Raw genomic sequence first — 57,671 nt, forward strand, 5'->3', positions numbered from 1 at the left:
TCGTGATTTTGTCGGGTTATCCATGTATTAAAGATATCTATAAAACATTCTTACAAGTAAGCAGTTTAAGATACTCTGGTTTAGCGTTATCAGAAGTAAGCCCATCGCCTTTATCTCCACGAGTTTCGCACAGGCGTATAAAATACTAGAAATGGCTTAAAATCGATGATTAATCTTCAAGTTACTAAAACACATAAATTTTATTAAATTACAATAAGTTGCTTTTGATTTATAAGATTCTGTCTATTTATATATTATGCTGGATTAAACTTAAAGATAGAGCGTTTATTTATTGGTGCGAAACTCGTGATCTCATGACACTGTTAGCCGATGGCTAAAAAGTAGATGTTTTATACCTAAAGACCTATGGCGATTAGTTGAACCTTCTATAGACAAAAAAAGCCCTTGCGTACTAATTGCCGATGATACATTGATTGCCAAAACACGTAGTAAAAAAATAGTGATGGTCCATTATCAATATTCAGGTAATGAACATGATGTTATTGCTGGCATAGGTTTAGTTAATTTGCTTTGGCATGATCTGACGAAGGTTGAATCAATTCCTATCAATTATCGTATTTATGATAAAGATTCTGATGGAAAAACAAAAAACACGCACTTTTCCGAAATGCTCACTCTTGCTAAAAAAAGAGGGATCATGCCAGAAGCCGTAGTGATGGATGCTTGGTATTCTAGCCTGGATAACCTGAAATCAATTCGCTCTCATGGTTGGATCTGGGTAACCACGCTGAGGAAAAATAGGATTGTTAACCATAACAAACAACTGAACAAGTTAGACATCTCAGAAGAAGGAACGTCAATACACTTGCGAGGATATGGTTGGGTAACCGTTTTCAAATTTACAGCCAAAAACGGCCGTATTGATTACATAGTAACAAACAAAGAGAATCCCACCCGTCAATACCTCAAATCTATCATGGATGCCCGTTGGTCTGTTGAAGTTTATCATCGAGAAGTTAAACAAAACTGTGGTATTGAACGCTGTCAGGCTCGCACGAGCCGAGCGCAAAGAAATCATATTTTTCTCGCTATTTCTGCGTGGTTTGAACAACATAAACGTCGTATATCTGAAAAAATAACCCTTTATCAACAAAATTGGGACGTAATCAAAAGTGCTATTACTGAGCAAATCCGTGTTTTATTAGCGTACCCAAATTAGTTTTGTGCGAAACTCGTGTATCAGCGCCGTTTTTTTGACCTACAAAAATTTTGTAGGTCTCTCCTTCGAGTTCATCTTTAATGCGATCGATGAAGACGTTATTTCTAATCGGTGGCTCACCATATTCTTTTCGTGTTTCATTAACCATGACCAGTAATTGTTGCGAGTCGATCGTTTCGTTGTTGGGAAGCCTGACTTTTGTTACATTCATTAAATTTTGTATGTAAAAATTCCTCAATACTTAAATTGATGAAGATTACCTCTATAAAAGGGGCGTTAAGATTGATTAGTGGCGTTAGTGGATGACTTCTTGGTGAAATTAAGGTTTATTCCGTAAAACGGGGGCGATAAGATTGTGTTCAACACAGACACGAGTTTCGCACCAATAAAAAAACGCTCTATTTTTAAGTTTAATTTAGCATAATATGTAAATAGATAAAACCTTATAAATTAAATATAATTTATTGTAAATTAAGTAAATTTATGCATTTCAGTAACTTGCAGATTAATCATTACTTTTAAGCCATTTCTAGAATTTTATAGGCCTGTGCGAAACTCGTGACAGATTCTTATTGCCTGTTTTACACTGTATACCCCGAGTTTTTTTAATAGGTTGCCCATGTGAAATTTAACCGTGACTATTTTTATACCCAGTATCATTGCTATTTCAGGATACGTCTTCCCCATACTCACCCAGTAGATGACCTCGTTTTCACGTCTGGAAAAGGGTTTGGTCTTTTCTATAGGCGGTTTAGCCTGACTGCTGCAATTACCCACGATACTAAAATGAAACATTCTTGCCTGAAAAATGGCGCGTAAGTGATTGACTGAATCCGTTTTGTATATCTCTTTTACTTTTTCAAGTGTTCTGCTGACGGTGGTATCCGTAGCCGATCTGAAATACGAAATTTGCTTTTCAGGTATTCCCATTGCGTATAAAACCGCGGTTTCAAGTTGCTCGGAAGCAAGTTCTGGAAAGATTTCGTTATAGCGTGTGAGCTGTTGTTCAGTGAGAGGCAGCATCAGATTACCTTCACAAAAACTTTACAGACAGCGATAACGGTAATAGAATTTTTCATTAGCCTTACTCCTATTGATACTAGGTTTAGGGTTAGCTGGCTGTTGGGATGGGAGTTCCTTCAGTCAGTGTCACCGATCATGCAAAACTGATCCACTAACGATCATCTAAAACTGATCCACTTGGTATTATTCGCACATTTTTGTACGGATAATTTATGTTAACCAAGGAGATATTTGTGGATATCCATGTTTGCTTTGCACAAGGACAAAGCCTTCGAAAAATTGCCCGTGAATTGGGCATATCCCGTAACACCGTAAAACATCATTTACAACAACAGACAATGCCAACTTATGCTAAAAGAAGTCAACAACCGACTAAATTAGCACCCTTTAAACCTTATTTGCTTCATCGAATTGAACTGGCTAAACCTGATTGGATCCCTGCAACAGTCTTATTTGATGAAGTAGTTGAAAGCGGCTATCAAGGCGGTATTGCTCAATTACGCCGATTTGTTTGTCAATTTAAACCAAGCATTGTTCCCGAAGCTGTCGTCCGTTTTGAAACACAGCCAGGTCAACAAATGCAAATCGACTTCACCAGCATCCGGCGAGGTAAAAAATCACTAAAAGCGTTTGTTGCAACGCTAGGCTATTCGCGTGCGAGTTATGTAAAGTTCTTTGATAATGAACGAGCAGAATCCTGGCAACAAGGTTTACGAGAAGCTTTCGACTATTTTGGTGGTGTACCACAGGAAATATTGTGTGATAACGCAAAATCCCTCATCATCGAACGGGATACTTATGCAGAAGGTGAACATAAATTACATGTCGAAAGATTACGGGTTTAAATTGTGTGCTTGCAAGCCCTACAGGGCAAAAACTAAAGGGAAAGTAGAGCGCTTTAACCACTATTTAAAAAACAGCTTTATCGTACCATTAAATACCGACCTTCGTGCTCATAATCTTGAACTGGATATTGAGATAGCTAATGCAAGAGTGGGGCCCTGGTTACAACGCGTTGCCCATCAGCGGATTCATGGAACAACGTTAGAGAAGCCAGCAGATAGACTAGCTAAGGAAGTTAAGTATCTTCTACCCTTACCAGCAAGGGTTTGCCAATCTATCCCGCAGACTGATACGCTTAATATCCGTATCGTACCGCCCCTTGAATCTGTCAGTTTGCAACACTCAATCAGCGTATACGAAGCATTGCTGGGAGGTGAACATGTTATTGCATGAACAAATTGAACACCTGTGTGAGTCATTGAAATTAAATTCTATTCCGACTCATTGGTCATCACTTGCCGAACAATGCATTGCCCAAGACAAAAGCTACGGAGAGTTTTTACTGTCCCTATTAAAATGTGAGCAACAACAACGAGATGAACGAACCCGTAATCTTTTGAGTCGGATGGCAGGATTCCCAGCACATAAAGAACTTAATACGTTCGATTTTAAGTTTGCAACGGGGATCCCCAAACAACACATACAGGAATTAAGCGCATTAACGTTTATTGAACGTAATGAAAATGTCGTGTTGCTTGGCCCAAGCGGTGTAGGCAAAACGCATTTAGCTATTGGGTTAGGATTAAAAGCAGTACAGGCCAAGAAGAAAACCCGCTTTACCACGGCAGCTGAACTGATGTTGCAACTCTCAACTGCCAAACGACAAAATAAGCTCAAACAATATCTATCACGTTCGGTGATGGCCCCGAAATTGTTGATTATCGATGAGATTGGATACCTGCCGTTTGGGCGAGAAGAAGCAAACCTGTTTTTCAATGTGATTGCCAAGCGTTATGAGCATGGCAGTGTCATATTGACGAGTAACTTATCATTTGGGCAATGGCCAAATGCTTTTGCTGATGACGCAACATTAACTGCCGCTATGCTTGATCGTTTACTTCATCATTCGCATGTACTGCAATTAAGCGGTGAAAGCTATCGATTGAAAGATAAGCGGCGCTCAGGAGCAATGACTGAGTAAAAGTGGATCAATTTTGATTGATCGGATTTAGCTAAAAAGTGGATCAGTTTTCGGTGATCGTTGACAAGTCAGCGACGATTTCTCACTGAGTTCACAATAAAAATGGTTGTGTTATACTTCCATAAAAAGGAGGTATGGTTATGGGTCAGGTTGCATTTGATGCACTACAAGCATCGGAAGAACTAGAAAATGCGGGTATTTCCAGAGAACAGGCTAGAGCTATTTCACTGGTAGTACGTAGATCGCATGAGGTTGCTGATGTTGCGACTAAAGCGGATATTGTTGAAGTCAACCGCAATATTGCTGATGTCCGCAAAGACTTATCGGCTGAGATTGCTGATGTCCGCAAAGATTTATCGGCTGAGATTGCTGATGTCCGTAAAGACTTATCAGCTGAGATTGCTGATGTCCGTAAGGATATTGCTCAGATAGATAAGCGCCTTGATTTTTCAGAAAAACGTTTTGACAGACTGGAACAAAAATTTGATCGGCTGCAATGGTTCTTATTGGCGGGTATTCTCGGTTTACTATTTAAAGAAGTAATCCCTAAATTATGGGGTGGTTAAATTTATCAATATGCTAGCAATAAGTGTGTTGATTGTTTAAATGTTTCTTTTAAGGCAGTCAACGTCTTGAGCAATGTTGTGTAATAGAACTGCGAGTTTCTCGCTGATAATTACTGCAATCCTGATTTTTTCAATAAAAACACCTTGTATTTCTATATGTTTAGCTTTGATTGTTGCTAGTTTATGTAATCCATAAATTGCTGTTTTCAGCTCCTCAATATTTTTTAATACTGAATCTATAGAGGTTTTTTTTCCGGTAAGATAATTCATCCTGTACTCCTTGATTGGGTCTTTAACACGTGCATCGACACCATTTTACCGATGGCTTTTTGCCAATCGCTTATTCTCTTTTCTCAGGTACTGGTTTTCTTCAGCTAGTAGTTGGATCATATTGATTAATGTTTTGGTTTCCTCATCGGCGAAAACGGGTTGGGCTAAGTTAAGTAAATAACGGCTGTTGTTACTGGGGTTAGTGAGCGCAATGGTTTCACCAATATTATCTAATTTCATTTTTAAGCCTCCTCAAGGAATTTAGCGCGGTGCCTGATTATTTCACCACCTCAGGCGGCGGTAGTTCCCCTGGTGTTAACTTAGCTGGCTAATAATTCTTCTTCCTCAGCCATGCTCAGGTCGTCAAATTCGTCAACGGAGGCCACGCTTCCACCTGCAAACGCATCGCCATCCTGGAAAAACTGAACCCCTCTTAGGAGGCTGAAACCCCTTTACCATTATTGTCATACGCGTAAAACTGAATGGTGGCGTTAACGTAACAGCCCGAATAGGGGCGTCCGTCCTGTGCGGTGAGTGGTGTGCGATTTACGTCAATGACTAACGGCCGATCTTTGTTACTGGCGGTGATGTACATATTTCCGGCATAACCGTCGTATTCCTTATTGTCCCCGTCGCGGAAGCAAAAACGGTTATTGGAGTGGCAGATGCTGTTATAAATTTTTTCTACCTCTTTGGCTCCCCATTTTTCCTTAATGACCGCCTTAATCGCCGTTTTGATTTCCTCAATCAGGTCAGTACGATTTTTGGCGATAAGGAAATTTGTTCGGTATTTGAAGGCGCCCTGGCCACTGACTTGTGTAGGTTCAAATAATTCAGGAAAAGCCAGACGTACGTTGTTTAATTTAATTTTCATCACGTTACCTTTTAATTAACCTGAGTTCGGGATAAGAAATAAAGAGAAAGTCTTGATATTCAAATAGTTGAATGAGCCTGTTTTGTTAAAATACTCTAACAGTCTGGTTAAAGAGTAGAGCATTGTTAAACAATTATGGAAAATCTTACTGAACTTTATTGCCTGATGGATGATTTTTGCAAAGACTTCGAGCCAAAAATGCATGAATATTTGCTGACTAACGGTACTAAGCGTCGTAGACGGTCTACTCAGCTTTCGTTGGCGGAAATGATGACACTGGTTGTGTTGTTTCATCAACTCCGATTCAGGCAATTCAAGGTATTTTATCTCTATTATGTCCGCTTATATCTCCGGAAGGAATTTCCTAACTTGCCATCCTATTCACGCTGTGTAGAGTTACTTCCGCGTAGTGCCTTAGCGTTAACGGCACTGTTTGAGTCAATTAAGGGAAAATGCACGGGGCTATCGGTTGCCGATTCTACTCCGATAGCGGTGTGTGATAACTTACGGATCCGCAGACATAAAGTCTTCAATGGGATAGCTGAACGGGGAAAAAATTCAACAGGTTGGTTCTTTGGTTTCAAGCTTCATGTAATTATCAATCATTTGGGGGAAATACTCAGTTTTCGACTCACACCAGGAAACACCGATGATCGGAAACCATTGCCTGAGCTGACAAAGGATCTTTCTGGTTGTTTGTACGCAGATAAAGGGTATTTATCGGCTTCACTGAAACAGCAACTCAAAACGATGGGAATTAGCCTTATAACGAATATCAAGAAGAAAATGAAGCCTATTAAACAGACTTGTTTCGACAAAGCCATCTTGCGTCATCGTTCTGTCATTGAAACGGTATTTGATGAGTTAAAAAATCTTTGTCAAATAGAGCATACGCGACATCGCTCTCCGGCTAACTTTGTAGTGAATTTATTAGGCGGACTGGTTGCATATTGTTTAATGCCATCTAAACCAAAGATACCTGTTGCAGGTACGTATCTTCAAGTATAATTGATAATGCTTATCCCGAACTCAGGTTAATTAAATGGATTTATCAGCGAGTGCCGCTTCGGTCACATCGTCAAAGTCGTTTAAGGGGTTAGTAATAATGGCAGGTCGAGGGTCAGATTCCGGTGCGATAACAGGTTTACCGTCTGCACGTTCAATAAGTGCTTCTAGTTTTGCCCAGCGACTCGGTTTGTCTTTTTTAAGCCACGAGTTTCGCAATCTCCAAAAAAGAAGTATAAATTTAAAAACAAGAAAAAATCAGGGTGTTCATATTTTGTCGGGTTATCCATGTATTAAAGATATCTATAAAACATTCTTACAAGTAAGCAGTTTAAGATACTCTGGTTTAGCGTTATCAGAAGTAAGCCCATCTCCTTTATCTCATGACACTGTTAGCCGATGGCTAAAAAGTAGATGTTTTAGACCTAAAGACCTATGGCGATTAGTTGAACCTTCTATAGACAAAAAAAGCCCTTGCGTACTAATTGCCGATGATACATTGATTGCCAAAACACGTAGTAAAAAATAGAGATGGTCCATTATCAATATTCAGGTAATGAACATGATGTTATTGCTGGCATAGGTTTAGTTAATTTGCTTTGGCATGATCTAACGAAGGTTGAATCAATTCCTATCAATTATCGTATTTATGATAAAGATTCTGATGGAAAAACAAAAAACACGCACTTTTCCGAAATGCTCACTCTTGCTAAAAAAAGAGGGATCATGCCAGAAGCCGTAGTGATGGATGCTTGGTATTCTAGCCTGGATAACCTGAAATCAATTCGCTCTCATGGTTGGATCTGGGTAACCACGCTGAGGAAAAATAGGATTGTTAACCATAACAAACAACTGAACAAGTTAGACATCTCAGAAGAAGGAACGCCAATACACTTGCGAGGATATGGTTGGGTAACCGTTTTCAAATTTACAGCCAAAAACGGCCGTATTGATTACATAGTAACAAACAAAGAGAATCCCACCCGTCAATACGTCCAATCTATCATGGATGCCCGTTGGTCTGTTGAAGTTTATCATCGAGAAGTTAAACAAAACTGTGGTATTGAACGCTGTCAGGCTCGCACGAGCCGAGCGCAAAGAAATCATATTTTTCTCGCTATTTCTGCGTGGTTTGAACAACACTCGAGTTTCGCACAGGCGTATAAAATACTAGAAATGGCTTAAAATCGATGATTAATCTTCAAGTTACTAAAACACATAAATTTTATTAAATTACAATAAGTTGCTTTTGATTTATAAGATTCTGTCTATTTATATATTATGCTGGATTAAACTTAAAGATAGAGCGTTTATTTATTGGTGCGAAACTCGTGCAACATAAACGTCGTATATCTGAAAAAATAACCCTTTATCAACAAAATTGGGACGTAATCAAAAGTGCTATTACTGAGCAAATCCGTGTTTTATTAGCGTACCCAAATTAGTTTTGTGCGAAACTCGTGTAAGCAATTTTTCAGCCTGTGGTGGGCTGATAATTTTCTTGTGGTAGATTTGCTCCTGTTTAAGTTTGGCATTTTTTAACAGCGTTTCGGCTTCACGTTCATCACCCCATACGCGATTCCCCTGTTTGCCCGTAACCAGTTTAAAGCCAGGTACCGATTGCCCGTTGTGTAATGCCTCGGCGACCCGATTGCGTAAGGCTTTACAAAAGCTCTCTATCAAATCGACATGCGGGTAGAGTGTTGCCATTTGCTCAGGGGTTAGTAGCGTAATGCGTTTTGGTGCATTACTTAGTTGGGGGTTCAAAGGTTGGGTTAAATCGACAAAATCGCCTCTGACTTCATTATGGACAAACTGCGCCTGAGCAAAACACAATCCGCCTTTTGCTTTGCAGAACTGGCATTGTTTAATGCCCGGTGAAAAGGCACTATCGGGTAGCGCATTAAGCCCGTTGCGCTCGGCGAGGGTTGCCATCTCCATGGCTTTTTGCGCCCGCAATCTAGCCATCTCACCAAAGTCTTTTAACTCCTCAACCGATAGCGCCCATTCAGACAGATGGTTAAGACGGGGTTGATGGATAAAAAGCCGAACAGAGTTAAAATCATAAACAAGGTCAAACTGATGTAACGCTCCTAGCGCATAGAGCATAAGTTGCTCATTACTCAGGGCGTCTACTTTAACGCCTTTACCGTATTTCAGGTCATGGATTTGTAACTCATCATCGCTGACAATAATCGCATCCGCGGTACCAAACGAATTCTCTACGCCAATGACAGCTGAAAAGTCAACGCGTTCTTCAACCAGTAAGGGTTTCCCGTCCGCAAGCTGCCAAACAGTATCAACATAGCTCTGGACGTGCTCAATCATCTCCTCATCCACTTGTGGCGAATTGGCTTTTAACAAGGGATAAGTGCCAATATAATCCTTTGCATCAAAGCCAGATGTTCGTCTACGCCCGTCACTAAAGGGGTTTTGGCGCATCGTTAAGATACTTTCCGCTAAGGCATGCGCCGCGCTGCCTTCTTCCGCAAACGGCGATGTTTTATCGGGTAAGGTAGCTTCTACTGCGAGACTGGCGCTACATTTAATCCATCTATGGGCTGAGGAGGGGGCAAGTTTTGCATGTTCAGCCATCACTGCCCTCGGCGTTATCATCGGTTAAAACGCGTTGGGCTTTCTCGATAAACTGAACCAGATTGTCATCGGTTACGTCACCCATCTTTTTAGCGTTGAATGAGGCGAGGATATCCAGCGCTTCATTGCGATATCCGCCTTTGACCAGTTGAGTAATGTAGGCCGAAGCCTCACTGCGAAGTGCCTTAAAATCAATTGGTTTGACTTCTGCTGGGGTAGGCAATTCACGCAGTAGTGACAAGGCAAATTCGCGACGATCGGTAAGTCCATGGAGATTACCCCAATTAGCCAATATTTTTAGGCATAAATCAAAAGTCGATGTTTTTGAGAGCGTTTTAATTTTACTTATGCCGTTTAAAGCGCAATAAAGCGCATCAATTTGTCCGGTAACGCTATCTGCTTTTTCGGCCGCAAAAGTGGCTTTGGCTTTAGCGACTTGCGTATTGTCAGGTTTAAGCGCTTTATCTCCAAACAAGACCGACAGGGCGACGACGTGACGCAAATCAAGCGATTCAATATCAACCGGTTCTACTTTAGGTTCAGTTTTAGGCTCTTCTTTAGGTGCTTCAACAATCGGTTTAACGGCTTTAGCAGGTTTCGTTTCTACCTTAGGGGCTTGAACCTTTTTCTCGGCAACAACCGGTGCTGGTTTGTCTTCAGCGCTAGCGGGCACTTCTATAGTAATTTCAGGCTTAATCGTTTCTTTAGGCTCAACCATAGCAGATGGCACAACGGGTTGTGGCTTAACATCCGGTGTGAAGGTTTTTGGTTTGTTTACCCTTGTCGGTTCGTGTGGGCCGCTCGGGTCATTTTCAGGGTGTCCGACCAATTGACTGATTAACATTTTATGGGCTTCGGCCAGTTGATTGTGAGCCATGACCATTTGCGTGTGGTTTTCTGCCAGTCTTGCCAGCAGGGGACTATTTGGGGAAGCATGATGGAGGCCTCAACGGTATAAAGTAATAGGGAATTGGTGATTGACATTGCGTTTTAACGCTTCTAATTTTTGTAAATAACGTAAAGGCCGGACGTTGTTGTTCATCGGAAATCGCTCCGATGACAGAATTTTTGCTTTTTGCATGTAGAAATCTCTCAATACTTAAATTGATGAAAGATTGCCCCTATAGGAAGGGGCGTTAAGATTAATTAGTGACGTTCTAGGAAGTGGGTCAACTCACCTTCGTACCAATGGTCAGTGCGTGCGGTAATTATCCCGATTTGTTGATGGTGGAATTGTTCAAAAAGCTGTTTTATTTCCGCTAACACGGTATCGATATTTTCACGCTTACGTAAAAGTCGTTTAATAACCTGCTTTTCTGCGTTATTAATAATCTGGCGTAGTGATTCGGTGATGTAGTAAATACGTCTGCATTCGTCAGCCATTAACCGAATATGCTCTACCTGAAAACGCTCCGGCGATGGCGTGCCCGTCACTTCACGTAAAGCCAGCGAGACCGCATTACTCCATGAACGTTCAAACCGAAAGCCATTTGTCATGCACCAAACTAAATGCGTCAGGTTACGGGTGTCTGAATGGGTAAAACTCTCTACGGCTTTCGTCTGGGATTGAGAATTGTTAACTTTTTCTGAATTAAAGTAACAATCTTCTAGTTGTTCGAATACATCCCATGCTTTATCTGTTTCAAGCATTTTTGCGTGACGAGCGGGTCCTCGTTCTGTCCAAAGTATGAGACTTCGTGCATTTTTACCAACAGGCTGACTTTCTGTCAGTCTGTTTTTATGTTTACGAAGTTCGCTTCCTTCTAACTTAAAAAAATGTTTACCTTGAATAAATCTGGTTGCATTACGTTTGAAATTTTGTTGAATGCTGTTTATTTCAGCGCCATACAATTTAGCGAGTAGCTCTGTGGTATAACAGGTATACCGTTGTGAATTACAATATTAAGATTATAGACAGTATTAGTGTTCATTTTCGTATCCTTTTTGAGAGGAAACCTGAAAGGCTCAGGCGGCCAAGTGCTCAAAACTTGTACGAAAGCAAGCGGGCTTATTTCCATTACTGGTCTTTTATTCACCCACACTCGGCCATATCTAAAATATGGGCACGAAAAAACCGCAGAACTAACGGGCGCGGTTGCCGTTCGTAAGGTGTTTTGACCACCTAAACGAACTATAGCGCATGGTTTCTTCTTTCGTCAATAAGTATTGCAAAAAGGTTGATGTTTTGCATGGCGGCTTTTCCGATGGTAGGGGTTACAAAATGGTGTTTGATGGCTACTCCACGAGTTTCGCACAGGCCTATAAAATTCTAGAAATGGCTTAAAAGTAATGATTAATCTGGAAGTTACTGAAATACATAAATTTACTTAATTTACAATAAGTTATATTTGATTTATAAGGTTTTATCTATTTACATATTATGCTGAATTAAACTTAAAAATAGAGCGTTTTTTTATTGGTGCGAAACTCGTGTACTCTTCTGTTTCCAACGTAATAAAACCGTCTCTTATAGCTGAAGCAAGTGCTTTCGCCCTGACATTATCAATAGATTTGAATCCATTTCTGCCTGTAATGCATACAATAACGCTTCACTGGCTTTCTCTTGAGATTTTTCACTTAATTCTTCAAATTTCATCATTTCTCCTAAAGACAAGTCAGTTTTGGTGGTGTGTGCCGGAGGTATCCGGTTTATATTTACAGCCCTATTGGTAGTACCCTGGTGTTGGTTTTTAACTTCATGACTGTATTTTGGTTATTTCACACCCCAAAACCAACTGTTTGGGTGTTTTGTGGTTCGCTTTTTCAGCATAATAAAGATAATCATTGGTATTTTGTGACCGTAAGTTAAGTAAAAAGCACTCACCATAGGCCACTTCGCGAAATGACTTATAATTAGTGTTGTTTGCGTTTGTACACTCTGTTATGGCTGCTTGTCCCTTGACACCGCTGTCTTGCAAAGAGCGGATCGCACTCAATGCAACGTGCATTACTGCACTCCTACAGACATAACGCGCTGTACATTGCGACTTTCTAAATTGTTAAAGAGCGTGTTTAGCATACTTAAACGTTATTATTTTTTTTCACCACAGAAGATTCATTAGTGTCAGTATTTGCGGCATTTTTTGGTAATTTCTTTTTAGCACTATTGATTATCTTTAATACTGATTCATCAGATACGATGTCTTTGTATTCACCAACACTGAATCTTTTTACAATCAGAGGCATGTTCAATACCCTATTTTGCTTCTGTGATTTAAATCTTAAATGATAGCTTGTTTAAATCTAAAGTGATAATTATTGCAAGTCAATTATTAAAAATAATTTTTTTTAATAATATTGAAGAGGTGAATATAAGTGCTATGCTGTATATAAATACAGCATTTTAAAATTATTTAGTTGACTAATTGAGGTAAAAATGAAGGAATTGATGAGAATAAAAATTGGGACTTATATTTCAGTATTGCCTTTATTACCTGTTTGTACTCGTTTTAAATTCCGCAACAAATATACTATAACTCCCAATAATTCCACTTCAGAAATTGAAATCAAAGGTACGCGAGAATCATCAACCGCAAGATATTTATCTGTACCACCATCAACAAAACGATAAACTGAATAATCTTCTTTAATTTTTGCGTATACAAGATCGTTATTCCCGGGAGTTTCATTAGCATCAACCACTATAAATGTTCCTCTAGGTGCTTCATAACATCCACTATCGCTTGTTATTTTATAAGCCCTACAGTTTGTTGTGTTTAATAAATTGGGAATCATAAGTAGATGCTCTGTATCATGCGATCCATTATATATTTTTACAGGCGTTAAATTAGAATAGTATACTGGATGCTGTTGGGGATGGGCAGGATACATTGGCTCAACACCATCATTTAACCATTCGGGTCTGACGCCTAAGATTTTTGCCAATTCGACAATTTTTGATGTGCTATGGGCATTACCGGATATAAGTTTCCATATCATCGATTGAGCCATCCCTGCTTTTCTGGCTAGAGAAGATTGTGTAAACCCTTTTTCCTTCATGGCTAAAGCTAGTCTTTTTGATAACGTCATTATAGTTCTCCGATTTTAAATAAGTTTATATCTTTGGTGATATTAAATCAAAGTTGTATTTTTTGAAATTTTCATGTATCACTATAGTTATTAGTCAATCTCTATTGATTTAATTTTGGAGGGAAAATGAAAAATACATATGTTGAGCTTGCTATTAAAATTGCAGGTTCACAAAAAGCATTAGGTAAAATATTAGGCCGCCCACAATCTTTAATTCATGCATGGTTATACAACCAAAAAAAAGTATCAGTCTCTTCAGTTCCAGAAATTGTTGAGTTTACTGATGGAAAGGTAAAGGCTCATGAATTAAGACCAGATCTACCAAAAGTATTTCCTCATACCAAATAGCACAAGTTTTAAAGTTATGCGATTTAACAGCCAATTTCGTATTTCGACACTTACATTGTTGAAAACCTTTAAGGGCCAAATAACCCATGCAAATCAATTATTCTGTCGGGCGTAGTGTGAGTGATCAGCGCCCGAGGACTCCTGTTGCTGGCTCTTTTGCCGAGCTTGATCACATAAAATTATGGGGTGCGTTGCCTGATGAATGGGCGCACTTCGATTTAGTCCTTGGTTATACCGATAGATTATTACCTTTTGTTTGTAATACTGAGGCTACTATTTCGCCTTCCAGTAAAATGAAAGCGCTAGGCAAAACGCCCTCTATCTATAATTCTCAGCGACAGGTTATTGGTATAACCGAATGGACTAGCAAATCTTCCTCAGGGGCAGATATTGAAAAATGGATGATGGAGCCTGATTATGGTATTTGTGTCAAAACAGGCTCTGGCATAGTAGCACTGGATTGTGATAGTGACGATGCTGATGTCCAAGCCTGTATCCAGTCCTTTATGCTACAGTCCTTTGGTCAAATCCCACCACGCCGTTTTCGTGATAACAGTAACAAATGCCTTTACTCATCGCAGTAGAAGGTGAGTATTCTAAACGTGTACATCGTTTAGAAAACAATTTGGGGATCGTTGAGCTGCTCGCTAAAGGGCAACAGTTTGTCGCTATGGGGACACATCCTAGCGGTGCGAGGCTTCAATGGGATAATGATTTACCGTCTGAACCTTTCATGATCACTGAAAAACAATTCAATGATTTCTGGAAGGGCTTAGCTGCCGAATTACCCGTTGTGTCGTCGTCAGAGTCTGATCGCGTAGGTAAAGTAAGAGACCGTGCGATCGCAACGCCCAATGCAACTGATGAAGTCGCTGAGTTGTTGGATAGTCAGGGGCTAACACTAGACTATGGCCGTAATGGTGAACGCTATATCACTTGTCCTTTTGAAAGCGGACATAGCACGGATAGTGGGGTCACCAGTACAGCGTATTTCCCTAAAAATACAGCGGGTTTTGAAGTCGGGCATTTTAAATGTCTGCACGCCAGTTGTGCGCATAGAAACGATGGTGATTTCTTGCACTCTATTGGGTTTGGTAAAGATGATTTTGACGATCTGTCGGATAATAAGACTGAAGAGGGTTTTACCGATATCAATATGGATATGACAAGCCATTTCCTTGAACGGTTTATTTATGTGATTGAAGGTGATCAGGTCTGTGACCTACTATGGCCTCCTTATAATTGTGTGATGGAGATGAGATCGTTTAAAAATCTGATGGCACCTTATCAACTACCTTCAGCAAATAAAAAAGGTCAGCCAATTGCTGCAACGAAACGCTGGATAGAGCATCCTAAAAAACGCGTTGCTGAGTGTGCGGGGTATCAACCTGGGAAAGATAGGTTAGTACAACGTCCTGACGGGCGTTTTGAAATTAATCAATTCTATATGCCGAAGCATAAAAAAAACTTAAACACACGTAAGACTGAGATCTTTCTTAACCATATGAATTATTTAGTGCCAGATGAATGGCAACGTAATTTTTTCATTGCACGTCTGGCATGGTTTGTTCAGCGTCCAGAACGTAGATGTCCTATATCCATATTGCATGTGGCCACTGCACATGGTACAGGCAGGGGGTGGATTAGCCAATTAATGGAAAGAGTGTTATGAGCATGGAACTGCTCCCGAACACGTATGAATGTCTTGTGTGATAACCAGTATCACGATTATCTGTACCACACGTTATTATGCACTGTAGATGAAGTTAAGGAAAACACTAAAAGGTATGAGGTTAATGACAAAATCCGTGATGTGCTGACAGAGTCTCGTTTTGAGGTTAACAGGAAATACGGACGAAAAATGACTATTGATATATTTACAGGATTTCTTTTTTACACTAACCATTATGACGCTTTAGCGTTACCAGAGGAAGATCGACGCATAGCGGTTCTTGTAGGGCCTGATACTGCCGCTAATGAAGATCATTATGCCGAATTATATAGTGCACTTAGCGATAGTGATTTTATCGCACAGGTGCATTGGTATCTCATGGGTGTTGATATATCAAAGTTTAATTGGCAACGTGCCCCCAAAACCAAAGAACGCCAATTAATGATCGAAAGTAATAAAAGTGATATTGAAGTAGCGATTATTACGCTTCTAGAGAATCCTCCCGTACCGGCTATGACCTATCAGCAAATAGTTAATGAAGTTATCAAGGAAATTGGATTGGAAGCTGATATTAACCAGAAACATATTACTCGAATTTTAAAAGAAAGAACGAAGCGGCCTGCTACAAAATTAAAGGTATAGCCTACCGTTTTTGGATATTGGAAAAAAATCGCGAATTTAGTAGCACTGAATTACGTGGGCTTTTTGAAACTTATCACGAGTTTCGCACCAATAAAAAAACGCTCTATTTTTAAGTTTAATTCAGCATAATATATAAATAGAAAAAATCTCATAAATTAAAAATAACTTATTGTAATTTAAGTAAATTTATACGTCTTAGCAAGTTACAGATTAATTATTGTTCTGAAGCCATTTCTAGAATTTTATATGCCCGTGGGAAACTCGTGCTTATGAAAAATTGCAAGGGCAAAGTTTATAAAACAAAAATTCCACTGCAAAAAAGGTAACAGGTAACAGTTAAAAAAAGGATTTTTGACTAATTAAGTGCAAAAGGTAACAGATAGGTAACAGATAAAAGCAGATCTGTTACCTCTATTTTTATATTAAAATCATAACCTTAAGTACAAAAGGTAACAGGTAACAGTTGTTTTAAACATATAACGCGCGAGATGTGGGTGCATACGTACACCATGTTATGTGTGTATATAGAGTTGAAAACAACTGTTACCTTAATAGTCGTAAAGCCTTATAGCAAAAGGCGTTAAGGCAGGTAACAGTTAACTTTTTATCTGTTACCTATCTGTTACCTCAAAATTTTTAATAATTTAGAAAAGGAAAATAGAATGAAAATGGTGACCAATACGGATTTAGATTTGTTATGCCCAAAATGTAGTAGTTCTTATTTAACCCACGATGCGGTTCACGTGTTTAACAGAAAGAGAAACAGTAAGTATGGACAGCATGTAACGGTATATTACGGGGATATACACCAAGATACATACATGACTGATAACCCTTCTCCTAAACGTAGTGGTGTTCGTTTGAAATTTAGGTGTGAAGAATGTACTACATGGTTTTACTTAGTGTTATCGGAACATGAAGAAGGGACGAAAATTTTCTGGGAGAAAGCGGAGAAGCAGTATGCTCATTACAGACGCATACGGGGATATGAAGATTAAATTAGTAAAAATTTTCCCGTTCACAACAGGAGCGAAGAGACCATGAGCAGAGACATAGAGAAAATACTACTCCACTGGAGCGGCTGATGTGCGGGTAATTCATATGCTGGTTTCTACTACCGATGAACTGACAAATTCACCCCGTAAAATATTTCGAATAAAGCAATTAGAGTACTACTGAGGGTAAAATACGATGCGCAGAGATATTCAACAAGTGTTAGAACGATGGGGAACCTGGGCCCGTGATAACAACACTGGGATAGACTGGTCGCCAATAGCCGCCGGTTTTAAGGGATTGCTTTCTTTGCGCCCCTCTCTGCGCTCTTCGTGCTCGGATGAGGATGGGCTGATTATCGATAATTGCGTGTTGCAATTGCAAAAAGTGCGCCAGCCGGAAGAGCTAAATCTGATTATTGCGTATTACGTGAAGGGCTATTCGAAGCGGGCTATCGCTCGCCGACGTCGGGTGGATGAGCGGCTGATACGGGCAAAATTACAGATTGCAGAAGGCTTTATTGACGGTTGTTTATCGCTGCTCGCCGTCCGATTAGACATGGATCCGGAGGTGAAAGTTTATTCGGCACAAAAATGTGAAAAAAGTATTAGTGCGGTCCGCAAAAAGTTTGTTAATGTGATATGAGTTGGCGATTTAGGCTAACAATTATGTTTAGTGTTTCCAACATTTGATATGAGGAAAGCGCTATTCAAATCGTTAATTAAAAATATTTTAACAGCCCAGTAGATTTCCACATCTAGTAAACACAAAACAATTCGGTCTGATTATCTTTCACCTTAATTAAAAACATTGATAACAAGCATTAGCGCGGTCTGCACTAATTAATAACATTCCATTTCATGATGATACAGAGGTTTTATGATCAAGTTTCCAGAATTTTATTCAATCAATACTCTCAGTCACGAGTTTCGCACAAAACTAATTTGGGTACGCTAATAAAACACGGATTTGCTCAGTAATAGCACTTTTGATTACGTCCCAATTTTGTTGATAAAGGGTTATTTTTTCAGATATACGACGTTTATGTTGTTCAAACCACGCAGAAATAGCGAGAAAAATATGATTTCTTTGCGCTCGGCTCGTGCGAGCCTGACAGCGTTCAATACCACAGTTTTGTTTAACTTCTCGATGATAAACTTCAACAGACCAACGGGCATCCATGATAGATTTGAGGTATTGACGGGTGGGATTCTCTTTGTTTGTTACTATGTAATCAATACGGCCGTTTTTGGCTGTAAATTTGAAAACGGTTACCCAACCATATCCTCGCAAGTGTATTGATGTTCCTTCTTCTGAGATGTCTAACTTGTTCAGTTGTTTGTTATGGTTAACAATCCTATTTTTCCTCAGCGTGTTTACCCAGATCCAACCATGAGAGCGAATTGATTTCAGGTTATCCAGGCTAGAATACCAAGCATCCATCACTACGGCTTCTGGCATGATCCCTCTTTTTTTAGCAAGAGTGAGCATTTCGGAAAAGTGCGTGTTTTTTGTTTTTCCATCAGAATCTTTATCATAAATACGATAATTGATAGGAATTGATTCAACCTTCGTCAGATCATGCCAAAGCAAATTAACTAAACCTATGCCAGCAATAACCTCATGTTCATTACCTGAATATTGATAATGGACCATCACTATTTTTTTACTACGTGTTTTGGCAATCAATGTATCATCGGCAATTAGTACGCAAGGGCTTTTTTTGTCTATAGAAGGTTCAACTAATCGCCATAGGTCTTTAGGTCTAAAACATCTACTTTTTAGCCATCGGCTAACAGTGTCATGAGATAAAGGCGATGGGCTTACTTCTGATAACGCTAAACCAGAGTATCTTAAACTGCTTACTTGTAAGAATGTTTTATAGATATCTTTAATACATGGATAACCCGACAAAATATGAACACCCTGATTTTTTCTTGTTTTTAAATTTATACTTCTTTTTTGGAGATTGCGAAACTCGTGTTAATGTCTTTCCATGCATGTCATACCAACGATTAATCAAATTACTTAACTTAGTAGCATTAGAATCATCAACCCCAAAATCATCATCTTCAGATCTAAACATCTGTTGCCTTTCATAGGCTAATGCTTCACCTTTAGTCACAAAACGCTTTCTTATACGAACACCATTACGCCCATCAGGAAAACACTGACATAACCATTTACCATTTGGTAGTTTACTGACCGCCACAATTTACAATCCTTAATTATCTTCTCAAACTCAAGTTTGTATTAGCATCGAACTACATCAAGACTTAAAATTTGGATTAATTATCAAACAACGAATAAATAATCATTCCAATAAAAAAGCCTACTAAAAAAACAACTGTAAATTCTTTTAAATAGTTGCCTAATAGGTCAAACAAATTCTTAATATACGATGGGTTTTTCTCTTCATGGATTTTTTCATATAACCACCCAAACGCTTGCCTAAGTTGCGAGCAATTTAATTCGGAAAATAGTGATTTCATGGCAAATTTAAACTGGCAATAAACCATGAGATCGTCTCTTAATTCTTTGTTATCGTCAGTATTTTTTAATAGGAAGTGAATTAATGCTTTCTTGTCTCTTTCTTCCTTGAAGTCATCTAACAAACCTTCAAGATAGTCAATAATCGGATGGTACTGATTGATGGTAATTTGATTGATATTATTGACGCCACTTTCAGCATGAACTTTTTGCCATATGATAAATTTTTCTTCCCCACAGTTTTCAGCAACTTCTTTGACTAATTCATTAAGTTTTTTGCGCTGAGCTGAAACTAATAACCTCACATCTTTTTGCTCAATATTCGGTAGAATGTTTATTATTTTGCTCTCTTCATATTGTTCAATATGAATGGTATTCTCTTCAAAATCTCTTCCCACAATTTTGCTATCATGCCCTTTAACATCAATATTCATCAATCGCCTCACGTTACTTATTCAGTGAAAACTATTATGTCTTTTCATTATAATCTCGACCAGCTATACGCTGACCCGAACCAGTAACGCTAATTGACGTGTCGCCCGAAGGTGATGTAGTGGATGTTAATGCCCCATAAATAGCAGTTTTAACAGAGAGTGGTGCTGAGCGATAAAGCTGTATGATTTCAGCTTCATCATTTGTTATGCCATTAAGATTAACTGTTCTTTGACCAGTAATAATATAAAGCACATCAACACCCGCAATCACTGCTTTTTCCAAATATGCAGCATCAGGCACTCTAATTCCCTTTTCATAGTTAACCTGAGTGGTGGGTTGTACACCTGCCACTTTAGCAAATTGGACTTGTGTTAAACCAATGCGTTTTCTTTCTTCTTTTATTTTTTTAGCTAAATTAGTCACTTATTTACTCTCTAATTTACAATATGGTTAAGCGACTTTAAAATGATTACAAATAATTTTGCTGTATCAGTATATTTATATTGGAAAAAATATCTTTTTGTAATCAAAATTAAGCCACCTAGCTATATTATCGAATAGGGATCGTTATAAGTCCTGTAAAATCAACGTTCGTAATTTTGCTATTACTTTAGTACTAATATCTATATAAGAGCTTCATATTACTAAATTAATTCAAAAGCTATTATTTTGTTTCATTATAATCTCGACCAGCTATGCGCTGATTTGAACCAGTAGTAATAATTGAGGTACTACCGGAGGGAACTGAAGTAGATGTTAGTGCACCATAGGCAGCGGCCTTAACAGAAAGTGGAGCGGAACGATAATATTTTATGATTTCAGCTTCATCACTATTGATATCTTCAATGTCTGGTAATTTTTTGCCTGTTAAAATAAACATTATATCTGCACCCAATTCATGCAGATTGAAGAAAAAAGATGCTTTTGGCTCTGTCTTTCCTATTTCGTAATCACAATAAGCCCTAAAAGACACTCCACATGCTTTTGCAAGCTGACTCTGAGTAAGTTTCAGCCTTTCCCTTTCTTTTCTTAAACGAGAACCAATTTGCATATTTCTACAATTTCCTGTTGACTATTTGCTGTTTTCTGCAAATAATGTAATTAAGTAAAAACTAGTGGATCACAATATAACATTATGGATCAAGAAAAACATATTGCTTGCTCGAATTTGCCTAAAGGTATTGCATCAAAAAATCCTATACCGATGCGATTGTCTGTAGATGAAAAAAGACAACTAGAAGCAATTGCAGTTAAAGAAAGCCGCTCTATATCAGCAATGGCGAGATTGATATTTCTTACTGGTCTGAAATATTTCTCGGAACAGAAGAAATAATGACACGAGTTTCGCACCAATAAATAAACGCTCTATCTTTAAGTTTAATCCAGCATAATATATAAATAGACAGAATCTTATAAATCAAAAGCAACTTATTGTAATTTAATAAAATTTATGTGTTTTAGTAACTTGAAGATTAATCATCGATTTTAAGCCATTTCTAGTATTTTATACGCCTGTGCGAAACTCGTGAATGAAAGACATCACAATTAATTTTAGTGTTGGGTCGCCTTATGTATCGGTTAAAGAATATTCGCGGTTGTCAGGTATACCGGTTAACACTGTACGGGCAATGGTGAACAAAGGTGAGATCATTATCAGGCCAAAAAAAGGCGCTAAAGAAAAGATCCAAATCAACATGATTGCCATGTTAAAAGACGCAATAAGAAATAGCTAAAAACAATGCATATGCTCAAGCATACAACGTACAGTTTTTATTATCGTGATTTTTGCATCGTCAAACTCTCAAAGGTGATAAATAATGAGCAATCCTAACTTAAGCGTCAAAGCAACAAGACTGGCTTATGTGATGGGTATTGATGCACTTTCCGTTGTGCCCTCCTGTGATGGTAAATTATTACGTTTATACCTTCATGACCATTTACTGATACAAATTGAATTATCACCAGAAATCAAACATGTGCAATTTAACCATTGAGAATATAAGTATTCGCTTTTTATTTAACACCAGGGAATTTTTTATACACAAAAAGTAAGTAATAAATAAAACACAACATCTATTTTGGTTAATGTAGAGTAAAAATCATATAAATCAATAAGGATATCTAATATGAGTAAACTTAATCAGCAATACAAATATCGTTTAACGGGTGAGTCTATTAAGAGATATCATTACAATAATAAAAAAAAGAAATTATTGTTAATGGATAAATTAATTCTTTTATTTGGCGTGTTATTTGTTTTTTATTTTATCACGATTGTTATTAAATCGTAATGATAACAAATACAGGATAATTAACACCACCCTTAGTTCATTCTATTAAACTGTTAAGAAATAATATGAATGATATCAATAGAAAAAATAAAAGGAAAATGAACACTTATCAGAATACAGAATTATCAATAAACCAACGGTTTGATGGTTTAATTAGATGCGCTCAATTACGAACAGTTTATTTTAATAACGACCCTAATAATAAGTGTTTATCCGGCTTTATTGAATATTTACGAAGACATAATAAACGCTTTGTTAATTTAATTTTTTATTTAACTAATATTGATAATAAAAAACATTATTTAAAGTTTGAAGAATTTAATAAACAAGAAAAGCAGGCAATTATTTATGCAATATTTCAATTGCGAGTGCTGGTTGCATTAATACCAAAAAATATCGTCATCCCCTTTTAAATAATAATAGATTGATTTAATGGCGACAACGTCAGGGAATTCTTTTACCTAAAAAATCACATAAAAATGCACGATAAAAGTGCATTTTTGGAGTTAACTCAATGATAAATAATATGCGGTTGAATTTAATTACCTCGAAATTAATTCAGGAATTCCAATTTAAAGAACAAAATGGGTATTTACGGCAAGGGATTTGTCCCGATTGCAAAAAAAAGGAATTATTTACCGCCATTGAAAAACCCTTTGTGCTCAAATGTGGGCGTGAAAATAAATGTGGTGCCGAAATTATTGTTAAAGAAATCTATCCTGAACTATTTCATGATTGGTCAACACATTACCCCAAAACGGAGAAAGCCCCATATGCCGCGGCCGATGCCTATTTACCACGAGTTTCGCACCAATAAAAAAGCGCTCTATTTTTAAGTTTAATTCAGCATAATATATAAATAGAAAAAATCTCATAAATTAAAAATAACTTATTGTAATTTAAGTAAATTTATACGTCTTAGCAAGTTACAGATTAATTATTGTTCTGAAGCCATTTCTAGAATTTTATATGCCCGTGCGAAACTCGTGTCTCCGTAGCTTTTGTCTTGGGCAATGCACTGTTGGGCAAGTGATGACCAATGAGTCGGAACAGAATTTAATTTCAATGACTCACACAGGTGTTCAATTTGTTCATGCAATAACATGTTCACCTCCCAGCAATGCTTCATATACGCTGATTGAGTGTTGCAAATTGACAGATTCAAGCGGCGGTACGATACGGATATTAAGCGCATTAGTCTGCGGGATAGATTGGCAAATCCTTGTTGGCAAAGGAAGAAGATACTTAATTTCCTTAGCTAATCTATCTGCTGGCTTCTCTAACGTTGTTCCATGAATCCGCTGATAAGCGACTCGTTGTAACCAGGGCCCCACTTTTGCATTGGCTATCTCCATGTCCAGTTCAAGATTATGAGCACGAAGGTCGGTATTTAATGGTACGATAAAGCTGTTTTTTAAGTAGTGGTTAAAGCGCTCTACTTTACCTTTTGTTTTTGCCCTGTAGGGCTTACAAGCACTCAATTTAAATCCGTAATCTTTCGACATTTGAAGCATTTCGACATTTAATTTATGTTCACCTTCTGCATAAGCATCCCGTTCGATGATGAGAGCTTTTGCGTTATCACACCATACTTCCTGTGGTACACCACCAAAATAGTCGAAAGCGTCTTTTAAACCTTGTTGCCAGGATTCTGCTCGCTCATTATCAAAGAATTTTACATAACTCGCACGCGAGTAGCCGAGCGTTGCAACAAACGCTTTTAGGGGTTGTTTTCCTCGCCGGATGGTGGTGAAGTCGATTTGCATTTGTTGACCTGGCTGTGTTTCAAAACGGACGACAGCTTCGGGAACGATGCTTGGTTTAAATTGACAAACAAATCGGCGTAATTGAGCAATACCGCCTTGATAACCTCTTTCAACTACCTCATCAAATAAGACTGTTGCAGGGATCCAATCAGGTTTAGCCAATTCAATTCGCTGAAGCAAATAAGGTTTAAAGGGTGCCAGTTTACTCGGTTGTTGACTTCTTTTAGCATAAGTTGGCATTCCCTGCTGTTGTAAATGATGTTTTACGGTGTTACGGGAAATGCCCAATTCACGGGCAATTTTTCGAAGGCTTTGTCCTTGTGCAAAGCGAACATGAATATCCACAAATATCTCCTTGGTTAACATAAATTACCCGTACAAAAATGTACGAATAATACCAAGTGGATCAGTTTTAGATGATCGTTAGTGGATCAGTTTTGCATGATCGCTGACACCATAATTACCCAGAGCACGCCTTGGCGGCGCTTAAAACGGCAGTGGGCGCGAATAAAAAGCCCCTATTGGTCTGGGCACTTGATAAGGGTAATGCGGGGGAAAAAGCAATAAGAAAACACGTTGCCCGTAGTCAGCAGGAAGGCTGCAAATCCTGGGCCGCCTTACCTTCGCAATTTAAAAATGAAGACTGGAACGATTTACACAATGATACCCACCGTAATGACTTCTACTTTCAATTTGATAGCCGTTTTTACTGGTTTAAACTGGATATTGAAAGGCACTTAAAAGCAGTTGAGCGAATTTTAGACTCAGAAAAACTCACTAAAGAGGAAGCAACCACAAAAGCATTAAAAGAATCAGGCGCTGTCAACGAAATTGCCAACTGTTACCCGACCCCGCTTCATTTTCAGAAATCCGAAGAAACCGACGAATCCTGGTATTATTTAAAACTGGATTTCCCACAACAACGACCCAACGTTAAAGCTACCTTTACCGCCAGTCAGTTAACCAGCGCTTCTGAATTCAAAAAACGGCTTTTACATGTCGCTAAAGGCGCAGTTTACACTGGGGATACCCATCAACTTGACCGATTTTGCAAAAACGAATTACCGCATATCAAGGAAGTAAAAACCCAAAATTTTATTGGTTACAACAAAGCGCTAGGCGTGTATGTGTTTAATGATATTGCCGTGCAAAACGGTAAATTATATACCCTGAATGAAGAGGATTATTTTTCACTGGAGCATGTCGATATCAAAACATTAAGTAACCTGAGTTCGGGATAAGAAATAAAGAGAAAGTCTTGATATTCAAATAGTTGAATGAGCCTGTTTTGTTAAAATACTCTAACAGTCTGGTTAAAGAGTAGAGCATTGTTAAACAATTATGGAAAATCTTACTGAACTTTATTGCCTGATGGATGATTTTTGCAAAGACTTCGAGCCAAAAATGCATGAATATTTGCTGACTAACGGTACTAAGCGTCGTAGACGGTCTACTCAGCTTTCGTTGGCGGAAATGATGACACTGGTTGTGTTGTTTCATCAACTCCGATTCAGGCAATTCAAGGTATTTTATCTCTATTATGTCCGCTTATATCTCCGGAAGGAATTTCCTAACTTGCCATCCTATTCACGCTGTGTAGAGTTACTTCCGCGTAGTGCCTTAGCGTTAACGGCACTGTTTGAGTCAATTAAGGGAAAATGCACGGGGCTATCGGTTGCCGATTCTACTCCGATAGCGGTGTGTGATAACTTACGGATCCGCAGACATAAAGTCTTCAATGGGATAGCTGAACGGGGAAAAAATTCAACAGGTTGGTTCTTTGGTTTCAAGCTTCATGTAATTATCAATCATTTGGGGGAAATACTCAGTTTTCGACTCACACCAGGAAACACCGATGATCGGAAACCATTGCCTGAGCTGACAAAGGATCTTTCTGGTTGTTTGTACGCAGATAAAGGGTATTTATCGGCTTCACTGAAACAGCAACTCAAAACGATGGGAATTAGCCTTATAACGAATATCAAGAAGAAAATGAAGCCTATTAAACAGACTTGTTTCGACAAAGCCATCTTGCGTCATCGTTCTGTCATTGAAACGGTATTTGATGAGTTAAAAAATCTTTGTCAAATAGAGCATACGCGACATCGCTCTCCGGCTAACTTTGTAGTGAATTTATTAGGCGGACTGGTTGCATATTGTTTAATGCCATCTAAACCAAAGATACCTGTTGCAGGTACGTATCTTCAAGTATAATTGATAATGCTTATCCCGAACTCAGGTTAAGTAGCAGTCCGAGACTCGAAATTAATCATGAACTCAGGGACTTTGATGTTCACTGGCTCGATGATTTGTGGCTGGCTTTTGGGGTTAAAGGTTATACCGTACTTGCATTCTGGCTCGGGTCACTGTTTGCCGAACAGATACGAAAATTAAGCAAAAGTTACCCTTTTTTGGAAATTATGGGCGAACCTGGCTCAGGAAAAAGTACCCTGATAGAGTTCTTCTGGCGGTTAACGGGTCGCGCCGATTACGAAGGCTTTGACCCTTCAAAGTCGACCTTGGTAGGCCGTGCGCGTAATTTTGCTCAGGTGAGTAATCTTCCTGTTTGTTTGATAGAAAGTGACCGAATGCAGGATAACGTAAAACGGGCTTTTGACTGGGAAGAAATGAAATCCCTTTACAATGGCCGAGCTACACGCTCAACGGGTATAAAAACCAATCAGAACGAAACCTATGAACCGCTTTTTAAGGGCAGCATTATTATCGCCCAGAATAGCAGTGTCGAGGCCTCAAGAGCCGTATTAGAGCGGATTATTCATCTCCATACCGATAAGTCAGGTCAAAGCGAACAAACCCGTCAAGCTGCCATTCGCCTGGAACGCTACCCTATTGAACGATTATCGGGCTTTCTGCCGAAAGCGCTGTTAAGTGAAAATGCGATTGTAACGGCTTACGAAACTTCTCTCGATGAAGTTCAACGACAACTCTTTGATGATGAAGCGATTGGCCATGAGCGCATTGCTAAAAATCACGCTCAACTCATCGTTCTGTTACGCACGTTATCCTGTTTTCTGCCCATCAAAGAAAGCCGAGTAGAAGAAACAGAAACTTTTATCGTCGAACTGGCAAAAGAGCGCGTAAAATCATTGGAAGCCGATAATACCCTGGTCACTGAGTTTTGGGATATGTTTGATTATCTCAATCAAAATACCCCACATGGCGTTAATCACAGTAATGAAGAGAATATTTATGCGGTTAACTTTAATCATCTGGCACAGGTGGCCAGTGAATACCGTCAAAATATGCCCAATCTGTCAGAAATTAAATCGCTGCTTAAGATGGGTAAAAGACGTCGTTTTGTTGGGATTAAAACGGTGAGAAGTCACGTTAATAGCCAATATAATCAGGTATTGCCGACCTTAAGTGCGATGAAAAAACCTGACGTCGTTAAGTGTTGGGTATTTGAAACAAATTATTAGAAAGTAAACAATCTTTCTATCTTGTCTTTATTTTTATCAGATATTAACGCAAGGGACGGAGTTTTATGCATAAATTATTTTACGCTGTTTTTTGTTTATAATCTGACTATTATTTAGATTTATCTTGCTAATCTTAACGATTTTTCGATAGATTATTCATATTGATCCTGCATATTTTACTCTCCCTGAATCAGGAATTGATATTACCGATTTTATCACTATTGATATCCTGTTTTGATCCGTTAGCTATCAGGGATGGTTACATTTAGCTTTCTGTCAAGTAATATAGAAACCTATCTCTCTCCTGACAGGATCTAAAATATGTTAACAGTTATCCCAATCCTTATTATTGTCGCGCTGATCATTGTAGTTTCTTCTGTTAAAATTGTGCCCCAAGGCTATCAGTGGACAGTCGAACGTTTTGGGCGTTATACGAAAACGCTGATGCCAGGTCTAAACATCGTTGTGCCGTTTATGGATCGGGTTGGGCGAAAAATTAATATGATGGAGCAAGTCTTAGATATTCCTTCTCAAGAAGTGATTTCTCGTGATAATGCTAATGTTACTATTGATGCAGTCTGTTTTATTCAGGTCATCGATCCAGTGAAAGCCGCTTATGAAGTGAGTAATATGCAATTAGCCATTGTCAATTTAACGATGACTAACTTCCGTACCGTATTAGGCTCGATGGAATTGGATGAAATGTTATCACAACGAGATAGTATCAACAGTCGATTACTGCATATTGTTGATGAAGCGACCAATCCTTGGGGTGTTAAAATCACTCGTATCGAGATCCGTGATGTTCGTCCACCGACTGAGCTTATTTCTGCTATGAATGCCCAAATGAAAGCGGAACGAACTAAGCGTGCCGATATTCTGGAAGCAGAGGGAGTACGTCAAGCCGCTATTTTACGCGCAGAAGGTGAAAAACAATCCCAGATATTAAAAGCTGAAGGGGAGCGCCAATCTGCATTTTTGCAAGCTGAAGCGCGTGAACGAGCCGCAGAGGCGGAAGCCCAAGCGACTAAAATGGTATCCAATGCGATTGCCACCGGCGACATTCAAGCTATTAACTATTTTATCGCTCAAAAATATACGGATGCGTTGCAGCAAATTGGTTCAGCGACTAACAATAAAGTGATTATGATGCCACTGGAAGAGAGCAATTTAATGGGTGGGATTGCCGAACTTATCAGCGAGCGTAAAAGTGCCAAAGGGAAATAACTATGCTTAAACAGATTGCAGCCAATCCATACGGGTTTTGGCTCTCACTGGGTGGCCTGCTTTTAGTCGCTGAAATGTTAGGTGCAGGGGGTTATCTGTTATGGAGCGGTATTGCTGCGGTTATCGTTGGTATTTTAGTGTGACTTATCCCCTTCAGTTTGGTATTTCAAGGCTTGCTTTTCTCAGTTTTAACGGTCGTTACTGCATTTGTTTGGTGGTATTGGTTAAATAAAATGAGTAAACCACAGCAAGGGATGTTAAATCAACGGGATCAACAAATGATAGGCTTACGAGCAACGCTAATCGAACCGACTCATAATGGTTATAGTCGTGTGAGCGTTGCAGATGGCAGTTGGCGTATTTATTGTAGCATTGAACTGAGTGCAGGTACTGAAGTGGAAGTCATTTCCATTAATGGTAATACACTGAACGTTAAACCAGTCATCCAGTAGCTTACCCTTTCTCTTTGACTATAACACGAGTTTCGCACAAAACTAATTTGGGTACGCTAATAAAACACGGATTTGCTCAGTAATAGCACTTTTGATTACGTCCCAATTTTGTTGATAAAGGGTTATTTTTTCAGATATACGACGTTTATGTTGTTCAAACCACGCAGAAATAGCGAGAAAAATATGATTTCTTTGCGCTCGGCTCGTGCGAGCCTGAGAGCGTTCAATACCACAGTTTTGTTTAACTTCTCGATGATAAACTTCAACAGACCAACGGGCATCCATGATAGATTTGAGGTATTGACGGGTGGGATTCTCTTTGTTTGTTACTATGTAATCAATACGGCCGTTTTTGGCTGTAAATTTGAAAACGGTTACCCAACCATATCCTCGCAAGTGTATTGACGTTCCTTCTTCTGAGATGTCTAACTTGTTCAGTTGTTTGTTATGGTTAACAATCCTATTTTTCCTCAGCGTGGTTACCCAGATCCAACCATGAGAGCGAATTGATTTCAGGTTATCCAGGCTAGAATACCAAGCATCCATCACTACCGCTTCTGGCATGATCCCTCTTTTTTTAGCAAGAGTGAGCATTTCGGAAAAGTGCGTGTTTTTTGTTTTTCCATCAGAATCTTTATCATAAATACGATAATTGATAGGAATTGATTCAACCTTCGTCAGATCATGCCAAAGCAAATTAACTAAACCTATGCCAGCAATAACATCATGTTCATTACCTGAATATTGATAATGGACCATCTCTATTTTTTTACTACGTGTTTTGGCAATCAATGTATCATCGGCAATTAGTACGCAAGGGCTTTTTTTGTCTATAGAAGGTTCAACTAATCGCCATAGGTCTTTAGGTCTAAAACATCTACTTTTTAGCCATCGGCTAACAGTGTCATGAGATAAAGGCGATGGGCTTACTTCTGATAACGCTAAACCAGAGTATCTTAAACTGCTTACTTGTAAGAATGTTTTATAGATATCTTTAATACATGGATAACCCGACAAAATATGAACACCCTGATTTTTTCTTGTTTTTAAATTTATACTTCTTTTTTGGAGATTGCGAAACTCGTGTATAAATAAAATTAACTATCGATAAGGTAAATTCATGACCGAAGATAAAAAAGAAATCTTATTAGTTGATATTCAAAAAGATATTGAGGAAATAAAAAATAATATAAAACGCAAGAACTTATTATCAGGGTTAACACTTATCATCATGATAATTTTTATCCTATCGATAATAAGTCTAGGGTTATCTTTCAAAATGAATATTGAAGATAAATTTAACTTGATTACAACAGAATACAATAAAGTAAAATCTTTAGAGAATAAACTTAAAAAATTTCTTCCTTAGTACCTATTACCAATATCTCTTTGAATTCGCTAAGCGACTTAAAAAATCGTTTAGCGATATTTTCCAGGCATCACCACGAGCGATTAACTCACAGCTAAAATAGCAAGATATTCATCATACATAAACGTTAATATTTATTTAACATAAATGTTCATTATTTAGTCGTTATTATCTATTCACGAGTTTCGCACCAATAAAAAAACGCTCTATTTTTAAGTTTAATTCAGCATAATATATAAATAGAAAAAATCTCATAAATTAAAAACAACTTATTGTAATTTAAATAAATTTATATGTTTTAGTAAGTTACAGGTTAATCATAGTTTTGAAGCCATTTCTAGAATTTTATATTCCCGTGCGAAACTCGTGCTATTTTCAAAATTTTGGGGTATGTGTCGGAAAACGGTTACAATGGTTACAATGGTTACAAAAATAAAAAACCATTATAATTAATTGATAATATTATATATTTTTAAAATTTAAAACGGTTACAGCAGGGTTACATGTAACGGTTACAAAACGTTTAAAACTGAAAACCTAACTTATTGATTTATAACAATGTAACTTTTTTATTCTGTTTTGTAACTCCCTGTAACCGTTTAAAGATTACAAAAAAAGAGTATTTTAATTATAGAGTTAAGTCCTTTTTTTGCGTGTTGTAACCGTTTTCCGACACATATCCCCTTTTTTTAGCGAAAAATAAGTTAATATTTCGTTAAAATGTTAAATATCAAAAAGGCTTTTTCTTCTTGTTTTAGTGTTCTTTATTTTTATTAAAAAATAAGTGCATGGATTTGCACAAGTTTTTGCTCACCTTAAATCACGGTAAAGGCCAGTACTGGCCTACGCTGAGTGGCATTGTGCAGCTGCACAAAAAACGACACCTTTAGCGGGCAGGCGCGGCGGGGCTACTACTGCGATTTTTCATGTTTTTTAGAAATTAAGGTAATCACCTGATATAAATAAAACAATAATAATGACAAATTAGATAAACTGATTAGAGAAAAATTTTTGATTTTTCAATCAATTTTTGTACAAAAAACTTAAATAACAGAAAATAAACTTATGTAACGATTTTTTACATAACTCCATTTTTACAAGGATTTTTATGTCTATAACTTTTTCAACACCAGATATAAACCTAGCATTGAATGAGTCAAAGCTTAATCAAGTTTTGACTGCTAATACCTTAGAAGAAGCGACCAGGTTAAATAACTTATATGATCTTATTGATAAAATTATTGACTGGTTTAACGGGGGAGTAAAACATGAAACAATAAAAGACTTATTCTTTGCTATTCAAGATATTAAAAATGAAGATACAATTAGTCCTGAATTTAATCGTTTAGAAAAATTCATAGAACTTAGAAAATTAGCCAATCCAGAACATCAAAGTAAATTTACATTAGAAATAAGTGAAAAAGATATTAATGATGATTGGGGGTATAAATTAAAGATAGATGATTTTACATTGTATTCGTGTGATAAGGTTTTCGAGAAAACAAAATCTTACGAAGAACGAGCTAAACTACCGTTTTTTTGCGCTAAAAAAACCATGATCGAAGTTGAAGGAGTTTATAATAAATTTAAAGATACATTAGAAGATCAGGAGTCTGATTCATTTAAACGAATTATTACTGAGAATATAGAGCATTATCAGATTACACAGAATAAATACCATCTTAACGAAGAAGAAAAAAAAGTTTTTCATGAGGAATTATCCTATATAAAAGTTGGAAAAACCACATTTCCAATGTTGTGGAATACTAAAGAAATAATCGAATTAAAAAATGAAGTAGATAATTTACATCTTGAGTTAAATAAATTAAAAAAATTAGCTACTCTTTCTGAAAAAATATTAAGCATGTATAGTAGAATAGATAAAGATAAAATATCTAAAGCAACGGAAATAAAATTGAATGAAAAAATTTTAGAGGCTTATGATATAAGGGAAATAAAAGATTATATAGAAAAATTAAAAGATGATAGTGTTATCTTACAAAAAATAATAAATAATAACTTTTTATTATTACCAACAACCCACGACGATACTACGTTAGTTCTCTTAAATAATAAGAATGCTATTGAAATTCTTAATAACTCAATTATAGAAATAGCATCTTTTCCAAAGAACAACTTAATGAACCTCGCCACTAAAATTTTGCATATAAAAGAAAGAGAAAAACTTTCATATTTTGAAACGAAATTAACTAATTTATACTATTTACTACTAGAGCTTGAAAAAGTACCAGGATACGAGAATATAAAAGAAGCACCCTGGGTACATGATATGATTCGTCAGTTATTAATACAGGTAAAACCAGAGCATTTGCCATTAACAAAACTATCATCGCCTGAATATTTAGCATGGAAAAAGAAGTTAACTATGTGGGGAGTCTTAATTAAGAAGTAACTGTTGGCTAGTTACCTTTGAATTTATTCAGTGCATAAGGAGAAAATTGAATTACCTCTTCCCCGAGCCACTCGTTAAGCTGCTGCATTTTGTGTTGCAACGGATGTAGTTCGTTGCAGATAAACACATTGGCCGCTTTTTGTACATCCCCAAATCCCCCGACGTTTTGCGGCATAATACCCATTAATTGCGGGGGCACACGGTGAGCGGCTAACATATCGTCACGACTGACATTTTTAATATTTAAAAATTCATCTTTTGCGGCGGCTTCCGATAAAGGAATGGTTTGAATGCCATCCTTTTTGCCATTGGGGGCATATAAAAACAGATTCCGAAAATTCCCCAGCCCTTTACTGCTTTTTAACTGTTCGCGGATGTTATCAATATCCTGTAAATTTTGCGCGGTATCACTGATATAAAGAATATAGCCGGCATGGGAGCAGTTGAGATAATACTTACGGCGAAAGAGGGTCGCCGATTCGTTAAGCAAAATGGCGGTCATGGCTGCCAGATATTCCGGCAAGCCGTAGATTTCCTGATTGATATCCGGCTCAAGCAAATGAAAAACCTGCCCCTTCTGAAAAGTAAACGGCACGCTGTCAAAACCCGCATGCAAAAGGGAGTAAGTAGCTAAATCCTCACCGCGCCGGGTGAGTTTGGCCGGGATGGATTTCAGTTGAATCGTTTTATTTAACCCATTTTTCCGCCGCTCCAGATAGGCATTACCAAAAATCAAAAAATCCAGCGCAAAGCGGTCAAAATCCTGACAACTTAACCATTTATGTGGCACAAAGGTACTGCTTAAAATATTGCGTTTGACATAAACACGAGTTTCGCAATCTCCAAAAAAGAAGTATAAATTTAAAAACAAGAAAAAATCAGGATGTTCATATTTTGTCGGGTTATCCATGTATTAAAGATATCTATAAAACATTCTTACAAGTAAGCAGTTTAAGATACTCTGGTTTAGCGTTATCAGAAGTAAGCCCATCGCCTTTATCTCATGACACTGTTAGCCGATGGCTAAAAAGTAGATGTTTTAGACCTAAAGACCTATGGCGATTAGTTGAACCTTCTATAGACAAAAAAAGCCCTTGCGTACTAATTGCCGATGATACATTGATTGCCAAAACACGTAGTAAAAAAATAGAGATGGTCCATTATCAATATTCAGGTAATGAACATGAGGTTATTGCTGGCATAGGTTTAGTTAATTTGCTTTGGCATGATCTGACGAAGGTTGAATCAATTCCTATCAATTATCGTATTTATGATAAAGATTCTGATGGAAAAACAAAAAACACGCACTTTTCCGAAATGCTCACTCTTGCTAAAAAAAGAGGGAATGCCAGAAGCCGTAGTGATGGATGCTTGGTATTCTAGCCTGGATAACCTGAAATCAATTCGCTCTCATGGTTGGATCTGGGTAACCACGCTGAGGAAAAATAGGATTGTTAACCATAACAAACAACTGAACAAGTTAGACATCTCAGAAGAAGGAACGTCAATACACTTGCGAGGATATGGTTGGGTAACCGTTTTCAAATTTACAGCCAAAAACGGCCGTATTGATTACATAGTAACAAACAAAGAGAATCCCACCCGTCAATACGTCAAATCTATCATGGATGCCCGTTGGTCTGTTGAAGTTTATCATCGAGAAGTTAAACAAAACTGTGGTATTGAACGCTGTCAGGCTCGCACGAGCCGAGCGCAAAGAAATCATATTTTTCTCGCTATTTCTGCGTGGTTTGAACAACATAAACGTCGTATATCTGAAAAAATAACCCTTTATCAACAAAATTGGGACGTAATCAAAAGTGCTATTACTGAGCAAATCCGTGTTTTATTAGCGTACCCAAATTAGTTTTGTACGAAACTCGTGTATGATTGGCTTTAATGGCGTCAAGCGGGAAAAAACCTCCGACCGACGCCAAAATGCCAAATTGCAGGATGTGAATATCGGCTGGTTGCAAAAAATTCGTAACGATGCCAAAACCCATGTGATGGCAAACATCACCGACAGTCAAGGTAAAGTCACCTCAAGCACCATCCGCATTGGCGAAAAAGGCGATTACAAAAATTTGGATGCGCTGGTGATGGACACGGTTGAACGGGTGATTGATGAAATGTATCAGGATGATACAGATTTGGTGATTATTTGTGGTCGTTCCTTGCTTGCCGATAAATACTTTCCGATTGTTAACAAAGAACAGGCGAATAGCGAAATGCTGGCTGCCGATGTGATTATCAGTCAAAAACGCCTGGGTGGGCTACCGGCTATTCACGCCCCGTTCTTCCCAGATAAATCCTTGCTCATTACCCGTTTGGATAATCTCTCGATTTACTATCAGCAAGACACCCGTCGTCGCCAAATCAAGGATACGCCCGAGCGTGACCGGATTGAAAATTACGAGTCGGTCAATGAAACCTATGTGGTGGAAGATTATCGCGGGGTAGCACTGGTCGAAAATATTGAAATCTTACCCGAACCTGAAGAGAAACCCCAATCAGGACAGCAAGGGGATAATACACCCCATTCAGGTGGCAGCAGTCAGACTAATCAGGGCGGTGGCTAATGCTCACCCCCTGGCAATGTCATCAGCTGCGCTTGGCGGGTGAAAAACCGGATGACGCCCATCCGTTATGGGATGCGGCGACACAGCAAGTTCAATTGATGTTTCAGCAGGACAAACGTCAGTTAAAGCGCATTCAGTCAACCGAACGAAAAGCGGAATATAAAAAAACCGTGTTACCCCGTTATACCCCCTGGGTGAGTGGGGTATTGAAAAACGGCGACGGCCATCAGGATGACACGCTAATGATGGTGATGCTCTGGCGCATTGATGCCGGTGACATTGAAGGTGCGCTGGATATCGCCGAATATGCGTTAGCGCACGGGCTTTTAATGCCGGCTGGTGATGCGGCGTGCGATATTTGAAGCCAAAACGTGCGATAAATGGCAGGCTACTTTTGTTTCCATCAGTGCAACGAAATTACACTGTCATTTTTCATCGGAGGCACTTTGGTCTGTTTGAGTGGCACGATCAGCGGGACAATATTTGTAGATGCTGGTCAATGAAATCCCATACAGTAATGCAAGCTGTTTTCTGCTATGACCATTCGCCAATAATTTTTGAGCTTCCTGTTGCTGTGCAAAAGATAGCGACTGAGGTCTGCCGCCAATACGCCCCCTACTTCTTGCCGCTGCCAAACCTGCCTTAGTACGCTCAACAATCAGTTCTCGCTCCATCTGTGCCAACGCACTCATCACATGAAAGAAAAAACGGCCAGCGGACGTAGAGGTATCAATGGCATCCGTCAAACTATGAAAATGAATACCTTTATCTTCCATTTTGGATATTAAAGTAATCAAATGTTTAATACTACGACCCAGTCTATCCAGCTTCCAGACGACTAAGGTGTCACCCGATTTCAGTGCATTTAACGCGCGTTTTAATCCGGGTCTCTGGTCTGTTTTTCCGCTGATTTTATCCTCAAAAATCTGCTCATAATTTGCACAAATGAGTGATTTTTGCTATAAATCGGTGTTTTGGTCATTTTTTGACACCCTCATATAGCCTATTTTTGCCATTTTAGCCCCTTATTCTCCCTCTGAAAGCCTTGTCATTGCTGGTTTTGGTCAAAATTTAAGCTAAATCCTGAATTCAATAAAACCTTGGTATTTTTTAACTGAGTGGCGCCGGTATTTTGGTGCTGTCATGTTATTAATTTTTATTGCAGGGTTACAACTTATTCCACCACGGATTGTTGGCTTTATTATTGATGGTATTAGTAAGCAAACCATGAGTATTAAACAACTTTTGGGCTGGATAAGGGTGATGGTGCTTATTGCATTTATTATTTATGGATTGCGTTATATTTGGCGGTTATGGTTATTTGGCGCTTCTTATAAATTAGCTGTACAGTTAAGACAAAAATTTTATCAACAATTTAGTCGCCAAACTCGCGAGTTTTATTTACGACATCGAGTAGGCGATCTTATTGCACGTACAACAAATGATGTTGATCGAGTTGTCTTTGCGGCGGGAGAAGGTGTCCTGACACTAGTCGACTCTTTGGTGATGGGTTGTGCTGTGTTAATTGTCATGAGCATAGAGATTAGTTGGCAACTGACCCTGCTTTCATTGCTACCAATGCCAATCATGGCAGTCATTATTAAGCGATATGGTGAGCAACTGCATACACGCTTTAAATCTGCTCAAGCGACATTTTCTTCTCTCAATAACCATGCCCAGGAAAATTTAACTAGTATCCGTATGATTAAAGCGTTTGGTATCGAAGATCACCAATCCCATCAGTTTGAGGTTGCCGCATTAGAGGCTGGACGTAAAAATATGCATGTTGCTAAAGTTGATGCGAAATTTGGCCCTACAATCTATATTGCGATAGGCGCTGCAAATTTTTTGGCGCTAGCTGGTGGTAGCTGGATGGTTTTGCATAATAAAATGACATTAGGTGATTTGACCAGTTTTGTTATGTATTTAGGACTTATGATATGGCCAATGTTAGGACTTGCTTGGATGTTTAATATTGTTGAGCGTGGAAGCGCTGCGTATAGTAGGATTTGTGTTTTATTTGAACAACGCCCATCAATTATTGATAGAAAACAGTGTTTACAGCAAAGAGCTGGTCAATTGAAGGTGAATATTTGGCAATTTAATTATCCAGGTGCGGCAATATCTTCCTTACATAATATTGTATTTCATATACAGCCAGGGCAATTAGTTGGAATTTGTGGTCCAACCGGGGCAGGAAAAACAACATTATTATCATTATTACAGCGCCATTTTGATGTTATTGATGGTGAAATTTTGTTCCAATCTATTTCTCTGACTGATATTCAGCAGGGAGAATGGCATGCCAGACTGGCAGTGGTGAACCAAATACCATTTCTATTTTCCGATACCATAGCGGGTAACATTGCTTTAGGTAAACCGACTGCTAGCCAAACAGAAATAGAGGAAGCGGCGAGACTAGCTGATGTACATGAAGATATTTTGCGTTTACCTAATGGGTATAACACACAAGTTGGTGAGCGTGGCATTATGTTGTCTGGTGGACAAAAACAGCGTATTTCTATTGCAAGAGCACTATTATTAAATACTGAAATTTTGATATTAGACAATGCTTTGTCTGCGGTAGATGGAAAGACTGAAAATAGAATTTTAAAAAATTTACGCCAGTGGCAAGGGTGTCATACTATCATCATTAGTGCCCACAGATTGTCTGCATTAGTGGATTCAGATCAGATACTTGTATTGCAGCAAGGTACTATCTTATCTCAAGGTACTCATCAGCAATTAATTGCAAAACCTGGTTGGTATCGAGATATGCATAGCTATCAGCAAATTGAAGCCTCATTGTAAAATGAGCATGAATAATCGTCGTCGTTTATGGCCATCTTTAAAATGCTTACTAATTTATGGAAATTCATTTCGTAAACCGATAATTATTGCCGTTTTGATATCCTGGATAGCAGCTGGGGCAGAAATTTGTGGGCCCCTTTTGGTGAGTTACTTTATTGATAATATGTTAGCAACAGGTTACATGCCGTTGAAAAGCACGGTCATATTAATAATAATTTTTTTTGCATCACAAATTATTGCTGCCATTTCACACTATTATCAAACAATCTTATTTAATCAAGCCGCTATCGGAGTTGTTCAAACATTACGTACAGATGTGATGAGTGCCGCTATCAGGCAGTCATTGAGTATTTTTGATAATCAACCAGTAGGGCAACTGATTTCTCGAGTGACAAATGATACTGAAGTGGTTAAGGATCTATTTGTAACCGTTATTCCGACTATATTTCGTAGTGTAGCGCTAATTATTGCCATGTTAGTAGCGATGTTTTTTTAGAGTGGAGAATGGCAATAGTTGCTAGCTTAATTTTCCCTGTAGTATTTTTGGTCATGGTAATTTATCAGCGTTTAAGTACACCAATTGTTCGTCGAGTACGTACTTACCAGCTGATATTAACGATGGTTTTAATGAGATAATTAACGGCATGACTATTATTCAACAGTTTAGGCAACGAGCCCGATTTGGTGAGAAAATGTTAGTAGTCAATCGCCAGCATTATATAGCCCGGATGCAAGCATTAAAGTTAGATAGTATTCTTTTACGCCCACTATTGAATTTATTTTCTGCACTAACTCTTTGTGGATTAATTCTATTATTTGGATTTAAGGGAATAGATGTTATTGGTGTTGGAGTATTGTATGCGTTTATTAATTATCTTGGGCGTTTAAATGAGCCATTAATTAAATTAACCTCACAACAATCTGTATTACAACAAGCGGTAGTTTCAGGAGAAAGAATTTTTGAATTGATAGATAGCCCTCGACAATGTTATGGCTGTGATCAATTACCTTTATTGTCAGGGCGCGTGGATATGAAAAAGCTTTCTTTTGCTTATCGTGATGATAAATATGTATTGTACGATATTGATCTGCAGATAGAGGATAACGAATTTGTCGCATTAGTTGGGCATACAGGTAGTGGAAAAAGCACGATTACTAACTTATTAATGGGATACTATCCATGGCAAAAAGGACAAATATTACTCGATGGACGCCCGTTATCCTCACTTTCTCACCATGTGTTGCGTAATTCTATTACTATAGTGCAGCAAGATCCGGTTATTTTAGCAACGACTTTGTTTGACAATATCGCTCTGGGAAGAAAAATTTCAGAACAGAAGGTTTGGCATATTTTGGCAACTGTGCAGCTTGTTGATTGGGTATATAAATTGCCTGATGGCTTAAATACGCTGTTAGGTGAGCAAGGTAACATGCTATCTGCGGGGCAGAAGCAATTATTGGCATTAGCGCGTGCTTTAGTACGAACGACGAAAATTTTAATATTGGATGAAGCAACGGCCAATGTCGATTCGGGAACTGAGAGAGCGATCCAAAAAGCTTTACAGTTAATTCGTCGGCAGACAACATTAATCGTTATTGCTCATCGACTTTCTACCGTTATAGACGCGGATAAAATTTTTGTTTTACATCGTGGAAAAATCGTTGAGCAAGGCAAACATAATCAATTATTACGACACTCGGGGCTTTATGCTCAGATGTACCAATTGCAACAAATTGGTAATTTATTACATGCTGATAGCGTAGAACGTCTAGATGTGGTTAATTAATCTTTTTTCTATTTTATTCTTACTTATTTGTGGATTTTTTATTAATATATTTTTATATTTCATATTGAAAATTGTTTTTTCATCACTTCGATGTCACCGATCATGCAAAACTGAGCCACTAACGATCATCTAAAACTGATCCACTTGGTATTATTCGCACATTTTTGTACGGATAATTTATGTTAACCAAGGAGATATTTGTGGATATTCATGTTCGCTTTGCACAAGGACAAAGCCTTCGAAAAATTGCCCGTGAATTGGGCATATCCCGTAACACCGTAAAACATCATTTACAACAACAGACAATGCCAACTTATGCTAAAAGAAGTCAACAACCGACTAAATTAGCACCCTTTAAACCTTATTTGCTTCATCGAATTGAACTGGCTAAACCTGATTGGATCCCTGCAACAGTCTTATTTGATGAAGTAGTTGAAAGCGGCTATCAAGGCGGTATTGCTCAATTACGCCGATTTGTTTGTCAATTTAAACCAAGCATTGTTCCCGAAGCTGTCGTCCGTTTTGAAACACAGCCAGGTCAACAAATGCAAATCGACTTCACCAGCATCCGGCGAGGTAAAAAATCACCACGAGTTTCGCACAGGCCTATAAAATTCTAGAAATGGCTTAAAAGTAATGATTAATCTGCAAGTTACTGAAATGCATAAATTCACTTAATTTACAATAAGTTATATTTAATTTATAAGGTTTTATCTATTTACATATTATGCTGAATTAAACTTAAAAATAGAGCGTTTTTTTATTGGTGCGAAACTCGTGATCACTAAAAGCGTTTGGTGCAACGCTAGGCTATTCGCGTGCGAGTTATGTAAAGTTCTTTGATAATGAACGAGCAGAATCCTGGCAACAAGGTTTACGAGAAGCTTTCGACTATTTTGGTGGTGTACCACACGAAATATTGTGTGATAACGCAAAATCCCTCATCATCGAACGGGATGCTTATGCAGAAGGTGAACATAAATTACATGTCGAAATGCTTCAAATGTCGAAAGATTACGGGTTTAAATTGTGTGCTTGCAAGCCCTACAGGGCAAAAACTAAAGGGAAAGTAGAGCGCTTTAACCACTATTTAAAAAACAGCTTTATCGTACCATTAAATACCGACCTTCGTGCTCATAATCTTGAACTGGATATTGAGATAGCTAATGCAAGAGTGGGGCCCTGGTTACAACGCGTTGCCCATCAGCGGATTCATGGAACAACGTTAGAGAAGCCAGCAGATAGACTAGCTAAGGAAGTTAAGTATCTTCTACCCTTACCAGCAAGGGTTTGCCAATCTATCCCGCAGACTGATACGCTTAATATCCGTATCGTACCGCCGCTTGAATCTGTCAGTTTGCAACACTCAATCAGCGTATACGAAGCATTGCTGGGAGGTGAACATGTTATTGCATGAACAAATTGAACACCTGTGTGAGTCATTGAAATTAAATTCTATTCCGACTCATTGGTCATCACTTGCCGAACAATGCATTGCCCAAGACAAAAGCTACGGAGAGTTTTTACTGTCCCTATTAAAATGTGAGCAACAACAACGAGATGAACGAACCCGTAATCTTTTGAGTCGGATGGCAGGATTCCCAGCACATAAAGAACTTAATACGTTCGATTTTAAGTTTGCAACGGGGATCCCCAAACAACACATACAGGAATTAAGCGCATTAACGTTTATTGAACGTAATGAAAATGTCGTGTTGCTTGGCCCAAGCGGTGTAGGCAAAACGCATTTAGCTATTGGGTTAGGATTAAAAGCAGTACAGGCCAAGAAGAAAACCCGCTTTACCACGGCAGCTGAACTGATGTTGCAACTCTCAACTGCCAAACGACAAAATAAGCTCAAACAATATCTATCACGTTCGGTGATGGCCCCGAAATTGTTGATTATCGATGAGATTGGATACCTGCCGTTTGGGCGAGAAGAAGCAAACCTGTTTTTCAATGTGATTGCCAAGCGTTATGAGCATGGCAGTGTCATATTGACGAGTAACTTATCATTTGGGCAATGGCCAAATGCTTTTGCTGATGACGCAACATTAACTGCCGCTATGCTTGCTCGTTTACTTCATCATTCGCATGTACTGCAATTAAGCGGTGAAAGCTATCGATTGAAAGATAAGCGGCGCTCAGGAGCAATGACTGAGTAAAAGTGGATCAATTTTGATTGATCGGATTTAGCTAAAAAGTGGATCAGTTTTCGGTGATCGTTGACACTTCGAAGATTGGTAAATTAAGATTATACTAGATTAGATACTTATTTTGTTGTAAATAAGGTCAACTTTAATCTTTTTTGTTATTATTTATATACTGTTAAACTATTTTTATGTTTAATATTATCTATTTGAATAAGAAAACAACACTTGATTTTTGTTTTCTTGCTATTTGAATATGAATAGCGCATAATGCGTGCCTATATTGTTCTTATAGAGCCATTCAATGGGGTCCTGTTGGTTCTCCCGCAATGCTAACTTGTTAACTTGGTCAGGTCTGGAAAGAAGCAGCCATAGCAAGGGGTGTATGTGCCGGGATGTCGCTGACAGGACTCCGCCACTTTAACACTTCTAAGATATTTATATTTTTTCAGATAAAATTAATCCAGTTAACAAAAATTGTTTTTATGTTGAAAATTGCTAAATTAATTCAATATGGTTGGTTTTTTACATAGAGAAAAATTTCAATTAATTTAATGAATTTTCATTTTAATCTAAATGTCAGTTTTTGGTTTAGTTTTTATAGAAAAATAAGATTATGTGAAATTAAGAATTTTGATTAATGATGCAATTGAATTATTAATTAAAAAATAATAGCATTGAATTGATTGTTTTCATAAATAGTTATTGTTTGGGTATGGTTTTTATTAATGAAAAAGAGTTATGGTTGAGTGAGGATAATTATAGGGTTATTTTTTGATTAAGTGAAAATATAAATATGGTTCATTGTTTAATCTAATAACGTAAACAACACCACGATATAATTATCCGTGCAATAAATGAATATTTTAAGTTATATAGTTATTAATAAAAGCCGATAACGGCTATCGGCTAAAATTATAACCATATCCTATCTGATAAAGGAAAGACTTACTTATTAGCGAACATATTTCCAAACTGACGAAGGAATTTTGTCATAAAGTTTATTCATTGTGAGCTCTGCTAACCTATGGTCTGCGGCAGAATAAAATAATTCAAGTTCGTCTTCAGATAATTCATATTTGTTTTTTTCGATTACGCGCTCCAATGTTTCGATAGTCCTACATCTTCTTAAGCGCCTCAGATAGTCAATTTTAGTCATAATTTCCTTTCTTTAAATTATAGATGTATAAAATATGAATGTTATTGGCTGTTGGTTGCGTCAAGTGTTACTTAATGAATATTTTATATCATTTGTTAATATTTCAGCCAAATGCTCATTCATTTTTTGCCAATCAGAAATATCTGTTAGGCTCATTACAGGTTTACCAAATAGGTTATAAGTTTCATCCAAATATTCGTCAATAAAAATAAAAAGGTTTACGTTATTCGGATATTTTAATTTAAATTGACCAATAAAATCTGTGATATAATCAATTAATACATTAAGTTTAACGCTTTGATCGGAACCAAGATCATTTTTCCAATGGGTTTTTGTCCTATGCAAAGTTAACATCGCTTCACGATATAGAGCATCACATAAATACTTTAGCACTAAGATATCATAACTCCTTGGTGAGTGCTCATCCATAATCACCTCCATTTAAAACACAGATTACGGGTTATTACTCATTTTTATTGCATAATACTGCTAAAGATGAAGAAATTACCATTGAATTAATATATTGTTTTATTTTTTGTAAAATCAAAACACTATTAATTATGATTGTTACCAAAATTATAAATGGGTGTCGATAAACAATCAGAAGAATGTAGATAATTTATACTTGTGTGAGTATAGCAAAAGTAAAGCAAACAACCTACTGGATATTAATATAGCACTATTATCGCATAAGTCACTATCTCTGTATAAAGTTTTTTGTTATATGATGTTAATCAAGGAACTAATCTAGAGCAAAATATCAAATATATACAAAAAGTTACAGTATTACTGTGTTATTTTAACCTGAGTTCGGGATAAGCATTATCAATTATACTTGAAGATACGTACCTGCAACAGGTATCTTTGGTTTAGATGGCATTAAACAATATGCAACCAGTCCGCCTAATAAATTCACTACAAAGTTAGCCGGAGAGCGATGTCGCGTATGCTCTATTTGACAAAGATTTTTTAACTCATCAAATACCGTTTCAATGACAGAACGATGACGCAAGATGGCTTTGTCGAAACAAGTCTGTTTAATAGGCTTCATTTTCTTCTTGATATTCGTTATAAGGCTAATTCCCATCGTTTTGAGTTGCTGTTTCAGTGAAGCCGATAAATACCCTTTATCTGCGTACAAACAACCAGAAAGATCCTTTGTCAGCTCAGGCAATGGTTTCCGATCATCGGTGTTTCCTGGTGTGAGTCGAAAACTGAGTATTTCCCCCAAATGATTGATAATTACATGAAGCTTGAAACCAAAGAACCAACCTGTTGAATTTTTTCCCCGTTCAGCTATCCCATTGAAGACTTTATGTCTGCGGATCCGTAAGTTATCACACACCGCTATCGGAGTAGAATCGGCAACCGATAGCCCCGTGCATTTTCCCTTAATTGACTCAAACAGTGCCGTTAACGCTAAGGCACTACGCGGAAGTAACTCTACACAGCGTGAATAGGATGGCAAGTTAGGAAATTCCTTCCGGAGATATAAGCGGACATAATAGAGATAAAATACCTTGAATTGCCTGAATCGGAGTTGATGAAACAACACAACCAGTGTCATCATTTCCGCCAACGAAAGCTGAGTAGACCGTCTACGACGCTTAGTACCGTTAGTCAGCAAATATTCATGCATTTTTGGCTCGAAGTCTTTGCAAAAATCATCCATCAGGCAATAAAGTTCAGTAAGATTTTCCATAATTGTTTAACAATGCTCTACTCTTTAACCAGACTGTTAGAGTATTTTAACAAAACAGGCTCATTCAACTATTTGAATATCAAGACTTTCTCTTTATTTCTTATCCCGAACTCAGGTTATTTTATTATTATTTATTTTTTTATTAAAAAATAAGTTCTAGTCATATATTTAGAGTTATTTTTCATTTATTAAAAAACATGTTTACTTAAAAGGCCAGAATATCTGGCCTTTTAATGGAAATATTACTAATAATCTAATTAAGCTAATATTTATTTGTGAAACGTCTACGTATAACGACAAAAAATACTGGAACGAAATAGATTGCTAATGTGGTTGCTGCAATCATTCCTCCAAGTACACCGGTACCTACAGAGTTTTGCGCGCCTGAACCTGCACCGTTACTAATAACGAGCGGTAAAACGCCAAGCATGAATGCTAATGATGTCATTAAAATAGGCCGTAAACGCATTCTGACAGCATCTAGCGTCGCTTCAATCAATCCTTTTCCTTCTTTTTCCATTAAGTCTTTAGCAAACTCAACAATTAAAATGGCATTTTTGGCAGATAGACCAATAGTTGTTAATAAACCTACCTTAAAGTAAACGTCATTTTCTAATCCCCGAATTGAAGTGAAGAGTAATGCCCCAATAACTCCTAATGGTACAACTAGCATAACAGAAAAAGGAATTGACCAACTTTCATATAAAGCGGCTAAACAGAGAAAGACGACAATAAGAGAAATTACATATAAAGCAGGTGCTTGATTGCCAGAAAGACGTTCTTGGTAAGACATACCGGTCCATTCATAACCAATACCTTCAGGTAATTTTTCAGTAAGTTGCTCCATTAATAGCATGGCATCACCGGTACTTTTCCCTGGTGCCGCAGAACCTTGGATTTCCATTGCAGATAAAACATTATAGCGTTCCAGACGTGGTGAACCATATAGCCATGGATCTTTGCTATGATCAATCAATGCAGAAAAAGGTACCATTTTTCCTTGATTATTGCGGACATAAAGTTTTTCAATATCAGCAGGTAACATCCGGAATGGGGCATCGGCTTGTACATAAACTTTTTTAACGCGTTCACGATCAATAAAGTCATTTACATAGATGCCGCCAAACATGGTACTTAACGTTGCGTTAATATCATTGATAGAAACACCTAATGCTTCCGCTTTCTGTTGATCAATATAAAAACGATATTGAGAAGTATCATCTTGCCCGTTAGGACGGACATTTTGCAATATATCAGGATGTTGAGCGATAAGCCCTAGTAGTTGATTACGAGCAGCCATTAATTTGTCATGGCCTAAATTACCCTGATCAACAAGCTCATAATCAAAACCACTGGCAGTACCTAGTTCAGGTATAGCAGGTATATTGAAAGAGAAGATGATAGCTTCTTGTATTTTTGAAAAGGCAAGATTGGCACGATTAATAATTTGAGAAACATGGCTTTCAGCACTATGACGCTCTTTCCAATCTTGTAGTACCACGAAAGCAAGCCCGATGTTTTGTCCCTGTCCTGCGAAGCCAAAGCCACTTACGGTAAAGACAGATTTAACATTCGCTTTTTCTTTGGTGCGATAATATTGGTCAATATCATGAAGCACTGCGACTGTTTGTTCCTGGGTTGAACCAGGTGGTAGCTGAACCATAGTCAAAAGTACCCCTTGATCTTCCTCGGGAAGAAATGAAGAGGGCAACTTTAGGAACAAAAATGCCATACCGGCAACTAATATAACATAAATAACCAGGTAACGGCCCGTGCCTCTAAGCATATGGCCAATACTATTGGTATAGTGATGCGCGCTTTTTTCAAATGTACGGTTAAACCAACCGAAAAAGCCAGTCTGTTTACCATGAGTACCTTTAGGGATAGGTTTTAATATTGTGGCGCACAAGGCGGGAGTTACGATCAACGCGACCAGAACGGAGAGCACCATTGAGGCGACAATAGTAATCGAGAATTGACGATAGATTGCGCCCGTTGAGCCACCAAAAAAAGCCATAGGGATAAATACCGCCGATAATACTAAGGCTATACCGACAAGTGCCCCTTGAATTTGCCCCATCGACTTTTTGGTAGCTTCTTTAGGTGATAATCCTTCTTCTTGCATTACACGTTCGACGTTTTCTACTACCACAATCGCATCATCGACTAAGAGTCCGATAGCGAGCACCATTGCGAACATGGTAAGCGTGTTAATTGAATAACCCATCGCAGACAAAATAGCGAATGTACCAAGCAAAACAACAGGAACTGCGATCGTTGGGATCAAGGTTGCACGGAAGTTTTGTAGGAATAAGTACATAACAACGACGACTAGCATGATAGCTTCGATCAGCGTTTTCACTACTTCGTTAATTGAAATTTTTACAAACGGCGTGGTGTCATAAGGGTAAACAATCTCTAATCCGTTAGGGAAAAACGGCTCCATTTCAGCGAGCGTAGCACGTACGGCTTTTGCGGTATCTAAGGCATTGGCACCGGTAGCCAATTTGATACCAATACCGGCTGATGGCGTGCCATTATATTTTGCTTTGATGCTATAGTTTTCCGCACCTAACTCAACGACGGCAACGTCTTTTAAACGAACCTGAGAACCATCCGAATTAACTCGTAACAGGATATTGGCAAATTGTTCGGCATTATTTAGCCGCGTTTGAGCAATAATCGAAACATTCAGTCGTTGGCCTGCGATCGGTGGTGTGCCACCTAACTGACCGGCAGCGACTTGGTTATTTTGAATTTTTATGGCATTGATAACATCCTGAGTGGCCATATTGTATTTAACAAGTTTATCTGGATCTAACCAGATCCGCATAGCGTACTGAGTGCCAAACAGCTGGGTTTCACCGACCCCTTTTACTCGACTGATAGGATCTTTAATGTGAGAGTTAACATAATCAGCGATATCCTCTTGATTCATAGAGCCATCTTTAGAAATAAAAGCGACTACCATCAAGAAAGAACCGGTAGATTTATTAACATGGATGCCTTGCTGCTGTACTTCTTGGGGCAGTAATGGCATGGCCAATTGTAATTTATTTTGTACCTGTACTTGTGCAATATCGGGATCTGTTCCAGCTTCAAAGGTAAGTGTCAGAGACATGTTACCCATTGCATCACTGGTTGACGACATATAAACCAGATTATCAATCCCATTCATATTCTGTTCGATAACCTGAGTAACGGTATTTTGTACAGTGGTGGCGTCAGCTCCAGGATAGGTTGCTGAAACCGATATAGCAGGTGGTGCAATGGTTGGATATTGCGCCACCGGTAATTTGATAATTGCCAATAGACCAGCAAGCATGGTAATAATGGCTATTACCCATGCGAATATTGGCCGTTCTATAAAAAACTGAGGCATTAATTATCGACTCCCTTAATTTAAGACTTTAATTTAAGACTTTTGCGGAGAAAATTTATTTTTCTGCTGTATTTGGAGTTAATGATGTCTCTTTAGCTACCACTTTCATGCCAGGCTTGACTTTTTGTAGCCCAATAACAATGACACTCTCTCCAGTTTTTAGTCCTTTAGCTATTAGCCATTGATTACCAATTGCTTGCGCAGTAATTACCGTACGGGTTTCGACTTCATAATTGGTATTAACAATCATCACTTGGGCTTCACCACGAGGTGTCCGACTTACACCTTGTTGTGGCACTAAGATCGCATTTTTTTTCACGCCTTCTTCTAAAACAGCACGAACAAACATACCAGGCAGTAATTGTTTTTCTGGATTTGGGAAAATAGCCCGCATTATGATAGAACCCGTACTTTCATCAACGGTTACATCGGAAAATTGAAGAACACCTTTTTGTGCATAAACTTCGCCATTATTCATTTTTAAACTAACAGGTGCTTGCTGTGATTCTTTAGATAAATTGCCGCTAGCAATCTCATTTTTTAAACGCAGATAATCGTCACTGGATTGGGTAACATCAACATAGATAGGGTCTAACTGTTGAATGGTTGTTAGCGCAGTAGCTTGCCCGGTTGTGACTAATGCACCCTCTGTGACGCTGGATTTACCGGAACGGCCTGAAATAGGCGCTGCTACTTTGGTATAATCAAGATTGATACGCGCGGTTTCAACTGCCGCCTCAGCAGCTTTAAGAGAAGCTAATGCCTGAGCATAATTAGCGTTTGCAGTATCATACTCTTGTTTACTGATATAATTTGTTCCTAATAGAGGCTTATAACGGCTTACAGTTAAACGAGTAATTTCTGCATTGGCTTTTGCTTTTGCTAAATTAGCTTTTGCACTGTCATAATTTGCTTTATAGGTTGCAGGATCTATTTGATATAAAGAAGCTCCAGCTTCAACATCACTACCTTCTTTATAATTTCTTTTTAATATAATACCCTCTACTTGAGGTCTTACCTCGGCAATACGAAAAGCATTAGTACGGCCAGGCAGTTCAGTTGTAACTGTCAATGGCTTTACTTCCAATGTTACGACACCAACTTCAGGTGTTGGAGGTGCAATATTACCTTGCTGGGAATTATCGCCACATGCTGTCAAGATCAAACAGCTTGAGAGTAGTAATATTACCAGAGGTAAGACCCCTCTGTTTTTTTGCATAAATAAACCTCAATATTCAAATATCAATTTCAAATCTGAAACCTAGTGAATTATTATGTTATAAGTTTCCTATTCTATTGCACAAACATACATGAATGTATGTAAATTTACTTCAATAAGAAGAAAGTTAGTTAAAATGGCACGAAAAACTAAGCAACAAGCGAAAATAACTCGCCAAGAAATAATTGATGCAGCAATTAGAACATTTTCTAAGTATGGTGTTTCATCTACCTCATTGTCTAATATAGCAGAGGTTGCAGGTGTAACTCGTGGTGCTATTTATTGGCATTTTAAAAATAAAGTCGATCTTTTCTCTGAAGCTTGTAAATTTACTGATGAACAAATGGCTGAAACTCAGAAAAAGTATCAGTTAAAATACCCCAATGATCCACTTTTTGTATTGAGAAAATTATTACATTATATTTTATTTACTTTTTTTGACGATACTAAAAACAGGGAGCTAACTGAGATTTTTTTTCATAAATGTGAATTGATAGGTGAAATGGCACAGTTTGCTGAATTACGGCGTGAAATTTATATGATTAACCATCAACGACTAGTCACTCTGTTAAGTGCCTGTGTGGAAAAAAAACAGTTGCCTGTCAATATCGATGCCCAGTGCGCAGCAATTATGATACGTGCAGCGATTACTGGCCTGTTTGAAAATTGGTTATGTGTACCAGATAGTTTTAGTATCAAAGAAAATGCGATTCGTTATGTGGATACAATGATTGATATGATGAAATACAGTCCATCAATAAGAAACAATTGAAATGTTTTATTACATAATTACGGAGAATTTGATGCCAGAAAAAAAACTATTTTTGATTATTGCTAATGGTGCCGCTTATGGTGATGAAAATCTTTTTAATGCGCTACGTTTGGCGATTGCAGTTAAGGAACAGGCAGCGACAACTGAAATGAAAATTTTTTTAATGTCTGATGCGGTTGTTGCAGGTCTTGATAATCAAAAGCCAATTGATGGTTATAATTTAAAACAGATGTTAGAAATTTTGCTTGCGCAGCAAGTGGAAATAAAATTATGTAAGACTTGTACTGATGCACGAGGTATCAGTGAATTACCGTTAATTAAAGGGGTCAGCATCGGCACTTTGGTAGAGTTAGCTCAGTGGACATTAGTAGCCAATAAAGTTTTAACTTTTTAGATATAATAATATTTGAGGCAAGGAAAGAAATCCTAAGGAGAGATTTTTAACTGTTTTTTTATTTTTAATCTAACTTAGTGGATACTACTATGTTTTCATTTAGTCGAAGGTTGCAAAGCAGAACATGTTGGCAGTGGTTAGTTTCTTTCTTGTCCTTATCTTGTGGTTTATTCTTTCTTTTTAATGCTACGTTAATTGAGAGTGCTACCTTAACCAATATAACCTCAAGGCAAACTATTCAAAACCAATTAAATGCCTTAAGTAATCGTAGCAATTTAACTGCGTATGAAACGCTAGCTTTATCTGACTACAAAAAAGCCATCCAATTTTATGAGGAATTAGCTGGATTAGAAAAACAAGCTGAATTAATGCAAAAAAGAGTGATGCAAGCGCCAAAAGAAGCGCGATATGCACTTGATAATTTAGCTAGAATTAAACGTGAGCAACAACAAAGTGAGCAGACTAAAACTGAATATCAGCATTTATCGTTATCGCAACTAGAGAGCCAGTTAAAAAATAAATTAGAAATATTACAAAACCAGCAGGAAAATCTAGCCAATATTAATAACAACTTAGTTGCATTACAAACCCAGCCAGAGCGAGCAATGAATATAATGCTAGAAAATGCTCGGCGGCTACAAGATATTCGTTACCAACTAAATAATGATTTTTCTTCCAATGACGATATTCGGCCTTCTTTGCAAGTATTATTACAACTGGAACAATTATACCTGCAGCAGCAAAATAAATTTCAACAACACGCATTACAAGCTAATACTCAATTACAGGATGTGCTACAGAAGCAACGTGATTATACAGCAACTTATCTTGAGTTAATTCAAAGTGATATACAATATATTCAGGCTACTATTAATAATAAACGCTTAAATTATTCTGAGGAAACTGCTAAAGAAGCGCAACGCTCAACGATAAATAGTCAGGAAGTGGAAGAATATCCGGTAATTAAACATGAAAAAGCGATTAATAAAGCACTGAGTGAACGTTTGATCTCAGTAACTCAAAATAGTAACCAATTAGTACAAAAAGGAATAAGGATTAAATCTTGGCTAGAAAGAGCCATACAAGTAGAGAGTAATTTAAAAGAGCAAATTACTGTTTTACGAGGAAGTCTATTACTTTCACGCATCCTTTTTCAAAAACAGATTAATTTGCCACCGAATATACTAACAAAAAATCTGCCCACCTTAATTGCTGATTTACGACTGGAACAGTTTGATATTAACCAAGAGCGTGATCAGTTATATCAGTCTTCTAATTATATTAATAAGTTGGCCGATACAATAAATGATTCAATGGTAGATAAGACTAAGAACATGCCACTTTCGAAGGAAGTCTGGCGGGCTTTGGAGTCACTGATTGATATACGCCGTGACCTTTTAGATCAGTTAAATATTCAACTGGGTAATCAGATTTCTCAGGCGATTAATTTACAGTTAGATCAACAACAATTACTGGGTGTCATTGATTCTTTAGAACAGACATTAGCTCAGCAAATTTTTTGGGTGAATAGTAATAAACCGATTGATCTGACATGGCTAACTTCTTTTCCTGATGCGGCGAAAGCTGAAATTACTACTTTTAATTTTAAATTACCATTAGTTAGCATAGTCAAAGGCTTAATTAACTCTTCTGTTGTCACGATTCCTCTTTTGTTGGCTTGTCTGTTCTTTTTTTGGATGAATTGCAAGTTTAAACAGCGTTTAAAAGAAATCAATGAGGAAGTTAGAGTCTTCAAAAAAGATAGTCAATTACATACCCCTGTAGCGTTAATTTTAACCCTAATGATGACGTTTCCTGGTGCTTTTATTGTACTCGTTGTCGGTTACTGGTTTTTAAAAACAGGTAATCCTCATGGTGATTTTGTTTGGAGTTTTGCCCTGCAATTGGCTTTATTTTGGGTTTTATTTAGCTGGTGTATTAATATTCTTAAGCCTGATGGTATTGCAGAAAATCATTTTTTAATTGCTAAAAAAGAGAATGCCTGGTTACGCCAACATTTGATAAATTTGATGCTGCCGTTGATTGTGTTGATTTATTGGTCAAGTTATGGCGTCATGTATCCTTTGCGGTTGGCGGATGATGTCATTGGACAATTGATTGTTCTAATATTCCTGTTTTTAGTTTTTCTATTTACTTTGCCGTTTTGCCGTCGGAACTGGCAACTAAAAGGTGGGCATTTAACTCGCACGATTGTTATTACCATACTGGCTTTTTCTCCATTAGTGCTAATTGGTTTAATGATGGTTGGTTATTATTACACTACTCTTCGGCTTTCAAGTCGTTGGATTGATAGTCTCTATTTATTACTCCTTTGGTATATTATTTACCATAGTTGTATTCGTGGATTATCGATTGCAGCGCGCAAGCTTGCTTATAAAAGGGCGTTAGAGCGTCGTCATAATATGACGCGAGAAGAACAAGAAAATGAACCGATCACTGAACCACCAATGTCAATTGAATTGATTAGTCAACAATCTCTACGTTTAACCAGTATGGTACTGTTTTTGATCTTTATCGTCGCTTTTTATTGGATTTGGTCAGATTTCATTACTATTTTCTCATTTTTAGATGGTATTCAACTTTGGCATACGAATGTACAAAATGAGGCTGGTCATACTTTACAAGCAGTTACCCTCGCTGATTTAATTTTGGCGATTATTATTTTTATTGTCGCTTTAGTGATGACACGAAATATACCAGGTTTGTTAGAGGTTTTAGTATTGTCCCGGCTTAAGCTGCGGCAGGGATCAAGCTATGCGATCACCACGATGCTGACCTATATTATCATCGGTATTGGTACAATTATTGTATTAGCAATGTTAGGTGTTACCTGGAATAAGTTACAGTGGCTAGCGGCAGCATTAACATTTGGTTTAGGTTTTGGTCTACAAGAAATTTTTGCCAACTTTGTTTCGGGTATTATTATTCTGTTTGAACGGCCGGTCAGAATTGGTGATACCGTTACGATTGGTAATTTTTCAGGCACAGTGAGTAAAATTCGTATTCGAGCAACCACCATAACTGATTTTGATCGCAAAGAAGTCATTATTCCCAACAAAGCATTTGTGACTGAACGTTTAATAAATTGGTCGTTAACAGATACTATTACCCGTATTATTATCAAGCTAGGCGTTGCTTATGGTTCCGATCTTGATAAAGTGAAGGCGATTTTATTACAGGCAGCGCAAAGTAATAATAAGATCATGTCAGATCCAGCGCCATTAGTATTTTTTACTGATTTTGGCGACAGTACTCTTAATCATGAATTACGTTTTTATGTTCGCCAGATAGCGGATAGAAGCACAACCTTGGACGAAGTTAATCGACTGATTGATCGCTTATGTCGAGAACAAAATATCAATATTGCTTTTAATCAGTTAGAAGTTCACCTTCATAATAGCAAAGGTGATTCTGTGCAAGAAGTTGAGCGTACGCTAGGTGGCGAAAAGCGATCGAAACAGCAGGATAAAAATAATCGAGATAATGTTGCGGAATAATCATTGAATTATTTTTATCAACGCTTTTTAGTTGCATTGGCAAGTAATAAAATGGCTTCTTTATTCTCATAATCTTTTTTTACAATATCAAGTGCTTTGAGTGCGGTAGTGGGTTCTATTTGATTAATTTCTAGAATATAAATTAAATCAATGGCAACTTGGATTTCTATTGAAGCATTCTCTAGATTCATTAAATATCACCTATATTATTTTTTATTCAATACTTTGATTTTCATAGCGTTCAATTGCCCTTTCTATGCGTGAAAGAGCCTGACGGCATCTCACTAATCTTCCAGTTAATGCAGCTATTTCTTGTTGTAGCTTCTGGCAAGCGACGTATGACTGCTGTTTATCTAATTTTTGCTCTCGATCATTTATCATTGCGATTAGGCGGCGTTCATAATCTTGATGTTGAACTAAACGTTCGTAAAGATCTATGGTTTTTTCTTTTTGGCTATGTTGACTTTCTTGTTCTCTTAAAGTTTGGGTTGCAGATTCTCGCGTTATAGCACCAATTTGGGCAATGATTTTTTCTGTCAAAAAAGTAACTTGTTCTGAACGTGACGTAATAACCGCATGTTTTAATTGATTAAAATGTTGCTTAATTTCAAATAAACATTCGCTTAATTGATGGCTTTTTCGATGAAATAATTTTTGATCAAAACGTAATGTTATAAAAGAAGAGTGTGCAATTGGTTTTATTTTTTCTGCCAATGCTTCAATTTGCTCTTCAAGCGTGTTTAGCAACTTTTGTGTTTTCATATATTAAGCCATAATAATAAAACATATAATTGCGATTTGACTTCTTACAGTAAAAACGCGCATATTGGTAAGCTAGTTATTGCATTTTTATAATAGTTTTCATAGATTGTAGCGTTTGATTATTTTATCTATGATGATAATTATGATGGTTAATGAAAAAAATACAATTTATAAAAGATAGTATTGAAACAATTCCTGATTATCCAATACCAGGTGTATTGTTTCGTGATATTACAACCTTATTGGATAATTCGGACGTTTATCAGGCCACAATTGATCTACTCGTTGAGCATTATAAAAATAAAGGTATTACTAAAATTGTTGGCACTGAAGCGAGAGGATTTTTATTTGGGGCGCCGCTTGCTTTGCGTTTAGGTGTAGGATTTGTACCAGTACGTAAAGAAGGAAAATTACCGCGCGCCACATTACGACAAAATTATGAGCTAGAATATGGTACCGATGCACTAGAGATCCATAAAGATAGTATTTCAGCCAAAGACAATGTTTTAGTTGTTGATGATTTACTCGCTACAGGTGGAACGATTGAAGCGACAGTAAGCTTGATCCGGCAGCTTGGTGGTAAAGTTAATGAAGCGGCATTTATTATCTGTTTGCCTGATTTGGGTGGTATCGAACGTTTAAAAAAGCAAGGGGTCAATTGTTTTAATTTGGTTGAATTCCCAGGCAGATTAATGCGCAAAATTTTCTAGCAAAATGTGCTGACTAGCGAACAGCGATAGGTTGGCAAATCTATATACTTAATGTCTAATAGGAATCATGAGCTACCAGGTACTTGCCCGTAAATGGCGCCCACAAACATTTACCGATGTTGTTGGGCAACAACATGTTTTGACCGCGCTGGCAAATGGTTTGCATCAGCAGCGGCTCCATCATGCCTACTTATTTTCTGGTACACGTGGAGTTGGCAAAACGACCATTGCGCGGCTGTTTGCGAAAGGGCTTAACTGTGAGGTAGGGATAAGCCAAAACCCTTGTGGTAAATGTGCTAACTGCCTAGAGATAGCGGATGGGCGATTTGTTGATTTGATTGAAATTGATGCCGCTTCGCGCACGAAAGTTGAGGATACCCGCGAGCTACTAGATAATGTCCAGTATGCACCGGCACGCGGTCGATTTAAAGTGTACTTAATCGACGAAGTTCATATGCTATCTCGTCATAGCTTTAATGCTTTACTCAAGACGCTGGAAGAACCACCAGAACATGTGAAATTTCTATTAGCAACGACAGATCCACAGAAATTACCGATAACGGTTTTATCACGTTGCCTGCAATTTCATTTAAGATCACTTGATATTGACCAAATAAGCAGTCAACTTGAACGTATTTTAGTGGCTGAGCAAATATCGAGTGATAAACGTGCCCGCCAATTAATCGCTAGAGCTGCCGAAGGTAGTTTACGTGATGCATTAAGTTTAACAGATCAAGCTATTGCTATGGGGCAAGGGCAAGTATCGGCAGATTCAGTTAGCCAAATGCTAGGCATATTAGATGATGAACAGCCGCTAGCGATCATTGAAGCGATTGTGCATGCTGATGGTCCAAAAATGATGGCTTTAGTAGAAGATATTGCTTTGCGAGGCGGTGACTGGGAAAGCGTATTGATTGAAATGTTATCATTAATTCATCGTATTGCGATGATCCAGCTTTTACCTGTGGAGATGCAAGATACTGCATCTCCCGTAGACGAGCGTCTACGTTTACTTGCGCGCTTGATTAAGCCAACGGATTTACAGCTCTATTATCAAACCTTGTTAGTCGGACGTAAAGAGCTTCCCTATGCGCCAGAAAGGCGGATGGGAGTTGAGATGACATTGTTACGTGCATTAGCATTTCATCCTAAGTCTGTTAATGATATTGAAATTCCATTGGTGTCATCACCAAGTCTCTCTGAAACAACTACTATAGCCAATGATATTGATAATCATGTCGATATTTCTGTTAACTTAAAAGATAAAAAAAAAATCATCAATAAAGCCACAAGCTCATCGGATGAAAAATTAATTAGTACACCTACATTGCAATTATTGCAAGCAAAAGCATCGCTAAATAAAGCGCAAGAGAAAACGCCGTTAAAAAAGTCTGAAACAGCATCACCAAAGACAAAAACGCCACTAGCGATGTCGGCGTTAGAAAGGTTAGCTACCGTTTCGGCACAGCATCAGCTCTCTGTTTTAAATCAGCCTAAAACAGCTAATAAAAATGAAAAAAATCAAAAGGGTAAATCTTATCAATGGCGCCCGCAAAATGTTTCTGAACAAAAAGTAGAGCGAGTAACCACCTCTGGCAATATTAAACAAGCTTTGGAATATGAAAGGACGCCGGAACTTGCCAATAAAATTGCGCTTGAAGC

51 protein-coding genes, 1 other RNA gene and 13 pseudogenes (1 of these 65 running past the window's edge) are annotated in these 57,671 nt (G+C 37.8%); 36 read left to right on the top strand and 29 right to left on the bottom strand.

Annotation, left to right across the window (positions count from 1 at the left end; all coding sequences use genetic code 11):
• Positions 1–8: 8 nt before the first annotated feature.
• Positions 9–149 carry a hypothetical protein gene (locus tag V3224_RS00380; protein ID WP_334467779.1) on the top strand — a complete coding sequence of 47 codons (141 nt, stop codon included), beginning with the start codon at positions 9–11 and terminating at the stop codon, positions 147–149.
• 161 nt (positions 150–310) lie between these two features.
• Positions 311–1,180, top strand: a pseudogene (locus V3224_RS00385) (IS701 family transposase); the annotation flags it as partial.
• A 537-nt stretch (positions 1,181–1,717) separates the two neighbouring features.
• Here V3224_RS00385 and V3224_RS00395 read toward each other — a convergent pair.
• Positions 1,718–1,906: pseudogene (locus V3224_RS00395) on the bottom strand (helix-turn-helix domain-containing protein); the annotation flags it as partial.
• Positions 1,907–2,415: 509 nt separating this feature from the next.
• On the opposite strand from V3224_RS00395, the pseudogene istA (V3224_RS00400) reads away from it, so the two are divergent.
• The 3 genes and pseudogenes from istA (V3224_RS00400) to V3224_RS00410 all read left to right on the top strand — a co-directional run bounded on the left by istA (V3224_RS00400) (position 2,416) and on the right by V3224_RS00410 (position 4,753).
• A pseudogene (gene istA, locus V3224_RS00400) lies at positions 2,416–3,439 on the top strand (IS21 family transposase).
• Entirely contained in the window at positions 3,426–4,187 is a 762-nt protein-coding gene (istB, locus tag V3224_RS00405; protein WP_334467780.1) for an IS21-like element helper ATPase IstB, read from the top strand. Before istA (V3224_RS00400) ends, istB (V3224_RS00405) begins: the two are co-directional and overlap by 14 nt.
• 140 nt (positions 4,188–4,327) lie before the next feature.
• Positions 4,328–4,753 carry a hypothetical protein gene (locus tag V3224_RS00410; RefSeq protein WP_334467781.1) on the top strand — a complete coding sequence of 142 codons (426 nt, stop codon included), beginning with the start codon at positions 4,328–4,330 and terminating at the stop codon, positions 4,751–4,753.
• A gap of 36 nt (positions 4,754–4,789) precedes the next feature.
• Here the strand turns inward: V3224_RS00410 and V3224_RS00415 are convergent, their stop codons facing one another.
• The 3 genes and pseudogenes from V3224_RS00415 to V3224_RS00425 form a co-directional block, all read right to left on the bottom strand.
• Positions 4,790–5,023 carry a hypothetical protein gene (locus V3224_RS00415; protein ID WP_334467782.1) on the bottom strand — a complete coding sequence of 78 codons (234 nt, stop codon included), beginning with the start codon at positions 5,021–5,023 and terminating at the stop codon, positions 4,790–4,792.
• Between the two features lie 45 nt (positions 5,024–5,068).
• Positions 5,069–5,263: a hypothetical protein gene (locus V3224_RS00420; protein ID WP_334467784.1), complete on the bottom strand. Its 195-nt coding sequence runs from the start codon at positions 5,261–5,263 to the stop codon at positions 5,069–5,071.
• Positions 5,264–5,343: 80 nt separating this feature from the next.
• Positions 5,344–5,897: pseudogene (locus tag V3224_RS00425) on the bottom strand (DUF2815 family protein).
• 135 nt (positions 5,898–6,032) lie between these two features.
• On the opposite strand from V3224_RS00425, the gene V3224_RS00430 reads away from it, so the two are divergent.
• On the top strand, positions 6,033–6,905 hold the full coding sequence (locus V3224_RS00430) for an IS982 family transposase (protein ID WP_334467716.1): 873 nt from the start codon (positions 6,033–6,035) through the stop codon (positions 6,903–6,905).
• Between the two features lie 30 nt (positions 6,906–6,935).
• Here V3224_RS00430 and V3224_RS00435 read toward each other — a convergent pair whose 3' ends face one another.
• Positions 6,936–7,121 (bottom strand): hypothetical protein, encoded by a 186-nt coding sequence (locus V3224_RS00435; RefSeq protein WP_442889604.1) that lies wholly within the window; start codon positions 7,119–7,121, stop codon positions 6,936–6,938.
• 55 nt (positions 7,122–7,176) lie between these two features.
• Between V3224_RS00435 and V3224_RS29615 the strand changes: the two are divergent.
• Positions 7,177–8,045: pseudogene (locus tag V3224_RS29615) on the top strand (IS701 family transposase); the annotation flags it as partial.
• A 261-nt stretch (positions 8,046–8,306) separates the two neighbouring features.
• Here V3224_RS29615 and V3224_RS00450 read toward each other — a convergent pair.
• From V3224_RS00450 to V3224_RS00480, 7 genes are all read right to left on the bottom strand, one after another.
• Complete coding sequence (locus tag V3224_RS00450; protein WP_334467789.1) at positions 8,307–9,497, bottom strand: DUF2800 domain-containing protein; 1,191 nt, start codon at positions 9,495–9,497, stop codon at positions 8,307–8,309.
• Entirely contained in the window at positions 9,490–10,374 is an 885-nt protein-coding gene (locus tag V3224_RS00455; protein WP_334467791.1) for a hypothetical protein, read from the bottom strand. Before V3224_RS00455 ends, V3224_RS00450 begins: the two co-directional genes overlap by 8 nt.
• A gap of 269 nt (positions 10,375–10,643) precedes the next feature.
• Positions 10,644–11,348, bottom strand: coding sequence for an ORF6N domain-containing protein (locus V3224_RS29620; protein ID WP_442889607.1), 705 nt, complete (start codon positions 11,346–11,348; stop codon positions 10,644–10,646).
• A 616-nt stretch (positions 11,349–11,964) separates the two neighbouring features.
• On the bottom strand, positions 11,965–12,093 hold the full coding sequence (locus tag V3224_RS00465) for a hypothetical protein (RefSeq protein WP_334467793.1): 129 nt from the start codon (positions 12,091–12,093) through the stop codon (positions 11,965–11,967).
• A 100-nt stretch (positions 12,094–12,193) separates the two neighbouring features.
• Positions 12,194–12,445 (bottom strand): hypothetical protein, encoded by a 252-nt coding sequence (locus V3224_RS00470; protein WP_334467795.1) that lies wholly within the window; start codon positions 12,443–12,445, stop codon positions 12,194–12,196.
• Between the two features lie 73 nt (positions 12,446–12,518).
• Entirely contained in the window at positions 12,519–12,683 is a 165-nt protein-coding gene (locus V3224_RS00475; protein ID WP_334467797.1) for a hypothetical protein, read from the bottom strand.
• Positions 12,684–12,905: 222 nt separating this feature from the next.
• A complete protein-coding gene (locus V3224_RS00480) occupies positions 12,906–13,526 on the bottom strand; it encodes a helix-turn-helix domain-containing protein (protein WP_334467799.1) in 621 nt (206 codons plus the stop codon).
• 126 nt (positions 13,527–13,652) lie between these two features.
• Here V3224_RS00480 and V3224_RS00485 point away from each other — a divergent pair, with 126 nt between their 5' ends.
• From V3224_RS00485 to V3224_RS00500, 3 genes and pseudogenes are all read left to right on the top strand, one after another.
• A complete protein-coding gene (locus V3224_RS00485; protein ID WP_334467801.1) occupies positions 13,653–13,874 on the top strand; it encodes a transcriptional regulator in 222 nt (73 codons plus the stop codon).
• Positions 13,875–14,047: 173 nt separating this feature from the next.
• Positions 14,048–16,301: pseudogene (locus tag V3224_RS29625) on the top strand (DUF5906 domain-containing protein).
• A gap of 1,078 nt (positions 16,302–17,379) precedes the next feature.
• On the top strand, positions 17,380–17,826 hold the full coding sequence (locus V3224_RS00500) for an antiterminator Q family protein (protein WP_334467805.1): 447 nt from the start codon (positions 17,380–17,382) through the stop codon (positions 17,824–17,826).
• 294 nt (positions 17,827–18,120) lie between these two features.
• On the opposite strand, the gene V3224_RS00505 is transcribed toward V3224_RS00500, so the two are convergent.
• From V3224_RS00505 to V3224_RS00525, 5 genes and pseudogenes are all read right to left on the bottom strand, one after another.
• Positions 18,121–19,095: an IS701 family transposase gene (locus tag V3224_RS00505; RefSeq protein WP_334467807.1), complete on the bottom strand. Its 975-nt coding sequence runs from the start codon at positions 19,093–19,095 to the stop codon at positions 18,121–18,123.
• Between the two features lie 67 nt (positions 19,096–19,162).
• Positions 19,163–19,393: pseudogene (locus V3224_RS00510) on the bottom strand (site-specific integrase); the annotation flags it as partial.
• A 76-nt stretch (positions 19,394–19,469) separates the two neighbouring features.
• The gene (locus V3224_RS00515; protein WP_334467808.1) at positions 19,470–20,105 is read right to left on the bottom strand and encodes a hypothetical protein; all 636 of its coding nucleotides are present in this window, start codon (positions 20,103–20,105) and stop codon (positions 19,470–19,472) included.
• Positions 20,106–20,139: 34 nt separating this feature from the next.
• Complete coding sequence (locus tag V3224_RS00520; RefSeq protein ID WP_334467810.1) at positions 20,140–20,529, bottom strand: helix-turn-helix domain-containing protein; 390 nt, start codon at positions 20,527–20,529, stop codon at positions 20,140–20,142.
• Between the two features lie 241 nt (positions 20,530–20,770).
• Complete coding sequence (locus V3224_RS00525; RefSeq protein WP_334467811.1) at positions 20,771–21,157, bottom strand: helix-turn-helix domain-containing protein; 387 nt, start codon at positions 21,155–21,157, stop codon at positions 20,771–20,773.
• An 84-nt stretch (positions 21,158–21,241) separates the two neighbouring features.
• On the opposite strand from V3224_RS00525, the gene V3224_RS00530 reads away from it, so the two are divergent.
• The 5 genes from V3224_RS00530 (at position 21,242) to V3224_RS00550 (ending at position 23,214) form a co-directional block, all read left to right on the top strand.
• On the top strand, positions 21,242–21,439 hold the full coding sequence (locus V3224_RS00530; RefSeq protein WP_334467813.1) for a hypothetical protein: 198 nt from the start codon (positions 21,242–21,244) through the stop codon (positions 21,437–21,439).
• 196 nt (positions 21,440–21,635) lie between these two features.
• Complete coding sequence (locus V3224_RS00535; protein WP_334467815.1) at positions 21,636–21,839, top strand: DNA-binding protein; 204 nt, start codon at positions 21,636–21,638, stop codon at positions 21,837–21,839.
• An 84-nt stretch (positions 21,840–21,923) separates the two neighbouring features.
• Positions 21,924–22,100: a hypothetical protein gene (locus V3224_RS00540; protein WP_334467816.1), complete on the top strand. Its 177-nt coding sequence runs from the start codon at positions 21,924–21,926 to the stop codon at positions 22,098–22,100.
• 362 nt (positions 22,101–22,462) lie between these two features.
• Positions 22,463–22,810, top strand: coding sequence for a DUF5347 family protein (locus tag V3224_RS00545; RefSeq protein WP_334467818.1), 348 nt, complete (start codon positions 22,463–22,465; stop codon positions 22,808–22,810).
• Between the two features lie 101 nt (positions 22,811–22,911).
• Positions 22,912–23,214, top strand: a complete 303-nt coding sequence (locus tag V3224_RS00550; RefSeq protein WP_334467820.1) for a hypothetical protein — start codon at positions 22,912–22,914, stop codon at positions 23,212–23,214.
• 120 nt (positions 23,215–23,334) lie between these two features.
• Here V3224_RS00550 and V3224_RS00555 read toward each other — a convergent pair whose 3' ends face one another.
• Positions 23,335–23,502: a hypothetical protein gene (locus V3224_RS00555; protein ID WP_334467821.1), complete on the bottom strand. Its 168-nt coding sequence runs from the start codon at positions 23,500–23,502 to the stop codon at positions 23,335–23,337.
• A complete protein-coding gene (gene istA, locus V3224_RS00560; RefSeq protein ID WP_334467823.1) occupies positions 23,489–24,529 on the bottom strand; it encodes an IS21 family transposase in 1,041 nt (346 codons plus the stop codon). Before istA (V3224_RS00560) ends, V3224_RS00555 begins: the two co-directional genes overlap by 14 nt.
• Before the next feature lie 110 nt (positions 24,530–24,639).
• Between istA (V3224_RS00560) and V3224_RS00565 the strand changes: the two genes are divergently transcribed.
• The 5 genes and pseudogenes from V3224_RS00565 (at position 24,640) to V3224_RS00585 (ending at position 29,282) form a co-directional block, all read left to right on the top strand.
• A complete protein-coding gene (locus V3224_RS00565) occupies positions 24,640–25,404 on the top strand; it encodes a toprim domain-containing protein (RefSeq protein WP_334467825.1) in 765 nt (254 codons plus the stop codon).
• 100 nt (positions 25,405–25,504) lie between these two features.
• A complete protein-coding gene (locus tag V3224_RS00570; protein ID WP_334467716.1) occupies positions 25,505–26,377 on the top strand; it encodes an IS982 family transposase in 873 nt (290 codons plus the stop codon).
• A gap of 95 nt (positions 26,378–26,472) precedes the next feature.
• Positions 26,473–27,603, top strand: coding sequence for a hypothetical protein (locus V3224_RS00575; protein ID WP_334467827.1), 1,131 nt, complete (start codon positions 26,473–26,475; stop codon positions 27,601–27,603).
• Positions 27,604–27,924: 321 nt separating this feature from the next.
• On the top strand, positions 27,925–28,830 hold the full coding sequence (locus tag V3224_RS00580) for an SPFH domain-containing protein (RefSeq protein ID WP_334467829.1): 906 nt from the start codon (positions 27,925–27,927) through the stop codon (positions 28,828–28,830).
• 2 nt (positions 28,831–28,832) lie between these two features.
• Positions 28,833–29,282: pseudogene (locus V3224_RS00585) on the top strand (NfeD family protein).
• Positions 29,283–29,324: 42 nt separating this feature from the next.
• On the opposite strand, the gene V3224_RS00590 reads toward V3224_RS00585, so the two are convergent.
• Complete coding sequence (locus V3224_RS00590) at positions 29,325–30,299, bottom strand: IS701 family transposase (protein ID WP_334467830.1); 975 nt, start codon at positions 30,297–30,299, stop codon at positions 29,325–29,327.
• Positions 30,300–30,402: 103 nt separating this feature from the next.
• Here V3224_RS00590 and V3224_RS00595 point away from each other — a divergent pair, with 103 nt between their 5' ends.
• Both V3224_RS00595 and V3224_RS00600 read left to right on the top strand, forming a co-directional pair.
• Entirely contained in the window at positions 30,403–30,651 is a 249-nt protein-coding gene (locus tag V3224_RS00595) for a hypothetical protein (protein WP_334467831.1), read from the top strand.
• 1,108 nt (positions 30,652–31,759) lie between these two features.
• Positions 31,760–33,064: a hypothetical protein gene (locus V3224_RS00600; protein WP_334467833.1), complete on the top strand. Its 1,305-nt coding sequence runs from the start codon at positions 31,760–31,762 to the stop codon at positions 33,062–33,064.
• 7 nt (positions 33,065–33,071) lie between these two features.
• On the opposite strand, the gene V3224_RS00605 is transcribed toward V3224_RS00600, so the two are convergent.
• Positions 33,072–33,974 (bottom strand): phage portal protein, encoded by a 903-nt coding sequence (locus V3224_RS00605; protein WP_334467835.1) that lies wholly within the window; start codon positions 33,972–33,974, stop codon positions 33,072–33,074.
• Here V3224_RS00605 and V3224_RS29630 point away from each other — a divergent pair.
• From V3224_RS29630 to gpM, 3 genes and pseudogenes are all read left to right on the top strand, one after another.
• Positions 33,959–34,931: pseudogene (locus V3224_RS29630) on the top strand (IS701 family transposase). The gene V3224_RS00605 and the pseudogene V3224_RS29630 sit on opposite strands and share 16 nt — an antisense overlap.
• A 19-nt stretch (positions 34,932–34,950) precedes the next feature.
• A pseudogene (locus V3224_RS00620) lies at positions 34,951–35,643 on the top strand (P2 family phage major capsid protein); the annotation flags it as partial.
• Entirely contained in the window at positions 35,643–36,005 is a 363-nt protein-coding gene (gene gpM / locus V3224_RS00625; protein WP_334467841.1) for a phage terminase small subunit, read from the top strand. The pseudogene V3224_RS00620 and the gene gpM, both read left to right, overlap by 1 nt.
• Positions 36,006–36,068: 63 nt before the next feature.
• Here the strand turns inward: gpM and V3224_RS00630 are convergent.
• Positions 36,069–36,659 (bottom strand): annotated as a pseudogene (locus V3224_RS00630) (recombinase family protein).
• 127 nt (positions 36,660–36,786) lie between these two features.
• On the opposite strand from V3224_RS00630, the gene V3224_RS00635 reads away from it, so the two are divergent.
• The 6 genes and pseudogenes from V3224_RS00635 (at position 36,787) to ffs (ending at position 42,801) form a co-directional block, all read left to right on the top strand.
• Positions 36,787–38,454 (top strand): SmdA family multidrug ABC transporter permease/ATP-binding protein, encoded by a 1,668-nt coding sequence (locus V3224_RS00635; protein ID WP_334467843.1) that lies wholly within the window; start codon positions 36,787–36,789, stop codon positions 38,452–38,454.
• A gap of 7 nt (positions 38,455–38,461) precedes the next feature.
• Positions 38,462–40,241: pseudogene (locus V3224_RS00640) on the top strand (SmdB family multidrug efflux ABC transporter permease/ATP-binding protein).
• Between the two features lie 179 nt (positions 40,242–40,420).
• The gene (locus V3224_RS00645; protein ID WP_334467845.1) at positions 40,421–40,861 is read left to right on the top strand and encodes a helix-turn-helix domain-containing protein; all 441 of its coding nucleotides are present in this window, start codon (positions 40,421–40,423) and stop codon (positions 40,859–40,861) included.
• 176 nt (positions 40,862–41,037) lie between these two features.
• A pseudogene (istA, locus tag V3224_RS00650) lies at positions 41,038–41,658 on the top strand (IS21 family transposase); the annotation flags it as partial.
• Positions 41,645–42,406, top strand: a complete 762-nt coding sequence (gene istB / locus V3224_RS00655; protein ID WP_334467847.1) for an IS21-like element helper ATPase IstB — start codon at positions 41,645–41,647, stop codon at positions 42,404–42,406. The pseudogene istA (V3224_RS00650) and the gene istB (V3224_RS00655), both read left to right, overlap by 14 nt.
• Positions 42,407–42,704: 298 nt before the next feature.
• Positions 42,705–42,801, top strand: an RNA gene (gene ffs / locus V3224_RS00660) — signal recognition particle sRNA small type.
• Between the two features lie 545 nt (positions 42,802–43,346).
• On the opposite strand, the gene V3224_RS00665 is transcribed toward ffs, so the two are convergent.
• The 5 genes from V3224_RS00665 to V3224_RS00685 all read right to left on the bottom strand — a co-directional run bounded on the left by V3224_RS00665 (position 43,347) and on the right by V3224_RS00685 (position 49,853).
• Positions 43,347–43,550 carry an HHA domain-containing protein gene (locus V3224_RS00665; protein WP_334467849.1) on the bottom strand — a complete coding sequence of 68 codons (204 nt, stop codon included), beginning with the start codon at positions 43,548–43,550 and terminating at the stop codon, positions 43,347–43,349.
• 60 nt (positions 43,551–43,610) lie between these two features.
• Positions 43,611–43,979, bottom strand: coding sequence for an Hha toxicity modulator TomB (tomB, locus tag V3224_RS00670; RefSeq protein ID WP_334467851.1), 369 nt, complete (start codon positions 43,977–43,979; stop codon positions 43,611–43,613).
• Positions 43,980–44,379: 400 nt separating this feature from the next.
• Positions 44,380–45,252, bottom strand: a complete 873-nt coding sequence (locus V3224_RS00675) for an IS982 family transposase (protein WP_334467716.1) — start codon at positions 45,250–45,252, stop codon at positions 44,380–44,382.
• A 262-nt stretch (positions 45,253–45,514) separates the two neighbouring features.
• Positions 45,515–48,634 carry an efflux RND transporter permease subunit gene (locus tag V3224_RS00680; protein ID WP_334467853.1) on the bottom strand — a complete coding sequence of 1,040 codons (3,120 nt, stop codon included), beginning with the start codon at positions 48,632–48,634 and terminating at the stop codon, positions 45,515–45,517.
• 55 nt (positions 48,635–48,689) lie between these two features.
• Positions 48,690–49,853 carry an efflux RND transporter periplasmic adaptor subunit gene (locus tag V3224_RS00685; protein ID WP_334467854.1) on the bottom strand — a complete coding sequence of 388 codons (1,164 nt, stop codon included), beginning with the start codon at positions 49,851–49,853 and terminating at the stop codon, positions 48,690–48,692.
• 136 nt (positions 49,854–49,989) lie between these two features.
• Here V3224_RS00685 and acrR point away from each other — a divergent pair, with 136 nt between their 5' ends.
• The 3 genes from acrR (at position 49,990) to mscK (ending at position 54,537) form a co-directional block, all read left to right on the top strand.
• Positions 49,990–50,625: a multidrug efflux transporter transcriptional repressor AcrR gene (acrR, locus tag V3224_RS00690; RefSeq protein WP_334467856.1), complete on the top strand. Its 636-nt coding sequence runs from the start codon at positions 49,990–49,992 to the stop codon at positions 50,623–50,625.
• Between the two features lie 31 nt (positions 50,626–50,656).
• Positions 50,657–51,019 (top strand): DsrE/DsrF/TusD sulfur relay family protein, encoded by a 363-nt coding sequence (locus tag V3224_RS00695; RefSeq protein ID WP_334467858.1) that lies wholly within the window; start codon positions 50,657–50,659, stop codon positions 51,017–51,019.
• An 89-nt stretch (positions 51,020–51,108) separates the two neighbouring features.
• A complete protein-coding gene (gene mscK / locus V3224_RS00700; protein WP_334467860.1) occupies positions 51,109–54,537 on the top strand; it encodes a mechanosensitive channel MscK in 3,429 nt (1,142 codons plus the stop codon).
• A gap of 17 nt (positions 54,538–54,554) precedes the next feature.
• Here mscK and V3224_RS00705 read toward each other — a convergent pair whose 3' ends face one another.
• Positions 54,555–54,728: a DUF2496 domain-containing protein gene (locus V3224_RS00705; RefSeq protein WP_069187508.1), complete on the bottom strand. Its 174-nt coding sequence runs from the start codon at positions 54,726–54,728 to the stop codon at positions 54,555–54,557.
• Positions 54,729–54,750: 22 nt separating this feature from the next.
• Positions 54,751–55,299 (bottom strand): primosomal replication protein, encoded by a 549-nt coding sequence (priC, locus tag V3224_RS00710; RefSeq protein WP_334467863.1) that lies wholly within the window; start codon positions 55,297–55,299, stop codon positions 54,751–54,753.
• A gap of 152 nt (positions 55,300–55,451) precedes the next feature.
• On the opposite strand from priC, the gene apt reads away from it, so the two are divergent.
• Together apt and dnaX are read left to right on the top strand one after the other, a co-directional pair.
• Positions 55,452–56,009, top strand: a complete 558-nt coding sequence (apt, locus tag V3224_RS00715) for an adenine phosphoribosyltransferase (protein WP_334467865.1) — start codon at positions 55,452–55,454, stop codon at positions 56,007–56,009.
• Between the two features lie 67 nt (positions 56,010–56,076).
• A protein-coding gene (gene dnaX / locus V3224_RS00720; RefSeq protein WP_334467867.1) for a DNA polymerase III subunit gamma/tau crosses the window boundary here: on the top strand, positions 56,077–57,671 show its 5' portion. Its footprint extends 385 nt past the window's final position; the window shows 1,595 of its 1,980 coding nt (coding positions 1–1,595); its start codon is at positions 56,077–56,079; its stop codon lies off the right edge, out of view.

Origin of the sequence: Arsenophonus sp. PmNCSU2021_1 (assembly GCF_036919435.1) — a bacterium.
Classification (GTDB): domain Bacteria; phylum Pseudomonadota; class Gammaproteobacteria; order Enterobacterales; family Enterobacteriaceae; genus Arsenophonus; species Arsenophonus nilaparvatae.

What these genes read in the sequence shown, in the direction of transcription:
- V3224_RS00530 (WP_334467813.1), top strand. Translation starts at nt 21,242, where the DNA reads ATGGATCAAGAAAAACATATTGCTTGCTCGAATTTGCCTAAAGGTATT.
- tomB (WP_334467851.1), bottom strand. Translation starts at nt 43,979, where the DNA reads ATGGATGAGCACTCACCAAGGAGTTATGATATCTTAGTGCTAAAGTAT.
- V3224_RS00450 (WP_334467789.1), bottom strand. Translation starts at nt 9,497, where the DNA reads ATGGCTGAACATGCAAAACTTGCCCCCTCCTCAGCCCATAGATGGATT.
- V3224_RS00500 (WP_334467805.1), top strand. Translation starts at nt 17,380, where the DNA reads ATGCGCAGAGATATTCAACAAGTGTTAGAACGATGGGGAACCTGGGCC.
- V3224_RS00600 (WP_334467833.1), top strand. Translation starts at nt 31,760, where the DNA reads ATGTCTATAACTTTTTCAACACCAGATATAAACCTAGCATTGAATGAG.
- V3224_RS00540 (WP_334467816.1), top strand. Translation starts at nt 21,924, where the DNA reads ATGAGCAATCCTAACTTAAGCGTCAAAGCAACAAGACTGGCTTATGTG.
- V3224_RS00535 (WP_334467815.1), top strand. Translation starts at nt 21,636, where the DNA reads ATGAAAGACATCACAATTAATTTTAGTGTTGGGTCGCCTTATGTATCG.
- V3224_RS00525 (WP_334467811.1), bottom strand. Translation starts at nt 21,157, where the DNA reads ATGCAAATTGGTTCTCGTTTAAGAAAAGAAAGGGAAAGGCTGAAACTT.
- V3224_RS00675 (WP_334467716.1), bottom strand. Translation starts at nt 45,252, where the DNA reads ATGGAAAATCTTACTGAACTTTATTGCCTGATGGATGATTTTTGCAAA.
- gpM (WP_334467841.1), top strand. Translation starts at nt 35,643, where the DNA reads ATGCTCACCCCCTGGCAATGTCATCAGCTGCGCTTGGCGGGTGAAAAA.
- istB (WP_334467847.1), top strand. Translation starts at nt 41,645, where the DNA reads ATGTTATTGCATGAACAAATTGAACACCTGTGTGAGTCATTGAAATTA.
- priC (WP_334467863.1), bottom strand. Translation starts at nt 55,299, where the DNA reads ATGAAAACACAAAAGTTGCTAAACACGCTTGAAGAGCAAATTGAAGCA.
- V3224_RS00595 (WP_334467831.1), top strand. Translation starts at nt 30,403, where the DNA reads ATGACCGAAGATAAAAAAGAAATCTTATTAGTTGATATTCAAAAAGAT.
- V3224_RS00480 (WP_334467799.1), bottom strand. Translation starts at nt 13,526, where the DNA reads ATGACGTTATCAAAAAGACTAGCTTTAGCCATGAAGGAAAAAGGGTTT.
- istA (WP_334467823.1), bottom strand. Translation starts at nt 24,529, where the DNA reads ATGTTAACCAAGGAGATATTTGTGGATATTCATGTTCGCTTTGCACAA.
- V3224_RS00430 (WP_334467716.1), top strand. Translation starts at nt 6,033, where the DNA reads ATGGAAAATCTTACTGAACTTTATTGCCTGATGGATGATTTTTGCAAA.
- V3224_RS00685 (WP_334467854.1), bottom strand. Translation starts at nt 49,853, where the DNA reads ATGCAAAAAAACAGAGGGGTCTTACCTCTGGTAATATTACTACTCTCA.
- V3224_RS00410 (WP_334467781.1), top strand. Translation starts at nt 4,328, where the DNA reads ATGGGTCAGGTTGCATTTGATGCACTACAAGCATCGGAAGAACTAGAA.
- V3224_RS00420 (WP_334467784.1), bottom strand. Translation starts at nt 5,263, where the DNA reads ATGAAATTAGATAATATTGGTGAAACCATTGCGCTCACTAACCCCAGT.
- V3224_RS00515 (WP_334467808.1), bottom strand. Translation starts at nt 20,105, where the DNA reads ATGAATATTGATGTTAAAGGGCATGATAGCAAAATTGTGGGAAGAGAT.
- V3224_RS00665 (WP_334467849.1), bottom strand. Translation starts at nt 43,550, where the DNA reads ATGACTAAAATTGACTATCTGAGGCGCTTAAGAAGATGTAGGACTATC.
- V3224_RS00580 (WP_334467829.1), top strand. Translation starts at nt 27,925, where the DNA reads ATGTTAACAGTTATCCCAATCCTTATTATTGTCGCGCTGATCATTGTA.
- V3224_RS00635 (WP_334467843.1), top strand. Translation starts at nt 36,787, where the DNA reads ATGTTATTAATTTTTATTGCAGGGTTACAACTTATTCCACCACGGATT.
- acrR (WP_334467856.1), top strand. Translation starts at nt 49,990, where the DNA reads ATGGCACGAAAAACTAAGCAACAAGCGAAAATAACTCGCCAAGAAATA.
- apt (WP_334467865.1), top strand. Translation starts at nt 55,452, where the DNA reads ATGAAAAAAATACAATTTATAAAAGATAGTATTGAAACAATTCCTGAT.
- mscK (WP_334467860.1), top strand. Translation starts at nt 51,109, where the DNA reads ATGTTTTCATTTAGTCGAAGGTTGCAAAGCAGAACATGTTGGCAGTGG.
- V3224_RS00570 (WP_334467716.1), top strand. Translation starts at nt 25,505, where the DNA reads ATGGAAAATCTTACTGAACTTTATTGCCTGATGGATGATTTTTGCAAA.
- istB (WP_334467780.1), top strand. Translation starts at nt 3,426, where the DNA reads ATGTTATTGCATGAACAAATTGAACACCTGTGTGAGTCATTGAAATTA.
- V3224_RS00465 (WP_334467793.1), bottom strand. Translation starts at nt 12,093, where the DNA reads ATGAAATTTGAAGAATTAAGTGAAAAATCTCAAGAGAAAGCCAGTGAA.
- V3224_RS00550 (WP_334467820.1), top strand. Translation starts at nt 22,912, where the DNA reads ATGATAAATAATATGCGGTTGAATTTAATTACCTCGAAATTAATTCAG.
- V3224_RS00705 (WP_069187508.1), bottom strand. Translation starts at nt 54,728, where the DNA reads ATGAATCTAGAGAATGCTTCAATAGAAATCCAAGTTGCCATTGATTTA.
- V3224_RS00485 (WP_334467801.1), top strand. Translation starts at nt 13,653, where the DNA reads ATGAAAAATACATATGTTGAGCTTGCTATTAAAATTGCAGGTTCACAA.
- V3224_RS00680 (WP_334467853.1), bottom strand. Translation starts at nt 48,634, where the DNA reads ATGCCTCAGTTTTTTATAGAACGGCCAATATTCGCATGGGTAATAGCC.
- V3224_RS00470 (WP_334467795.1), bottom strand. Translation starts at nt 12,445, where the DNA reads ATGCACGTTGCATTGAGTGCGATCCGCTCTTTGCAAGACAGCGGTGTC.
- V3224_RS00545 (WP_334467818.1), top strand. Translation starts at nt 22,463, where the DNA reads ATGAATGATATCAATAGAAAAAATAAAAGGAAAATGAACACTTATCAG.
- V3224_RS00475 (WP_334467797.1), bottom strand. Translation starts at nt 12,683, where the DNA reads ATGCCTCTGATTGTAAAAAGATTCAGTGTTGGTGAATACAAAGACATC.
- V3224_RS00605 (WP_334467835.1), bottom strand. Translation starts at nt 33,974, where the DNA reads ATGGATAACCCGACAAAATATGAACATCCTGATTTTTTCTTGTTTTTA.
- V3224_RS00455 (WP_334467791.1), bottom strand. Translation starts at nt 10,374, where the DNA reads ATGGCTCACAATCAACTGGCCGAAGCCCATAAAATGTTAATCAGTCAA.
- V3224_RS00645 (WP_334467845.1), top strand. Translation starts at nt 40,421, where the DNA reads ATGTTAACCAAGGAGATATTTGTGGATATTCATGTTCGCTTTGCACAA.
- V3224_RS00555 (WP_334467821.1), bottom strand. Translation starts at nt 23,502, where the DNA reads ATGTTATTGCATGAACAAATTGAACACCTGTGTGAGTCATTGAAATTA.
- V3224_RS00415 (WP_334467782.1), bottom strand. Translation starts at nt 5,023, where the DNA reads ATGAATTATCTTACCGGAAAAAAAACCTCTATAGATTCAGTATTAAAA.
- V3224_RS00695 (WP_334467858.1), top strand. Translation starts at nt 50,657, where the DNA reads ATGCCAGAAAAAAAACTATTTTTGATTATTGCTAATGGTGCCGCTTAT.